The following is a 53,694-nucleotide window of genomic DNA, read 5'->3' on the forward strand; positions in this document are numbered from 1 at the left end:
ATTTTAGGTTTTTGGGGTTACTTTACACCAAACATCAACCCTTTTCAAGTGGTAAAACCTCCCCCCCCCCCCCCGAAAAATTTTGAAAAATTTTTAAAAAATAAGGGCGCCGGGAACCTTACGTTCCCGGCGCCCTTCACACTCCCTATTCAAGAAACGAGCAAGGTGTATAGCGGAAATTGTTTAAAAATTAACTAAGGAAATAAATAATTATTTAAAATCATTAGGAAAGCCCTCAATTTCATTTTTCAAAACTCAACATTTTCAAAGATGTTAGAGGGGTCAACATTAATCATACTTACATTAATCTCCCCCTCAATGGGGCGCTGGAGATTCGGGTCAGTCACACGATAAAAAACACTCGTATTCACATTATCTCCATTTACAAATATTCCAATATTGTCCTCTTCTGAAGTTACAGTTTGCCCGGGACTAATAGAACCAGGTCGCCAGGTTACAACCCTCGAATCACCAACTTGAGTAAAGTTCGATGACCTAATATTCATTAACCCATAGGGGCGCATGAAATAGTATTGTGGTACCGCCATGAATGGAAATATCTCAAAGTCTTTACATTCATAATCCTCATCCTCCAAATTTACCAAATAGACATCTCCTGAGAACCTGTATTCAATGAAAGGATTTTCTAGCACTTTGCTTCCAGTGTTGATGACCGAGAATATAGCTGGTTTAAGATTTAACTCCAATAGCCTATTAAAACATTCTTCATATCGTTTTTCATCATTTCTATACGCTTCAAGCATATCCTTAACAGATATATGATGTAGAGGATCTTTTATTATCCAGCTATTTCCCCATAATGAATTAGATCTTTTATTTTCAATAGTTTTTTTCCGCAAGAATTCATTATATTTTTCCTTGGGGTAAGAATACAAGTTTTTAAGAAAATCAGCATCAACACGAGGTCCTGCAAAAATCTCAGATACACCCAAATTAATATCTACATATCCACCAAGCAATCGATTAATCATGTCGCGAACTTGAACAGAGTTTGCCTCGATTGTTTGCGTTGATTCACGACAATAAATCGCGCCATCCCTGAGCTGATCAACACGCTTATCAGCGTCGTAACTTCCAGAGCATACATAAATCTCTTGCCCATTCACTGGAGGATCAACAATTACAAACAGAAGATTTTTGCCCTCGAAAGCATGAGTCACAAAGCGGTACTTTGGAACTGCGGACCCAAAATAGCTTCTTGCAGCTCCTTCAAACTCATGCTGCTCTGGTATATTCTCAAGACCGCATACCTCATCCTTAGTAACACCAATGAGCATCACTCCATATCCCCGGTAGTCTCTCATTGCATGATTTTGGTCACGGTTTGCGGATGCCAAAATAAACTTAGTTATTTTCGCAAATGATTTTTTACGCTCACTTCTAGAAAATTCAAGGCTACTTTTAACTTCTAGCCCCTGTGATTCTGCACTATCCCCCACTGCTTTAACCCACGCAGCAATCTTATCCCGTGATTCTGGAATATTTGGGTCAATATTAGTATCGAGGTTCTCCATAAAATTTCTCTCCTAAGAAGAACAAAATATTTAGAAATGCAATCTAGCGTTTACTCTTACTTGCTCTCTATTGTATGAGGAAAACCCAGATATTACTTCTTGCCTCGTCACTCTTCGTGGACACCCCCGAAAAATTTTTAAAAAATAAGGGCGCCAGGAACCTTACGTTCCCGGCGCCCACACCCCAGCTGTTCATACCTCAGCGGGGTTCAATTTAGAGACGGAAGAAGCCTTCCACCGCGCGAGTCATGTACGCCATATCGTCCACATGGCACATCTCGCGCATCGAATGCATCGACAGCAGGCCAATACCCACATCCACAGTGCGCATACCCAGGCGAGTCGCCGTAATCGGGCCAATCGTCGAACCACACGGCATATTGTTATTCGACACGAACTCCTGATACGGCACACCAGCCTTCGCGCACGCCGCAGCAAACACGCCAGCACCCACCGAATCCGTCGCATAACGCTGGTTCGCGTTAATCTTCAACAGCGGGCCACCACCGGGCAGCGGCTGCACGGTCGGGTCGTGGTGACCCTGATAGTTCGGGTGCACCAGGTGACCGGCATCAGCCGACAGGCAGAACGACGCCGCCACCGAACGGCGGTACTCCTCCGTGCTCTCACCGCGCGCAGCGGACAGGCGCACCAAAATATCCTCCAGGAACGGGCCCGCCGCACCACTACGCGACTCCGAACCAAGCTCCTCATGGTCAAACGCCGCAAGCATCACAGTCTCGGTAGCGTGCTCATCCGCATTATCTGCAACGTAACGCTCCAGAGCGGTCAAACCGGCATGCACCGAAGACAGGTTATCCAGGCGCCCCGAAGCGAACAGCTCCTGATCCGCACCGAAGCGGCGCGGCGGCTGCGAATCAGCGAACAGCAGGTCGTAACCCACAATGCTTTCCGGGTCGACCGGCTCGCCGTCAATCACGTGCTTCGCCATGTAGCCGAGCACGTCATTCTCCGCGGGGTCCACACCCCACACGGGGTACATGTTGAACTGTTTGTCCAGCACCAGTTCGTTGCGCTTGTGGTCCAGGTGCGGTGCCAGCTGCGGGATGCGCGCAATCGGGCCGGTGCGCACCAGGCGGTCCTTCAGCTGGCCCCCCTCAAGGACGGTGAGGCGGCCCGCCACGCACAGCTCGCGGTCCAGGAAAGAGTTCAGCAGTGCACCACCGTAATTCTCCACGGCAATCTGGTGCCAGCCCTTCGTGGTGATGGAGGAAGAAGGCTTGACCTTTAGGGAGGGCGAGTCGGTGTGCGCACCCAGCACGCGGTAGCCGCTTGCCTTCTGCGCCTTCGCGCCGCCAGCCCAGGCGATAATCGCGCCGTCACGGACGACGAAGTGGCGGCCGGTTGCGACCTGCGGGTCCCATGCTTCGGTCTCTACAAGCTCGGTGAAGCCCGCTGCTTGCAGGCGGCGCGCTACCGTGCGCGCGGCGAGGTAAGAGACCGGCGACTCCGCCACGAATGCGGCGAGGTCTTCAATATTTTTTACAGCATCAACAGTCATGGTTTAACCCTACCTTTTCTTGGGTGTTGACGGGGTGACCGGGGCTGATAGTCCACGCAACATGGAGTAATAGCCCTGGTGAGGCTCGAATAGAGCGGGGCGGGCGGGCTGGGTAGTCGAGCTAGAGCAGCCCGCCATATAGCCTATTTATCAACCTTTATCGGTTGTGTTTCACGTGAAACCTCGCCGCGGCGAGCGCGTGCGTTGAAAATCAGGCAGGCGAGCACCACGTACACACCTTCCAGCGCGATACCCTGCAGCGCATCCACGGGGGTCACGCCCTCGGAGGCGAACGGATCCAGTCCAGCCACCATGGACAGCAGCATCAGGATTACGTTATTTGCTACGTGCAGGCTGATGGAGGCTTCCAGACCGCCGGTGTACCAGCAGAGGAAACCCGCATAAATACCCATCGCGAGAATCGTGCTCTGACCCCAGGGGTCGTAGGCGTGGGAGAGCATGAACAGTACGGCAGGCAGCACAATCGGCAGCCAGGGGGTGCGGAGCCAGCGGCCCAGCATCTGCATCATGAAGCCGCGGTAGGCGAGCTCTTCGGCGTAGCACTGCACGGGTACCAGGAGTAGCATCATCGCCACATAAACCCAAAATTCAACCTGTGGAGGTTGAAAATAGCGGTATTCGGGCAGGCTCTCACCGCTCAACGCCAGCATCACAGCGTAGTAGATGCCGTAGACAGCGAAGCTCAAACCCAGGTACGGAAGCAGCAGCGAGCGGCGCAGGCGGCCCGCCACCGAATGGATCAGACCCCAGGGCTTCGGGCCCACGACCAGGCGCGCCAGAAAGAGCGAAGGCACAATCGCGATAAGGGAAAGGAAGGTCAGGGCGAACAGCGCTGGGTGTTCCATAATGACGGCGCGGTTCGTAGCTACATCCTGGAGGGAAAGTCCCGAACCCATAATCGCCACAGCCAGGGCAACTGAAATGATTAGGTTGAGGCCAATAAATACGGCGACGCCGAGCAGACCTTCCAGCAGGGGTGAGAACCAGCGGGATTTCGGGTCGGCGTGGGAGAGACGGTGGTAGGCAAGACCGGCAGGCACAGTAGCAGTCGCGGGGGTTCCGGGTGCTACCTGCGGGGGTGCGGGAGGCGGTGTCGTGTTCATTCTTTAATCCTAGCCTTCGCGGGCTCGATGGTGACCGGGCATACTGAAACCTTCAAGTGCTGATTGATACGGATTGTTTCAAAACCATTGAAAAAGCCGTGAATACGGCTGAAAACCCACCATTCACAGGGTTCATTTTCTGAACCTATGCCATAATTTGAAGCGATAATACGCTCATATACATAGTCGCTGATGACCGCTCTTCCGGGGTGTTTTTTCAGCACCAGAAAGGCTACTTTCTTATGGCACTCGTCTTCAATCCGCCGCCCAACTGGCCCGCTCCTCCTGCCGGATGGGCCCCCACTCCTACGTGGCGCCCCGACCCCGCGTGGGGTCCCGTTCCTGAAGGTTGGCAGCTGTGGGTCGAAGAGCCCGAGCCCGAACCCATTCAGGTTGAAGAGGCTACTATTGAGCCGCTGATTCCCGAGGAGCCCACTACCGAGGCGGCTCCCGCTGAGCCCGTAGTCGCTGAGCAGGTTGCTTCCGAGCAGCCCGTTGAGGCGCACGTTGTTGAGGCACCCGCGGCTGAGTCCGCTGTTGAGGCTGAGCAGCCCGCCGAGGTTGCGGCACCGCTGACCGTTGAGGACGTTGACCTGGAGCAGCTCGCCGCTGAGCTCGAAGGTGAGCAGATCGTTGAGGTTCCGGAGGCTGCAGCACCCCAGGCTGAGGCATCCCACATTGAAGCACAGCAGGTAGAGGCACCCCAGGCTGAGGCACCCGCAGTTGAGTCCGTTCAGGAGTCTGCTGAGGAATCCTCCGAGCCCAAGCCGATGCGTCACCTGACTCAGGTTCCGCTGGCAGGTACCGCCCTGCCCGAGCAGGTTCTCGCGTCCCAGTCTTCCGCAGTTGAAGAGCCCGCTGTTGAGGCTCCCGTAGCGCCGGTTGTCGAGCCTGTTGTTACTGAGCAGGCTGCTTCCGAGCAGTCCGTTGAGGCGCACGTTGTTGAGGCACCGGTTGCCGAGCCCGCGCTCTCTGAGCCTGTTGCATCCGAGCCGGTTGCAGAACCCGTTGTTGTTGAGCCCGTCGCCGAGGTTGCCCCCGAGGCACCCGCTGCCGCTGAGCCGGCAGTCGAGCCGGTCGCTGAGGTTCCCGCAGCTGAGGCTCCCCACACCATCGAGAACTCCCCGCTCGTTGAGTTCCACACCCCCGAGACCGAGCGCACCGTCAACCTGTCCGAGCGCACCGTGAACCTCTCGGAACAGCCCGGCCAGAACGTACAGCCCGGTCAGAACGTGCAGGGCGACCAGAACGCACAGTTCATCCCGGCGGGTCAGGCACCGAACGGCTTCCAGCCGAACCAGGCTGAAGGCTTCCAGGGCCAGAACTTCCAGGGTGGCAACTACCAGGACCAGGGTTTCCAGGGTCAGAACGCACAGGGCGGCCAGTACCAGGGCAACCCCTACCAGGGTCAGCCGTACAACGCTCAGCAGCCCTACCAGGGTCAGGTGTCTGATCAGGACCAGGCAACCGTGGCGCTGAGCAACCCCTACGTCACCGAGCCCGCAGATCAGGGCGAGGACGGCTCCGAGAAGAAGGGCCTGTTCTCCGGCACCAAGATTTGGGGTGTTATCGGTGGTGCGCTGGCTCTGCTGATTGTTCTCATCCTGGCGATTGTCATGCTGATTCCGCGCGGTAACTCGAACCCCGCCTCCAATTCTGCGGCGGCATCGAGCGCGGCGGCTACTTCCGCTGAGGCGTCCTCCGCGGCGGCTTCGTCTGAAGCTTCTTCCGCAGCTCCCGCATCCGAGAGCGCGGCGGCAGGTACTTCCGCTTCTTCCGCAGCGCCCATCGCTGCTGCTGAAGCGAAGATGCCCGAGGGCGAGTTCAAGGAATACAAGAAGACCGTCGCCGACAACAAGGACACCATCGACATTGAGAAGATCAAGGGCGATGTGTCCGCAGGCCTGATCTACTACGAGTTCAAGCCCGCAGAGGGCGTGGTCAACGCCTTCATCACCAGCCGTGACGACAAGGGCAACCTCACCTCGGGTGTGAGCGTTCTCGACTCCAGCCGCGACGGCAAGGAGATCAAGGGCACCGCGTGGATTGACGCGAGCAGCCACTCCACCCCCACCCGCAAGCTGGATCTGACCGGTAAGGGCGAGTGGACCATCCGCGTCTACGATGCAGACTCCGCACCCCACTACAAGAAGGGGGAGAAGTTCCAGAGCACCATGAACTACTACGCTTTCACCTACGAAGGCACCGAGGCGACCATGGAGTTCCAGACCAGCGGCCCGACCACCCGCGGCTTCACCGTTCTGAACGCGACCAAGAACGACCCGTTCTTCTCCTCGACCATCCCGACCGTGAAGAGCAACATACAGTGGGTTCAGAGCAACAAGAGCTACCTGCAGGTTCGTACCGACTCCGCTATTACCTGGAGCATCGGCACTAACTAGTAGCTTGGCTGACTAGGTCAGCAGGTTGTGCATAAAGTTATCCCCCGCATCCGTGATGGGTGCGGGGGATACTTTTATGCCCGGTGAGGTTTTATACCCTGCTGGAGGCGCCCGCCGCCTTAACGGGAGTACTTCGCCTCCGCCAGTTCGGCGCCTGCGGTGCGTGCCGCACGCCCCACCAACTGACGATTCGCCAGGTACACGAAGAACGTCACCAGAATAAACAGGTACATCAGCTGGTACGGCATGGTACCCGCCATCAGGCCCAGGGAGCCTTCGGGCACCATCAGAATCTGATCCGAGCTGAAGTGCGGGGAGAACGCCAGCACAATCCAGAACGGCGAAATGTACATGCCCACCAGCGCCGCGGTCGCCAAGATAACAGCCAGCGTGAAGACGAAGGAGCTGACCCGCTGGTACATGAGCGGGAAGATCTCCATAACCACGGCGGCGAGCATCAGCGGGTACCAGGTGTTGTGGTGCGACCAGCTAATCGGCGAAATCTGCAGCATCATGAACGCGGTCAGCGCCAGCTGCGCCATGAGCGCGCGGGCACGAATCAGCGGAACCAGCAGAACCGCGGTGACCAGCACAATCAGCAGGGTCAACGCCACCTGCACCACGGACAGGGCGGTCGCCGTCAGGTGATGCTGCAGGCCCGCGTGGGTCAGCGCACCCATAATCGACACGTTATCGAAGTAGCTGAACCAACCCACACGCGAAGTGTCACGCACCGCGTGGAACCAGAACGTGAACGACTCCTCACGAATCACCAGGAAGCCGATACCCACAGTCGCGGCGAAGCTCGCACCCAGGGTCGCGATGCCCTTCCAGTCCTTACGCATGAGCAGTAGCAGACCGAACGCGAGCGGGGTCAGCTTAATACCCGCCGCAATACCCAGCAGCACGCCGCGCGGAACGCGGGTTGCCGGGCGCATAAAATCGGCAAGAATCAGCATCAGAATAATGGCGTTAATCTGCCCAAAATGCGTGGTCAAACGCCACGGGCCGCACATCCAAATCAGCGCCGCAATCAGCGACACCATACCCCAATGACCCACGTGCTTCTGCAGCGGCAGACGCCACGAGCGGCTACGCGCGTAGGAGTACAGCAGGTACGCGCACCAGTAGCTGAGCGCGCAAATGATGGCGGTAATCAGCAGCATGCTCTGCGGCTCGGTGAGGAACGCGAGCGGGTAGAAGAGCAGCGCCGCAAACGGCGGGTAGGTGAACGGCAAGCCGCGCGTGCGGAAGGTGTAGAGCTGGTAGCCGTCCGGGCCGTCCGCAAGGGAGATAGCGCCCAGGCGGTAGACGTAAATGTCGTCAGCCGCCGCGTGCGTCACGTAGTCGAAGGCGTAGAGGGCAACCAGGATGAACAGCAGGTGCGCCCAGAGAGCGCCGCTACGCAGGCCGGGGATGCGGTCAAAGAAGCAGGGACGCGCAGGCTTTGCGGGCTCTGTGGTGGCTTCTTCCTTTGCCGCTTTTTCCGCGGTGGCTGCCGTAGCTGCGGCTACCTCTGCGGCGGGCTCCACAACAGACTCAGAGCTCTCAGCAGCCGGTTCCGCAACCGGCGCGGATTCAACAGCAACGGAAGCCGAAGCCCACGGAATCGTAGGGGCTACCGCCTCGGTGTTCTCAGCGGTCTTCTCTGCAGTCTTTGCGGTGTTCTTATCAGTATTCACAGGGGTCTTTTCTAGTTCCTTCTCGCGGCTCACGCGGTTGCCTCACGGGAAGCAGCGGCACGCACAGACTCGGCACTCTCAGCGACCAGGGCGCGAGCGCCCCACCAGCCCAGCGGCGCATCGCTACGCACGGAGCCGTACTGCACGGGCTCAACCTTCGCGCCACGCACCGGCGCGCTCAGGGCGGCAATAGACCAGAGCGTCATCGTCACCCACAGGCAGAACGCCGGAATAGCCGACACCGCCAACGCACCCGGAGCCAACTGTTCCAAACCATCGGTACTACCGTGGAACCAGGACGCAATCTTAATCGGCGAAATGTACAGGCCCAGCACCGCAACCACCGCGAACACGATCGCCGTCACGCGCAGCCACGCAGGCTGAACCGCAAAATAGGTCGGGAACGCATCCATAATGAACACGAACGCCAGCAGGGGCAGCAGCACGTTGTGGTGCGACCAGCTAATCGGCGACAGCGCCACCATCAGGGAGGCGGTCACCGCCACCTGCGCCAGCGCGGCACCGCGGCGTTCCAGCTGGTACAGCAGCGCTGCGGTCAGCACAATCGTGACCAGCGCCAGGGCGTAGTAGACAGGCTTCGCGGCGCTCTCAGAGAGGCCGAAGTGCAGCAGCCAGCCCTGAATCGAGACGTTATCCACAAAGTTCAGGCCACCCACACGCGAGGGGTTCGTCAGCGCAGAGAACCAGAATTCCGGCGCATCCTTAGGCATCAGAATGAAGCCCAGCGCAATGGTGCCGAAGAAGGTCGCACCCAGGGTCGCGACGCCCTTCCAGTCGCGGCGGACCAGCAGAATCAGGCCAAAAACGAGCGGGGTCAGCTTCACGCCGCCCGCAATACCAATCAGCACGCCGCGCGGCACGCGGGTTGCCGGGCGCACAAAATCGGCAAGAATCAGCGCCGTAATGAACGGGTTAATCTGAATCAGGTCCAGGGTGCGCTGCCACGGGCCCGCCGAAACCACAAGAATAGTCAGCACCGCAATCGTGCCGGCACGACCAAAGTACTGCTGCAGGGGCAGTTCGCGGCCGCGCGCATTCACATAGTTGTAAATGATCGTGGAAATCCACCACGCCACCACAGCCGAACCGACCACCATAATGACCTTGCCGACCTCCAGGGGCAGGAACGCGAACGGCAAGAACAGCATCGCCGCAAACGGCGGGTATGTGAACGGCGGCTTAATCTCGCCGTGATCGTTCAGGATCGGGGAGTACAGGTCCTGGGTGAAGCCCTCGTTATCGAAAATGGTCATCGCGCCCAGGCGGTAGATGGAGAAATCCATACCGGCGAAGGGGTTAGTGAGCAATTTGACGACGTATCCACCGCCAATGATGAGGATGAGTGCCGCAATAGCAATTTTTCCCCACACGGGGGTAGTGGAATCAGTCCTTGTCACGAGGTGCTTGTCCTTACCTTGGTGCCGGCGGATGCGCGCTTAGGGTGGGCGGGCATCTGATTTTGGAATCCTAATAGTTTATCGCGCGCACCTGTGAAGGGTGCATCGGGGAGAAGAATCCCAGGAGCAGATTCGCTCGGGCAGATTCATAGGGGCAGATTCGCTCGGGTACGCAATCAGGTGCGCAAGCAGAACTATCACGGTATGAGCCGCCTTCATATGCACGTAATGTCTTCAAAATTGGTACTAACCGGGCAATATAATGGGCTTATTGGCACCCGCCCCAACGCAGGGGCTGACGGTGCCCCGCACACCGACGTCCACGAACAACCAGCAGTGAAAGCAGTGATCACGTGAGTGAACATCTCGGCACCCCACCCGAAGGCGAGAACACGAGCGGCAAGCCCGCAGGCGCGAACGTCTCCGGAGGCGGCTCCTCCGGCCTGAGCATCGGCATGCGCCCCGCTGAGGCACCCGGCGCGAACCTCACCCCCGAAGAGATTGCACGCCGCGCATCCGGTCGCGGTACGTGGCATCGTCGCGCCTCCAAGCCGGTCTCTCACTGGATGTTTACCCTTATCGCCGTGCTTCTGCTGCATAAGTTCATCCCGAATAGCGGCTGGCTGATGGTGCATATTGTCACCCTCGGCCTGATTACGAACTCGATTCTGATTTGGTCGCAGCACTTCACCGAAGCGCTCATGAAGATCAAAATCCCTGACGAGCACCGCGGCACCCAGGTGCGCCGCATCTTCATTCTGAACGCCGGTATTCTCGTGCTCATGATCGGCATGGTCGGTCAGCTGAGCGTGCCCGGACTGTACGCCGCCACGGTGGTAGGTGCGCTCATTGTCGGTTCGATGGTCGCTTGGCACGGCATCTATCTGCTGAAGCAGGTGCGTCAGGCTCTGCCGTCGCGATTCGGTGTAACCATTCGCTTCTACATTGTTGCGGCACTCCTGCTGCCCCTCGGTGCGGCGTTTGGCGGCATGATTGCCTACCCGAACCTGTCCGGCACCCTGCATTCGCAGTTCCTGCTCGCGCACGAGGCGGTGAACGTACTCGGCTTCGTCGGTATTACCGCGGTGGGTACGCTGGTGACGTTCTGGCCGACCATGCTGCGCACGAAGATGGTCGATAAGGCGCTCACCCACAGCCTGCGCGCCCTGTACCTGATGTGCGGCGGCCTGGTGTTGACCCTTGTCGGCGCGATTTTGGGGATGCGTCCGCTCGCTGCTGCGGGTCTGGTCGTCTACCTGGTTGGCCTGCTCATTGTCGCCTGGGTGATGGTGCGTACCCTGCGCACCAAGCGCCCGAACGAGTACCCGCCCATGAGCGTCGGTATGGGCTTCCTCTGGCTGATTGTTGGCGTAGCGGCGACCGCGTACATGGTGGCGACCACCCCCTTCGCGCAGCTGGACATGCGCGCCGTCACCCCCATCTTCGTGGTCGGCTTCCTGCTGCAGCTGCTGCTCGGTGCAATGAGCTACCTGCTGCCTCAGCGTATGGGCGGCGGCCCGGCGGTGGTGCGCGCCTCCAACAAGGAGTTCAGCCGTTTCGCGGCGGCACGCGTAACCGCCGTGAACCTGGCGCTCATTATCTTCATGATGCCCGGCTCCGTGGTGGGCCAGTCCATTAAGATTGCTGTCGCTATCGTGGGTGCGCTGGCGCTCATCGCGTTCATTCCGCTCATGGTGCGCGGCGTGAAGGCGTCCGTGAACACCCGCAAGGAAATGATGGCGGCACGCGCCCGCGGCGAGAAGCCCGTCTTCACCCAGGAGGCGCTCACCCCCGAACCCGTCCCGCACGCCAAGCAGAGCTTCCAGGCGGCACTCGCGGTGGCCATGGCGTTCCTGCTGGGCTTTGCGGTGAACCCGTCCGCGCTGAACCTGCCGTCGTTCTCTTCGTCGGGCTCCGTAGCTGCGACCGGACAGACCACCACCGTCAAGGTGAAGGCAACCAGCAACTACCGCTTCACCCCCGCAGAGGTGGAGGTCCCCGCCGGTAACCGCCTGGTCGTCGAGGTCACCAACGACGACCAGGGCATGACCCACGACCTGACCTTCGACAACGGCGCAACCACCGGCACCATCAACCCCGGCGAAACGAAAACCGTCGACGCCGGCATCATCAGCGCCGACCAGGAAGCCTACTGCTCCGTAGCGGGCCACCGCTCCCTCGGCATGGTGTTCAAGGTGAAGGCGACCGGCGCCTCCGCAAACCAGGTGGCACAGGGCGGCCACAACCACGGTTCTGCGGGCACCCACAACCACGCCGCGTCGGGTAGTACCCCGACCCTCATGACCGTTGCGAACAGCAAGATTGACATGTCTGCAGCGCCCGGTAGCGGCTACAAGTACCGCGACCCGAACATCCCGGCGCCGAACACCGCAGAACAGGTGAACGGCAAGACCGTCCGCAAGGTCACCCTGGACGTGCAGGAAGTCGACCGCGAGGTAGCGCCCGGCGTGACCGTCCACATGTGGACGTTCAACGGGCAGAACATGGCACCGATTCTGCGCGGCAAGGTCGGCGACATTTTTGAAATTACACTCGTCAACAACGGCACGATGGGCCACTCGCTGGACTTCCACGCGGGCATGGTCTCCCCCGATAACACGATGAAGACCATCGCCCCCGGTGAGCGTCTCGTCTACCGTTTCGAGGCGAAGGCCGCCGGCATCTGGCTGTACCACTGCGGTACCGCCCCGCTGAGCCTACACATGACCCAGGGCATGTACGGCGCGGTCATTATCGACCCTGCCGACCTTGACCCGGTCGATCACGAGTACGTGATGGTTCAGGGCGAGGCGTACCTGCACGACACCGGCAAGACCGCCTCCGACGGTAACAAGCTGGCGGAGAACTCGCCGGAGCTGATCGCGGCTGGCACCCCCACGCTGACCATGTTCAACGGCCACGCAACCCAGTACAAGGCGAAGCCGCTGCAGGTGAAGAAGGGCGAGCGTATCCGTATTTGGGTGATGGCTGCTGGCCCGAACCATGGCACGAGCTTCCACGTGGTCGGTTCGCAGTTCGACACGGTCTACAAGGAGGGCGGCTACCTGATGCGCCGCGGCGCGGATGCGTTCGGCACCCGTGACGGCCACAGCCAGGCACTCGATTTGGCACCCGCCCAGGGTGGCTTCGTGGAGATGCAGTTCTTGGAATCCGGCACGTACACGTTCGTGAATCACTCCTTCTCGGAGATGGAGCGCGGCGCCGCCGGCAAGATTGTGGTGACTGACCGCTAAAAGCTGGAGCTAGTGGCTTATACAGGGCTCTTCTAACGCCCGCTGAGAGATTGACCCCACCCGGTGCATCCTGTGATTGGATGCGCCGGTCGGGGTCTTTCTATACCGTCTTTCTGCGCCCGCACAGAAGCGCATACAAACGCCCCCGCAGGAGCCTACACGCGCTGCGGCAAACTATGCTTTTAGCCTCATGGGCGAACTTTTCTTAGCCAGGAGAGGGGGTGGTGCGCTAGTCTATAGGAATGGCAGATAGCACTTCGGGCGCCCCTTCCGAGCGTAACGCTACGAGCGCCTCCAACCACACTTCCGCTTCTGCGGATGAACAGACTTCTCCTCGGCAGCGTAAAGCTTTCCCGCTTCGCTTTCTCGCCGGGGCACTCGCGCATTGGCAGATTCTTGCCTCTGCGGTTCTTTTGGGTGGCGGTGTTGCCGGTCTGGCAGCCACCTATGACGACTACTGCGGTATGACGGAGCTTTCGTATGCTCCGGCGGCTCTCCGATCCGATTTTGAGCAGGGCTCTAAGGTCTCTGGTTTCCGTCCCGGCGTGCTGGCGGCGCAGATTGAGACTGAGAGCCACTGGCGTGTGGGCGTTGTGTCCCACCAGGGCGCTAAGGGTATTGCGCAGTTCACTGATGATGCGTGGAGCGGCGGCCACTACAGCTTCGGCAATGGCGGTAACGTTCTGAACCCGCACGATGCGATTGCGGCGCAGGCGCGCTACCTGGCTGAGTTGCGTACTCGTTTGGCAAAGTACGCCTCCAATGAGGATGAGCTGCAGGATGTGGTTCTCGCCGGTTATAACGCGGGTCCGGGTTCTGTGGAGAAGTACGGCGGTGTTCCCCCGTATGAGGAGACTCAGAATTATGTGAAGTCGATTCGCGAGCTGGCGAATTCGAAGTACAAGCTGACCTGCTCCCCCGAGTATCAGTTCAAGCAGGCGAAGTTGAGCTTCGTGAATGGTGTGACTCCGGCGCTGGCTGGTGTTCATGCGGACGGTACGCCGCTATCTCCGGAGGAGTCGGCGTCGGATGCGGCAGAGGCATCTGCTTCGGCTTCTGCGAGTGCTTCGGCTCGTCCGTCTGCGAGCGGTTCTGCGGAATCTTCCGCGAAGCCTTCGGCTACGAGTTCCGGCCGCTAGGTTCAGCTTTTTGGATAGTCCACTAGGCTATATAGCCATCAGGGAATATTCTGTTTTATCTATAGTGCGCGGCTAATACTAGCCACCACTCCCCTACTATTCACTCTTATATTTACTCTTAACAGCGCGAGGCGCCGACCCCCATTCTGAAGGGTTCGGCGCCTCGCGCGTTTTAGAGCTGGAGCGTGCCTAGTTGAAGATGGCGCGCACGACCGAGTAGCCGGAGACCGGGTACACGGCGTTCACGGTTGCGGGCTTCTCGCTCTCGTCCGCAATCTCAATCGACTTGGTGCCGCGCAGCAGCTCCTCGAGCAGGATGCGCAGCTCCAGGCGTGCCAGAGGCGCACCGGGGCAGACGTGGATGCCGTCGCCGTACACGAGGTTGCGGGACTGGTCGCGATGCGGGTTGTAGGTCAGGGCGTCCTCGAAGGCGTCCTCGTCACGGTTTGCGCTTGCCCAGTTGATGGTCACGCGGGAGCCGGCGGGCAGGGTGCGGCCGCCGAGTTCGGTGTCCTGAGTGGTGATGCGGCGGTTGGTGACGAGGGTGTCTTCGAGTCGCATGATTTCTTCGACGGCGAGGGCGATTTCGCTGCGGTCGTCGAGTGCGTTGCCGTCGGCGAGGGATGCGCGCAGGCGGTCCTGCTCGGCGCGGTTGCGTGCCAGGAAGTTGACGAATACGCCCACGGTTGCGGAGACGGTGGACAGCTCGCCCACGGTCCAGTTGCGGATGAGGCTGACGATTTCTTCGTCGGTCATGGTGCGGGGCTCTTCGCCGGGCAGCTGCACGGTGTCGGTGAGCAGTTCGGCGGTGACGTCCTTGGGGTTGCCGGCTGCGGCATCCTCGCGGCGTTCGTCGAGCAGCTGGCGGATGTAGCCGTCGAATTCGAGGGCAACCTTCGCGATTTCTTCACGGTCGCGGCGCAGGGTGGCGACGCGGTTCTTCTCGATCCACTCGGTGAGGGGCTGTTCGAGGCATGCGGGCCAGCCCATGAAGGCGTTCTGCACGCGCATTGCGTATGCCTGACCGAAGCCCTGCATGACGTCTACTTCTTCGCCGCGGGGCAGTTCTGCGATGAGGCTCTTCACAGCGTCGCGGATGACGGGTGCGAACTTTTCGAGGCGTTCGGGAGTGAAGTACTTGTCGTTGACCGCGCGGAAGGTGGTGTGTTCGGGTGCGTCCATGCCGTTGGGGACGGCGATGTGGCGGGTGGAGACGACGTTGGAGTAGATTTCGGGGTGGTCGAGTACGTGCTGTACGTCGGCGTTTTTGAAGACGGAGTAGCCCATGAATTCGTCGTGGGCGACGGGGCAACGGCGGCGCATTGCGTCGTAGGCAGCTACCTGGTCCTTCTGAACCTCTTCGCTTCGGAGGTCCCAGTCGTTGTGTACGTTCTCAGTCATTGTTCACCCGTGTTCGTTATAGAGTTGTGGCGTGCTGGATGCGGGCGTCCGGGCGATGCGTGTGGGGCAGGGTCGGGCGTGCATTTCAGCACGTGAATCCATTACTTGTTCTTTGACCGTATCACTTATGGATTGGTGGCGCAGGGTAGGGGTTCCTTGCTTCTCATTCAACGAACAGTGCGGTGGGGCGAGGGGCGGCGGGTCACGAGACGCACGAGGCGGGCAGCACCTCCACAGGGAGGGGCCGCCCGCCTCATTCTTGCCTAAAAACCGCCGAATCTAGCGTTTGCGTGCGGAGGGGTAGATGCTACCGTCCATCACGCCGCGCTCACTCTACAGACCGCGATAGACTTCTCGCCGATGACCAACTCGGAAAACCTCAACAACAACCGCACCATTATCAATGGTGTACAGAATGCGGTAATTCCCTACTCGTGCCCTGCACCCTTCTTCGCCCTGTAGCTTCTTGACTCCCGTCATATATGGGTCATCACCAAGGGATCGGAGGCAGGCGATAATTTTCTCGAAGGCTGTCCGGTCTTCTCGTTGGATTTTCTTTAGTTCTTTCGCTGCTTTGCGCGTCAATTCAACCCGGTACACGGGGTTTGAGACATGGTTTGCAGTCATCTGCACCCTTCAGGCAGAGCTCTAAATCTTAACCTCAACCTTAGCAGAAAAAGTGTACACTTTTTACACACTTTACATTGTTGTACTATGTAAGTAGCTCCCCTGGATAGAATCTGCACAGGAACTATCCTCGGAGCTAACGCATCAACCCCAGAAAGGAACCAGTCATGACTGTCACCACTCACCGGACTCGTTCCAATGTCACGACTCTTAAAGAACTCCGCGACAACCTCGGAACCAAAGTCAACGAGGCCGTGTTCTCCGGCGAACGCCCCCTCATCAGCCGCAACGGAAAGACTGTTGCCGCGCTCATCTCCTACGAAGATTTGAAGCTACTTGAAGAGTACGAAGAGCTCCTCGACATTGAGGCTCTACGCAAGGCACGCGCCGAAGATGACGGCTACCGCATCGGCCTCGACGAGTTCCTCGCAGAGAACCCTGCAGACTAGTCTTTCAACGCATATTGCGAGGCGGGCGGCACCTCCACCAGGGAGGGGCCGCCCGCCTCATTCATGCCTAAAACCGCAGGGTTTAACGCCCGCGTGCGGAGGGGTAGATGCTACCGTCCATCACGCCGCGCTCCACCTGCTCCAGGCTCACGCCGCGGGTTTCCGGCAGGTTGCGGAACATCAGCAACGCAATGATCACGTTCACCACGGCAAAGCCGATGAAGGAGCCAGTCAGACCGACCGCACCCAGAATCACGGGGAACACGAGCGACAGGGTACCGTTCATCATCCAGCCGCTAAACGCCGAAATACCCATGCCCGCCGCACGCACGCGCAGCGGGAACAGCTCGCTCATAATCACCCAGGTAGACACGTTCAGGCAGGTCTGCATCGCACCCACAAAGCAGACAATAAGCACCAGCAGAATCCAGGGACGCGCAGCGTTATCGGCGGGCAGAAGCATGGATGCGCCCGCAATCAGCACGTGGAAGAACGCGGTCGAGCTGTAGCCGGTAATGACCATGACGCGGCGCGGCACGCGGTCCATCAGGCGCAGCGACAGGATGGAGCCGAGCACCGAAATCGTGCCGGGCGCAATGTTCGCAATCAGTGCCGCAGACTCGCTGAAACCGGCCTCCTTGAGCACCTTAATGCCGTAGTACATGATCGAGTTGATGCCGGTCAGCTGCTGGCCCGCGCCGACCAGAATACCGACGAGCAGGATGCGCACGAACCAGCCGCGCACGCCCGCACTGTCCTTACCCGCCGCGGTGTTCTGGGTGGTCGCCTCCGCCTGCAGGGTGCGTTCAATGTCGGCAATTTCGGCCTCGGCACGCTCGGCGGAGCGGATGCGCTTCATCACCTCAAGCGCCTGCTCACGCTTACCGACGCGCAACAGCCAACGCGGCGACTCGGGCACACGCAGCATACCGACGAACAGGCCGATGGCGGGCAGGGTGCAGATGGCGAACATCCAGCGCCACACGCCGTCGTGCTCGCCCCATACGTTGCCGATGAGGGCGTTCACGATGAACGCGGCAAGCTGACCGCCCACGACCATGAGCTCGTTGCGGCCGGAGAGGGAGCCTCGAATTTCGTAGGGTGCGAGCTCTGCGAGGAACACGGGCACCACGGCGGAGGCGCCACCGACCGCCAGGCCGAGCAGGGTGCGCCCGGTGATGAGCACGGCGACGTTGGGTGCGAAGACGCACGCCAGGGCACCAATGAAGAAGATGGTGGAGAGCCCAATGATGGTGGTTCGGCGGCCGAACCGGTCAGAGATGCGGCCGCAGCCGAGTGCGCCGATAGCGGCGGCGAAGGCGAGCGATCCGGTGACCCAGCCTTGGGTGGTGGAGTCCATGCCGAGTTCGCGGCTCATGGGTTCGAGCGCGCCGTTGATCACTCCGGTGTCGTAGCCGAAGAGCAGACCTCCGAAGGTGGCGATGAGTGCAATGATGCCGAGGTATCGACTGTGCTTCCCGGTGCCCAGAGGGGGCAGGGTGGAGGCGGTGCTCTGTGCGCTCATGGTGTCCTTTGATGTGCCGGTGGCGGGTGGTCCTGCCGGGGCTGCTTCCAGGCGGCAGGGGTGGGTACATAGGTTAGGTGAGGTGCATCAGGTTAGACACACCTCACCTAATCCTAGCGAAAACGTTCGGCGGGTGATATTTATTTCTCACCACGGACATTTTTCAGCGTATATTACGGCCGACTCGTGCATCTGCCTGAGTGCCCCTTTGAGAGGGAGCCGGAGTTTAGAACAGCGCGATCTTCTCGGGTGCCGGGAAGATGGCGTCCAGGGCGGCGAGGTCCTCAGCGTCGAAGCGCAGGCATGCCGCCTGTGCGTTGGCGCGCACCTGCTCGGCGCTGGTCGCACCGGCAATGACGGAGGTGACCGGCGACTGCTGTGCGAGCCAGGAGAACGCCGCCTGCACCTCGGTAATGCCGCGTTCGGTGCAGAAGCTGTGGAAAGCTTCGAGCTGGTCCCAGTTGGCGGCGTCGAGCACGTTCTTCTTGGAGTGGGACAGGCGCGAACCGGCGGGAATGTTGTCGCGGCGGTACTTGCCGGTCAGCAGGCCGTTAGCGAGCGGGAAGTACGGCAGCACACCCATGCCGAAGTGCCGTGCGGCGGGCAGGATTTCGAGTTCTGCGCGGCGGTCGAGCAGGTTGTAGTGGTTTTCAGCGACGATGAACCGTTCGGTGCCGAGTTCACGGGCGCAGTGTTCGGCGTGGGCGAGCTGCCAGCCGGAGAAGTTGGAGTGGCCCAGGTAGCGGACCTTACCGTCGCGTACGAGCTGGTCGAGGGCGCTGAGGGTTTCTTCGATGGGGGTGTTGGGGTCGGGGCTGTGGTAGAAGTACAGGTCGATGTAGTCGGTGCCGAGGCGGCGGAGGGACCCTTCGACGGCGCGCATGATGTAGCGGCGGGATCCGCGAGCGTTGCGGTCGTTGCCATTGAGGTCGCCGACGGGCAGACCGAATTTGGTGACGATGGTCAGTTCGTCGCGGTCGAGGCCGAGCTGGGTGAGGGCGGTTCCGAACATGGTTTCTGAGAGGCCGGGTTCGGCGCCGTAGAGGTCGGCGATGTCGAAGAAGCTGATGCCGGCGTCGACTGCGGCGGCGATGACTTCGTTGGTGCCTTCTTGGGTGCGGGTGGGGGTGCCGGGGCGGCCGAGGTTGTTGCAGCCGATGCCGACGCTGGGTACGACGAGACCGGAGTTGCCGAGCCTGCGGTAGACGGGGGATTCAATACGTTCCATGTTTTTAACTCTACGTTGTGCGGGTATGTTGCGAGGTTATTTCCCCTCCAGTTGGGAGGCGAAGAGCTTCCTGAAGCGTGATGTAGGGTCGGTCGTTAGGTCCCGGTAGGTTCCTTGCTCCACCACACACCCACCATCCAACACCACCACAGAATCAACACCACGCAACGTCCACGCACGATGAGACACCAACACCACCAAACGCCCACCAGCAGCCACCTTCAACCGAGCAAAAATCTCCTCCTCAGTCTCAGCATCCACAGCACTGGTCGGCTCATCCAACACCCACACCGGCGCATCCCGAAGAACCACACGCGCCAACGCCAAACGCTGCCACTGACCACCCGAAAGACCAACACCACCAAACGACTCACCCAACTGAGCATCCAAACCACCCTCAAGACCACGCACAAAATCATCAGCACAAGCCACCGACAAAGCCGACCACAAATCAGCATCACCAAGACGCTCAACCGCCGCCTGCGGCAAACCCAGAAGAAGATTTTCACGCACAGTCAGTTCATAACGGCCGTAGTCTTGACTCACCAAACCCACATTTGCCAATAAATCATCAGGTGATATGTCCTGTACCGGTTTATCTCCAATGAGGATGTCTCCTTTGGAGGGCTTAAGCATGCCCATGAGTGCATTTACTAGGGTTGTCTTTCCCGATCCGCTGGGCCCGACAATACCAATCATCTGCCCGGGACCAAATGTGAGATTGATGTTTTTAAGAGCTAAAGAATCAGCTTTTGGATACTGGATAGCAAGATTCCTAATGGAAACGCTGGAAATCTCGAGGTAGGTATCGGCAACCGGATTTTTCTGCCCGGGCTGTGCGCTAGAAATAAACTTTCGATATACATCAATTGCGTTTGACCCCGCCGCCATCGAGCTAAGGTCGCTTCCCATCGAGCCAAGCGAGACTATAGCCGAGGTAATACCTATAACAGCTCCAGCAAGAACACCGGGAGCCGGTAACGAGGCCGCTAGAAGAATAAGGGCTAAAGCTAGCAGTGCAGCGCTTATAAAACCAACAATTGTATATATTCTGAGGATGTAACGAGCTAGGCCAATTTCCTCCTCACCGGATTTTTTCCGTTCTTGATTAGCGCGATGCGCAAAGAATGAACGAGCATTAAGAATTGCAAGCTCACGAGCAGTAGTTATTTGTGCAATCTGGTTAGTGCTATGCCACGCGTTGTAGCTATATGAATATATTTTTTCCATTGCCTCAGCATTTTTACTCGAATAGAGATGTGACATCAAGGCAACAGGAATCATGCCTGCAAGCATGCAGAGTGAAGCATATACATTGATCTTTCCTACGGAATAACTAAGGGCTCCCGTCGAAAAAATGATGAATATCAGAGCACCCATAGTAGAAACTTGAGACCCCAGGCTCCCCCCTGTCACAGCATCATGAGCTGCCCTTGATGAGCGAGCATAATCACCACTCGCGATTTCCTGAGAAGAACAAGTCGCCAAACGAGAAGATACATTCTGAATACCTGTACTTGACATTCGAGAATTTAGAATCATACGCAGAGAATCTGATGCTTGCCCCAGGGCAATGTATCCTGCCAGCACAAAACTAACCCCCAGGGCTAGTGGGAGCACCTCATCCTGGCTCTGACCCAAATGCTCAACAAGCCTAGTGACAGCCTCCATCTGCAAAGCAGGGAATAGCGATAGGCACACAACAGACGCTAGATAGGAGACGGTCCATACGGGGTGATTTCTGAAAGCATAAACCACGGACCAAACAGTATTAGCCATAATCTTACGCATCTTTATAGCCCCTTTCAGCGGAGGTTTTGCGTCCTGCAGAATCTTCAGAGATCTGATTTTTGAAAATTTCCATAAACTTTCCCTCTGCCTTCAGTAGCTCCCGGTAGGTTCCTTGCTCCACCACACACCCACCATCCAACACCACCACAGAATCAACACCACGCAACGTCCACGCACGATGAGACACCAACACCACCAAACGCCCACCAGCAGCCACCTTCAACCGAGCAAAAATCTCCTCCTCAGTCTCAGCATCCACAGCACTGGTCGGCTCATCCAACACCCACACCGGCGCATCCCGAAGAACCACACGCGCCAACGCCAAACGCTGCCACTGACCACCCGAAAGACCAACACCACCAAACGACTCACCCAACTGAGCATCCAAACCACCCTCAAGACCACGCACAAAATCATCAGCACAAGCCACCGACAAAGCCGACCACAAATCAGCATCACCAAGACGCTCAACCGCCTCCTGCGGCAAACCCAGAAGAAGATTTTCACGCACAGTCAGTTCATAGTGGCCGTAGTCTTGACTCACCAAACCAACATTTGCCAACATGTTGTATTTACTCTCAGAAGAAGCACCCTTATACGTTATGCTCCCCTGGGCAATTGGTGTAATTCCAAGAATTGCATTTATTAGCGTTGTTTTTCCCGCACCCGAGGCACCAACTACTGCAATCATTTGATTATTCATCAGCTCAAGATTAATATCTTTAAGCGCAAAAGACGACGCGCCCTCATACTGAACGGATACATCTTTGCATATAATTTTTGAAATATTTTCACGGCTAGGGTTAGAAGTTTTTATCTCAGAAGCATGGTCGTAAGTATCAGAGTCGCATACCCTTCGGAATTGCTGAACAGATAATGCTCCATTAATAATCTGGCCAAATGAATATCCCACCTCTTGGGTCGCGTTAACACAGGCAATGATTCCAATCAGCGATCCGGCCACATACGATATATCGGCGCCTGAATCCACAAGGAAGTACAGGGACGCAAAAAGTAAGACAGAGCAGAGTAGCCCTGCAACTATGGAGATGATTCCTCTAACACTTTCAAGGCTCAATTCCCTACCGGCTGCCCGGCGTCGCCAGGACGCTACGCGTTGCGAGAAAAATCGGGAGGCTCTCATGAGGTGAAGTTCTTGGGCTCGGCTCTGGGCCATCAGATTGTCTAGATAGTAGTTCTCTGCCCGATAATCCTCGTACATTAGGGTGTATATGGCGTAATCGCGTTTAGCGAGAATCACCATTGCAATGGCTAGGGGCAGTGAACACAGTGCCGCAAAAATTGCTGCCACAATGCTGACGTTCGCAATATTAAGACAGAGAAGTAACACCATTGCGCAGGCACTCACAAGTGTCATAACTGACATGGTGTGAACCTGCAATTCCTGTTTCGATATTGCCTCTCTAGCAGCACGTATATCTTCCTGTGATTTTGTGCTACCTATATCAGACAACGGAAAAGTAGATAACCTGTTATTTAACATGCAGTGAACCCGATAGTTCATCTTTGATTTGAGGATAAGCATGTTACTTATGACCCAGCGTTGAGCAATGATATTAATTCCGACAACAAGGGCAAGAGCAATAATATAAATCCATGCTGCGCCACCATTTGAACCGCTCAAGGCTGATACTGTATTACCGATCAGCAGGGACTGACTCAAGGGAATGCAGGCGATGACGGCTAGCGATAGGGCAGTGCTCACTAGGGTCGCGGGACAGGTTTTCCAGGCTAGGCGGAAAGACCAGAGTATAGAAGAAAATAGATTTTTCATTCTCACCACGCTCACAAAGTCATATTGAACTCATCTTTGAGCCCTGAGACTCCTCGATGAGCGGACATTGAAACACTACCCGTGCTTCATTAGTTATTAGTTACCCTACCCCTCACTGAAAGATAAAACACACATATTCGCGCGTGTCCAAGAATATTAAGCAGTCCTATTTGTGATAGTGGCGGGCACCCAAGAGCCAGCCAACACCTCCACCGGCAATACCCCCCAGCCCCCTTCGTCATAGTCAGTCATATTAAGTTCATATTTCGGTGACTCGTCATCTCTCGACATATTGGGCCATCATTCCCCGAAATTCTTGCGCACCCTCCAAAACGCCCGGTACAGTGAAGGCGTTATCTATCAAGAGCGACCGAGAGATCTGGCTCGTCGACGTCGCAGCAACCTCGCCAGTATCCCCCACCGTCACGGTGCAGGGTACGGACAAGGTGCTCCCGCCAGAACCGATAGAGAAGAATACCCTTCGGCACCCCTTGATGAGTCGCACCAGCAAACCGGTGTAGCGCATCCTGCAGAAGAATTCGCGCACCCTCCCGGTGCGTATCTATCGGGTGAACACGAAGGATGGTTATGACGACAGTTCACCCGGCTCTTTCTTTTGAGCTGTTCCCTCCGCGCTCACACGCAAGCTGTGAGTCGCTGATTCGCACCATTGCGGAGCTTGAGGGTACCAACCCCGACTACGTTTCGGTCACCTATTCCGGTGACGCGAAGCGCCGTCAGAAGACGCTGGCGCTGCTCGACCACCTGGTGCACGAAACCTCCCTCACCCCCCTGGCACACCTGATTTGTGCAGGCCACTCGGTGCACGAGCTGGAGCGTGCGGTGCGCCTGATCCTGGGTCTGGGCGTGCGCGGTTTCCTGGCGCTGCGCGGTGACGTGCAGGAAGGTCAGGTTTCTGAGCTTCCCTTCGCCCGCTACCTGGTCGAGCTGATTCGCCGCGTGGAACGCGAAGATTTCGCCCACCTGGCAGCTGGCAAGGTGTCCATCGGTGTGGCGGCGTACCCGCAGAAGCACCCCGAGTCCGCATCCCTGCTGCAGGATATTGAGATTCTGCTGTCGAAGCAGCGTGCCGGCGCGGATTTCGCTATCACCCAGGTGTTCTTCGAGGATGAGCGCTACAGCGCCCTGGTCGATTCGGCTCGCCTGGCGGGTGTGGACATCCCGATTATTCCGGGCATCATGCCGGTGACCTCCCTGAAGCGCCTGCAGAACCTCTGCCAGATGGCGGGCATGTCGGTCCCAGCGGACCTCGCGTACGCCCTGGAGACGGCAACCAGCAGCGCAGAGCTGCACCGCATCGGTGTTGAGTACGCATTGAACCAGTGCCGCGCCGTGATGGATGCGGGCGCACCGGGCCTGCACTTCTTCACCTTCAACGAGCATGCGGCGGTGCTGGATGTTCTGGATCAGCTGGACCTGCCACGATACAGCAACCGTTTCTCCCAGTCCCTGAGCGAGCTGGAATTCGCCTAAACGCGACCCGCTCCGCCCGGCGCGGATGCGCCACCCAAGTTTCCCCCAAAGTACCCCGGGAGCATCCCGCGGATCTCGGCCCCATCGACGGGGCCGGCAGGGCCCGCTGATTCTCCCATTTCTATCCCCAGTAAAGGAATATGCACTATGTCTAACGTTGCTTTCCCCGCCGCAACTATTGTTGGTTACCCCCGCGTGGGCCGCTTCCGTGAGCTGAAGAAGGCTCAGGAGGCTTTCTGGAAGGGCAAGGCCACCCTGCAGGAGCTGCAGGATACCGCCGCTGACGTGCAGCGCACCTACTTTGAGCGCGTGACCGCCGCCGGCCTGAAGGCTGACAACTACTCGATTCCGGCGACCTTCTCCTACTACGACCAGGTGCTCGACGTTGTTCGCCTGTTCACCCTGGTTCCCGAGCGTCTGGCCGAGGCTAAGGACGCACGCGGCCTGCTGGATCTGCCCGGCTACTTCGCCCTGGCGCGCGGTACCGAGACCCTGCCTCCGCTGGAGATGACCAAGTGGTTCGACACCAACTACCACTACCTGGTGCCCGAGATTGGTGCCGGCACCGAGATTAAGCTGAACCTTGAGGCTATTGACGAGCAGCTCGAGGTCGCAAAGCAGGCTGGCGTGAAGGTTCGCCCGCAGATTGTTGGCCCGCTGACCCTGCTGCTGGGCGCTAAGGCTGAGCAGGGTTCCGACGAGGACTTCGCACCCGTCGACCGCCTGGACGAGTTCGTTGCCGCTTACGCTCAGGTGCTGGAGCAGCTGGCTGAGCGCGGTGTTGAGTGGGTTCAGCTGGACGAGCCGGGCCTGACCGTGGACCGTGCCGACAACGCGAAGGTTGCCGAGCTGGCCGAGCGCACCTACCGTGCCCTGGCTGCTGGCGAGAAGCGCCCGCAGATTCTGGTGACCAGCCCTTACGGTTCCCTGCGTGAGAACCTGCCGGCACTGCTGGGTACCGGTGTTGAGGCTCTGCACCTTGACCTGGTGCACGGCGTGTACTCGAAGGCTGAGCTTGAGTCTGTTTCTGCCGCCGGCGTGCACCTGGTTGCCGGTGTTGTGAACGGCCGCAACGTGTGGCGTGCCGACGTTCGTGCCGCGCTGAAGACCCTGGAGGCGCTGCCCGGCGCATCCGAGGGTGCCGTGTCGGTGTCCTCCTCGACCTCCCTGCAGCACGTGCCGCACGACCTGGCTCTGGAAGACCCCGCCGAGGTTCCCGTGGACGGCCTGGCCTTCGCCGACCAGAAGGTCGCCGAGATTGCACTGCTGGCTCGTGGCCTGGCCGAGGGTGAAGCCGCTGTTGAGCCCGAGCTGAAGGCTGCTGACGAGGCGCTGGCTCGCTTCGCCGCCGACCCGCGCAAGCACAACGACGAGATTCGTGCCCGCGCCGCAGCTGTGACCGCCGAGGACTTCGACCGCCCGACCATTGACGTTCGCCGCGCGGCTCAGGCCGACCTGAACCTGCCGAAGCTGCCGACCACCACCATCGGCTCCTTCCCGCAGACCGCTGAGATTCGCCGCCGCCGCGCGGAGGCTCGTGCGGGCAAGATTTCCGCTGAGGAGCTGAACGGCTTCCTGCGTGACGAGATCGCCTCGGTCATCAAGCTGCAGGAGGAGCTGGGCCTGGACGTGCTGGTTCACGGTGAAGCCGAGCGTAACGACATGGTTCAGTACTTCGCCGAGAACTTCGACGGCTTCGCAACCACCCGCCACGGCTGGGTTCAGTCCTACGGTTCGCGTTGCACCCGCCCCTCGATCCTGTTCGGTGACGTGAAGCGTCACGGCGAGGGCCTGCGCGGTGAGGCGTTCACCGTGCCGTGGAGCTCCCACGCACAGTCGCTGAGCGACAAGCCGGTCAAGGGCATGCTCACCGGCCCCGTGACGATTCTGGCGTGGTCCTTCGTGCGTGACGACCAGCCGCGCCGCGAGACCGCTAACCAGGTGGCTCTGGCACTGGCCGACGAGATTGCCGACCTGGAGGAGGCAGGCATCCGCATCATTCAGGTGGACGAGCCGGCTCTGCGCGAGCTGCTGCCCCTGCGCCGCGACGAGCAGCCGCAGTACCTGGATTGGTCGGTGAACTCCTTCCGCCTGGCAACCAGCGGTGTGAAGGATTCCACCCAGATTCACACCCACCTGTGCTACTCGGAGTTCAACGAGATTATCGACTCGATTAACGCTCTGAACGCCGACGTGACCAGCATTGAGGCCGCCCGCTCGCACATGGAGCTGCTGGCTGACATTCCGGAGAGCTTCGTTTCCGGTCTGGGCCCGGGCGTGTGGGACATCCACTCCCCGCGTGTTCCTTCGCAGGATGAGATTGAGTCCCTGCTGAAGGCTGCGATTGGTTACGGCACCATTGCTGACCTGTGGGTGAACCCGGACTGCGGCCTGAAGACTCGTGATTACGAGGAGACCAAGCAGTCTCTGCGTCACCTGGTGGACGCCACCAAGGCGATTCGCGCTTCTCTCTAGGTTTCCCACCCGGAGAGCTTTAGGTTCCGCTGCCTGCTGCGGGTTGACCGGATGATGGTTTGCTCGCGGTAACTTGCGGCAGGTGGCGGCTGTTCGGCTTCCCGCCGGTATGCGTACCGACTGCACGCCGAACTTTTGGGGATAGATAACGGGTCCGCCCGCACGGCTTCTTCTGCACCGTGCGGGCGGACTTTTGTGTGCTCGTGGAGGTACCCGCGGGAGGTACGCCGGGTTTGTGGCGGGTTTGTGCCGGACTCGTTTCGCGGCGTTCACGTGGTTTTCGCGGCGAACTTAGGGTATAAATCACCCTAAATTTATGTGTGGTCTGACCATAACATTCTCTTGCCGTTTATTGAAAGCATTTATATTCATCACGCGCCGCGTGGCCCCGTCTCCAGATAGGTAGATGCGCATCACAGGTATTTTCAGATTCACCGAAACTTCAAGGCAGAAACAACTTTTAAAGAACGTACATTCTGAATATCTGTTCACCCTCGCAAGAATACTATGCACATATGCCCAATAAATTAACATTTTTATAGAAATCCGTTTTTAGAATTCGAGCATGACTACTACCGCTTCATCAAAGAAGAAGAAGAAGGGTTCTGTACCCCGCTGGCTCGCAATTCCGGCACCCAAGCCTCAACTGAGCGAGGCAGAAGTTTCTGCAAAGTACCCGCGCATGCGCCTGCAGGTCTTCATGGGTATCTTTATCGGTTACGCGACCTTCTACCTGATTCGTAACAACGTCCCGCTGGTCACCCCGATTCTGACCAAGGAACTCGGCTTCAGCAACGCGGCCATCGGCGCGCTGTCCACGGCGCTGCTGCTCGCCTACGGCTTCAGCAAGTTCTTGACCGCAATGATTTCTGACCGCTCGAACGCGCGTCTGTTCCTGCCCATCGGTCTGGTGCTCTCGGGTGTTGCAAACATCTTGCTGGCGCTGACCGGCTACATGGGTGAAGGTGCGGGTGCGACGGGCTACGCTGCCGCTATCGCCTCCATCATGGCGACCATCATGGTCTTCAACGGTATCTTCCAGGGCATGGGTTGGCCTCCCTCGGGTCGTGTGCTCGTGAACTGGTTCTCCACCAGCGAGCGCGGCGCGAAGGTTTCGTGGTGGAACACCGCCCACAACGTTGGTGGTGCGCTGTCCGGTCTGCTGGTTGCGTGGGGCTTCTCCATGTTTGGCAAGACCTGGGAAGTTGCGTTCTGGTTCCCGGCTGTCATCAGCTTCGTGCTGGCTTTCGTGGCGTGGCTGCTGATTCGTGATAACCCCGAGGCTGAGGGTCTGCCTACCGTTGACGTGTACCGCAACGACCCGCACAAGGTTGAGTCCACCGCCGAGGATCGCGCAGAGTCCACCTGGACCACCATCCGCAAGCACGTGCTGACCAACTCGACCATGGTGTACCTGGCTCTGGCGAACGTGTTCGTGTACACCCTGCGCTACGGCGTGCTGGTGTGGGCACCGAAGTACCTGCACGATGTGCGCCACACCTCCCTTGAGGGCGGTATTGCGGGCTTCTCGATTCTGGAACTTGCCGGTATTGGTGGCACCGTCCTGTGCGGTTACGTTTCTGACCGCATGTTTAAGGGTCGCCGCTCCCCCGCGGGTATCCTGTTCCTGATTGCGACCGTTGGCGCGATTCTGCTGTACTGGCTGCCTTCTTCGGATGCGCCGCTGTGGATTGCGTACGTTGCATTGGCTCTGATTGGTGGCCTGATTTACGGCCCGGTCATGCTGATTGGTCTGCAGGCTATTGACCTGTCTCCCTCGCACGTTGCGGGTACCGCTGCGGGCTTCACCGGCCTGTTCGGTTACGCACTGGGTGCAACCCTGGCTTCTGCCGGTATCGGCATTATTGTTGACCACTGGGGCTGGAGCACCGCGTTCATCTTCATGATTGTGTGCTCGGGTCTGGCGGTTCTGTTCCTGTGGCTGGTTAACGGTGCTGAGAAGCGCATGATGGCTGAGCGCGCGGAGAAGCTGGCGGCTCAGGCTTAAGCGAATAGTGATTCTTCTTTCCTGAACTGCTCGGCAGTTCGGGGGTAGATGTTAACCCGCCTGTACGGTTGTGTGACCGTGCGGGCGGGTTTTCTGCATCCTGGGAGGGCTACCGCCCTCTCTGCCGCCCGCGTAGCCCGCTGAGGAGCGGCAAAATGCCCCTGAGAAGCGCCTGTACCGGTGAGCCAGCATCTGGTGCCGTGCCGGGCATCCTGTGGCTTGGGGGCGTAAGAACATAGAATGGAACCATGACTACTAACTCTGGAATCACTAAAGAATGGGTGGACGAAACCGTCAAGCCGGGCGACGATTTCTTCCGCCACGTCAATGGTAAGTGGCTGGCAACCCACGAAATCCCGGCGGACCGCCCCAAGGACGGCGGCCTGTACACCCTCCGCGATAACGCAGAGAAGCACGTGCGTGAGCTGGTGGAGAAGATCGCGAAGGAGCAGCCGGAGTCCCGTATTGGCGCACTGTACAACTCCTTCATGGATGTTGAGAAGATTGAGGCGGACGGCCTGGAGCCGCTGCTGAAGGAAATCGCCCCGATCCTGAACTCGGCAACCCCCTCCCACCTGGCTGTGACCCTGGCGTTGCTGTCTCGTGCGGGTCTGCCGCAGCTGTTCGCCTGGTACACCAGCAACGACCCGAAGGACCCGAAGAATTACACGTTCTTCCTGTACCAGTCGGGTCTGGGTCTGCCGGATGAATCCTACTACCGTGAAGAGAAGCACGAGCAGGCGTGCGCAGCGTACGTTGAGCACATCGCCCGCATGTTTGAGCTGACCGGCCTGGCAGAGGGCTTCGGTCTGAACCCGGAGCAGGCGGCTCAGCTGGTGTTCACTCACGAGTCTGAGCTGGCTCGCCTGCACTGGAACGTTGTAGAGAACCGTGACGCTGAGGCGACCTACAACCCGTACCAGGCGACCGAGCTGGAGGAGAAGTTCCCCGGCTTCCCGTTCTCCCAGTGGCTGCTGGCGCTCGGCGCCGACCCGGAGACCCTGGGCCAGGTTATTGTGGCTCAGCCGTCCTTCTTTGAGGGTGCGGCTAAGCTGTTCACCTCCATCCCGCTGATGAGCTGGAAGCTGTGGGCTGTGTGGACTGTTCTGCGTTCGCGTGCGCCGTTCATGTACGACGAGCTGGTTCAGGAGAGCTTCAACTTCTACGGCAAGACCCTCTCCGGTACTCAGCAGATTCGTGAGCGTTGGAAGCGTGGCGTGGGTGCTGTTGAGAAGGCTCTGGGTGAGGAGATTGGCCAGGAGTACGTGGCTGTGCACTTCCCGCCTTCGCACAAGGAGAAGATGCTGGTTCTGGTCGGCAACCTCCTGGAGGCGTACCGCGAGTCTATTGAGTCGCTGGGCTGGATGACTGAGGCAACCCGTCAGAAGGCGCTGGAGAAGCTGTCGAAGTTCGTCACCAAGATTGGTTACCCCGATAAGTGGCGTGACTTCTCCGCACTGGAGCTGGTGCCCGGTGACCTGTTTGAGAACCTGCGCCGTACCGGTGCGTTTGATGCTGACTGGCTGATTGCCCGTAAGGGTCAGCCGGTGGATAAGTCGGAGTGGCTGATGACTCCGCAGACCGTGAACGCGTACTACATGCCCCCGGCAAACGAGATTGTGTTCCCGGCAGCGATTCTGCAGCCGCCGTACTTCAACCCGGATGCTGACGATGCGGCGAACTACGGCAATATCGGCATGATTATTGGCCACGAGATTGGCCACGGTTTTGACGATCAGGGTTCCCGCTATGACGGCGACGGCAAGCTGGAGAGCTGGTGGACTGAGGAGGATTACGCGAAGTTCAAGGAGCGCACCTCCGCGCTGGTGGAGCAGTACAACGCGTACGTTCCGGTGGGTCTGGACCCGAAGTTCCACGTGAACGGTGAGCTGACCCTGGGTGAGAACATTGGTGACCTGTCGGGCATGTCGATTGCGTTGAAGGCGTACCGCCTGGCGCTGAAGAAGCAGGGTATTGAGTCGCTGGATGACGCACCGGTGATTGACGGTATGACCGCTATTCAGCGTTTCTTCTTCTCGAATGCTCGCGGCTGGTGCACGAAGTCCCGCCCGCAGCACGCCGAGGTGATGATTTCGGTGGATCCTCATTCGCCGGATGAGTTCCGCGTGAACGGTGTGGTGCGCAATATTGATGAGTTCTACGAGGCGTTTGGCGTCTCTGAGGACGATGCGCTGTACCTGGCTCCTGAGGAGCGCGTGCGCATCTGGTAGCATCCCGATAAGTGTATATGCTTTATTGCGTATATAGGTGAGGCGCCCGCCTCGTGGTTTCACACCACCGGGCGGGCGCCTTTTTAGTTCTAGAAGCTATACGCTTCTAAGCTGAAGCTTTTAGGAAGCAGAAGCCGAAGCGGTAGCCAAAGCAGAGGCAGACGCTGAAGAGGAACGAGTATTCATACCGCTCAGCTTCCACGCGCCGTTCTCGTACACGCCGCGCAGGGTGCGGTCCACCTCTTCCTTACGTTCTGATTCAGAGGGGGCTTCTTGCACGCTACCCTTGGCCACGATGAACTCGCCGGGATCTATGGTCAGGTGGATATCCCAGATGTAGGTGTCGCCCTCACGTTTAGGCTGCGCGGAAAGCATGGTGGTGGTGACGGTCGGGTCACCCAGCCAGGTCTTGCCCTGCTGCAAAGCAGCACCCAGGGAACGTGCATCGGGTTCGAGGAATTTCTTCAGCTCGGACGCCTCGAGTGCACATTCACGCAGCGGCTCGGTCTTACCGGTACGCATGTAGTATTCCATGGCTGCGCCAAAGAACGCGATGGACTGATACAGGCCCTCCACGCTGTTCTCATTGACAACGGCAGGCTTCACGGGCACGGGTGCATTCTTAGAGGGCTCGGTGCGAGTTCCAGGCTGGTAATCAGCAGGCTTGGAGGTGTAGCCCTCCAGGACTGCAACGCCGGAGTAGTCGCTACGTACACTCTTGGACGCCGACGCAGACGCGCTACCGGATGCATTGCTGGATGCACTCTCGGATGCGTTGCCGCTGGTTGCTTGCGGCTGAGCACCGCATGCTGCCAGGAGGGTTGCGCCACCGGCGGCTACAACCAGGCCGAGGGCAGATCGGCGAGTTACGTTCTTCATTTTTCTCTCTATCTACGGTGGTGGCGCCCGCCTCGTGGTTTTCAGCCACGGGGCGGGCGCCTTTCTATTTCAGAAACTATACGTTTCTAGGCTCTTGAGTTTTAGGAGTCAGATTCCGAAGCGGAAGCAGAGGAAGAGGACGAAGAGGAAGTACGCATACCGGTCAGCTTCCACGCACCGTTCTCGTACACACCGTGCAGGGTGCGCTCCACATCGTTCTTACGGTCCGAATCGGAGGAAGCGTTCTCCACACGGTCCTTGCTTGCGATGAACTCACCGCTGTCCATGGTCAGGCGGATATTCCAGTTGTAGGCGTCGCCATCACGCTCGGGCTGTGCGGTAAGCATTGTGATGGTGACGGACGGGTCCTGCATCCAAATCTTGCCCTGCTGCAGGCCAGCACCCAGGGTGCCTTCTTCGGGTTCGAGCATGTTCTTCAGCTCGGAGTTGTCAACCGCGCATTCACGCAGGGGTTCGGTCTTGCCGGTACGCATGTAGTATTCAATGGCTGCGCCGAAGAATGCGATGGACTGGTACAGGCCTTCTACGCTGTTCTCGTTGGCAACGGCGGGCTTCACGGGCACGGGAGCGTTCTTGGACGGCTCGGTGCGGGTTGCGGGCTGGTAGTCAGAAGGCTTGGAGGTGTAGCCCTCCAGGACTGCAACGCCGGAGTAGTCGGTGCGTGCGGTCTTGGACGTAGTTGCGGAAGCAGATGCGCTACCGGATGCGTTGCCGCTGGTTGCCTGGGGCTGAGCACCGCAGGCTGCCAGGAGGGTTGCGCCGCCGGTTACTGCAAGCAGGCCGAGGGCGGATCGGCGGGTTACGTTCTTCATGGGTTCTCTCTATCTGTGGTGCATTTTCCGCACCGTGGTGCGGGTGATGCCTACGGCATCTAACGGGAAGACGGCACTACGTGAGTGTAGTGCCGTCTTCCAGTATATGTTTATTGGGCTTGGGATTCTTTAGCCGCCGTAATAGTAGTAGTGGCTGTAGGAGCTACCGTAGTAGTCGCTGATGACGATGCGGCCGCGGCGGCCGTAACGGTGCGAGTAGTAGCCGTTGTAGGGGGTGCGGCGCACGGTGGGGCGGTAGGTGGTTGCCTGTGCGGGGGTGAGCAGTGCGCCGAGGGCGGTTGCTGCGCCTGCGCCTGCGGCGGCGAGTGCTGCGCGGCGGGTGAGGCGTGCGGGCTTCTTGGTGGCCATGATATGCCTTTCGGGGTTGGTGTTTCTGTGAAGTGACGTGGCGTGTGCACGGCGTGCGGCTGTGCATTAACCATTTCTTATTGTAAGCCTCAACGTTAATGTTTTTGCGCGCAGAGTGCACCTTCTAGTTGAGGGTTAGACCATGCGGGCTAGTCAACGTTTTTCCGGCAGAAAAATTACGGAAATATTGGTTGAGAAACACGCCGGGCACACGCTAAATACGGGCTGAATTGCGGGCTACATGTCTACTTCGGCGAGGCCCGAAATTTCCTTGTCCTTGATGTGCGGGATGGTGGAGTTCCAGTTCATCCACGCTTTGACCTGCGCAGCTTCTTCGGGGTTGTTCATATCTGGCCAGCGGTCGTTTTCGATCCTGAATCGGGTCATTGCGAGGAGGGGGTAGCCCTCATAGATGGGCCCGAAACGCGCAATGCGCTTACCCGATTTCGTGTCGAAGGAGACGGAGTCTGAAATTTCACTGTCGGAACTCTGCGTATACGTGACCTTATCGATCGCGTTGAGCGGGTAGAAGGTTTTATTGTCGTGCCCGTTGTCCTCTTCGAATCCTTCCGGCGAGATTTTAGTGTAAGAACCAGCGGTTTCGTTAAAGACATATAGAAGAAAGCACGTGAAGAGGAAAGCTCCGACATCATATAGAAAATGGAATCCTATATCGCCCAGCAGATGCACCATAAACATCAGAGCAGGGGTCATGGGAAGCGCGACGGCAAGCACAATTATTTCGGAGCGGTCGCTTCGAGTAATGTAAATGTTTTTGGCGTACAGCTTCTTGTCTCGGCGTCGGTTGATTTCGTAGACAATGATGGACCGGACCATCTTGTACATCTGTAGGACATTTACTACGCCCCAGAGGGCAATCATGGTGTAGTTCATCATCATGGTGGTCAACTACCCTTTCTGTTTTATCGGTGACCGGCAGCCTTCCGGCAACGGTGCGGAAGGGGCGGATTTGCTCTCAGAGTAGCTAACGAAATCGGGTGGTTGAGTCCAGATTCGCGTTATCCGCGGAGTGGTTGCCGAGTCTTCACCGGAGCATTGCGTCGAGTTAACCTTCTGGTCAGATACGGTGCGATAGGCTAAGGATGTGCCCGCCACCTCACCGTAGCGAGCACGATTCACCAACCACTACCGCACAAGGACGTACATACTATGAGCGCTGTTGAAGACGGACTCCTCGGAGGACTCATCGTTGCCTTGATACCGGGCTACCGCATTAAGCTCGGCAAACCCACCCTGAATAAGAGGCAGAAGAGGCCCATCCTGGCATTTATCTTCTTCTGGCTTGTAACTATCCTTGGGTTTGTTGGTATGCCACTTATCTGGCTGTCTCTTGGTCGCTGGGATGCCCAACCAGGAACAGAACAATTTACTGTTGCAATTTCCGGTCTCATTTTTAGCATCGTGTCTCTTGGTCTGCTGGGCGCTATTCCTCTGAACCACTGCTACGCCTTCTACCTCGAACTACGCGAGGATTGCGTGCGGTGGCGTAATTGGCGGTGGAAGGAACGCACTTTCACCTACCCGTCGATTACGTTTGCCCATGTGGAGAATAACGGTAAGAACGGGTTCTTGCGTATTGGCAGTACTGAGATGGGTAAGCGTACTTGTAGTTTTGACCCGTATCAGTTTGACGCGACGATCCTTATGGCGCAGGTGCTTTACCGTGATGATCATGGGCATTGGGCTGAGGCTGACGGCCTGGATGTGATGAGCGTGGTGGGGATGTATGGTTCTTCGCGTGATATTTATGCCCAGTTTTATGATTTGTGTGAGACGAAGTATGTGGTGGGTGTGACGAAGAGTGAACGTCAGAAGCGCCGCCGTAGGGCTGCTCGTAATGAGGCGCGTAGGTTGGAGCGTCAGCAGGCGCGTGAAGAAGCACGCCGCGAAAAAGAATGAGTTAGCGAAACTGTAAATTTCTACGCAGGAAAGAGGTGATTCACGGTGAAAAAGAATGTTTCGACGAAAAGGAATAGTTCAAAGAAAAAGAACAAGAATAAAGTTACCTTCAAAGAGTATCTTCGCAGAAAAGCAAAAGATATTTGGTATGACCGTGAAGCCATCATATTTTGTGTAGGTGTTATCGCCGTATTGGGATTTATATATTTCATGACTCATTACAACCCGAATAATGACTCTGAAATATGCACTATCGAGTCGGTTGAAATCATTGAGCATGAGGACCCCTACGCAATCTCCGGTGAATTCGAGACGGAAGAGTGCGGAACCATCACAATGTGGCACGCTCCAGATGGCGAACGTATCTACCCTTACCTCAACAGTATCGAGGCGGGTAAGAAATATAGGGCTTATAAGTCCTTCGATACCCGTAACGATGAAACAGGCTTCACTGCCATCCGCTTTGAAGAAATCAAAGAATAACAACCTCATAAACTAAAAATAAAGCCCCCGCAGCCGAGAGTCATCCTCTCAGCCGCGGGGGCTTCACCGTATCAGCGCATCCTCACGCGGCGAACACTAGGAGGAGCGGCGGCGAGAACGCAGCACCATCACAGTACCCGCACCCAACACCAGCGCACCGCCCACAGCCACAGACACCGCACCAAAACCAGTACGCGCCAGGCCGCCCTGCTGGGAGCTAGCGCCACCAGAAGAAGCAGACACACCAGACTGACCCAACGAGCCGCCACCGGTACCACCGCCGGAGACACCACCCGGGTATACGCCGCCAGCAGAACCATCAGCAGAATCAGAGCCCTGCGCGTTCACGTCACCGGCAGCGCCAGAAGCACCAGCCTGACCGGACTGACCAGACTGCGCGGCACCGGACTGACCAGCCTGACCGGAACCAGCATTACCGCCAGCACCGCCCGGGGTTGCCGAATCCACACGGCGCACACCGCTAAAGTCATCCGACGCAGCGTTCGGGTCCTTCGGCACGGCAGTCTCAAACGAGCACGCATCCGACGCCTTCTTACCCACAGCAACCGCAAGCTGCTGCACCGGGCTGTTCACCTCAGTACCATCAGCCAGGGTCGCGGAATAGTGCACATCAAACATGTACTGGCCGGGCTCAGAGAACACCCAGTTCGCGTGCGCGTGCGTCGCGTAATCAATGTCGATCGTGGTCTTGCCGGTCGTCGAATCCAGCAGCACATCCGCACCATTCAGCGACTCAGTGAACATGCCGAAGCGTGCACCCTCAGGCATGACCTTCGGCACCACGTGCAGGCGCACCGGGCCGCGCAGCTGACTGTAGTCAATATCCTGCGTGTTGTAGCCGGGCCAAGGCAGGCCGCTCTGCTGAGTCTGCGGCAGACCGTAGAACGCGGTACCGACCGGGCCCATGAAGTTCAGCTTCTCATCAGCCATACGTTCAGTGCGTACACGGCGGGCGTTCTCGCTGACCGTCCACACGACCGAATCAAGCGGGCGCACCGTCGAATCGGCGTCAATGATGCCGCTGTCGTCGCGCAGACCCACGGACAGCTGGCGGTCCTTCAGGGTCGCCTGAATGTCCAGGTGGCCCTTCGAAATCTTGGCGCGGCCGTCAATCTGACCGGGCACGCACTGGTGACCCGGGGTTCCGGGAGTGGACGGCTGAGCAGAGGGCGCGGGGCTGGACGGCTCCGGGTTTGCGGGCGCGGGGCTACTCGGTGCCGGAGTGGAGGGCGCCGGAGCAGGCACGCTCGGTTCTGCGGAGGCGGTCGGCACCGCAGGCACGGTCGGAACCTCGCTGGGGGACACCGACGGTACGGTGCTGGGCTCAGCAGTCGGAGCCTCGCTGGGTGCCTCGCTCGGCTCAGCAGAAGGCTCAGCAGAGGGCGCGACGGTAGGCTCAGCGCTCGGCGACGGATCCACCGGAGCAGGCTTCGGCGCATCCGCAATCGGCGCGCTATCGGGAGCCAACGCACCGTGCGCAGTGTACTTCGTGCCCGGCTCGTAGTTCGCCGCAACCTCAGTGGTGGAGGCGGAAGCGTTCATATCCGGGTGGGTCAGCATCTTCACGCGCAGCGCCGTGCCCTTGTAGAACGACTCGTCACGGAAGGTAAAGCGCGCCACACCATCCTCGACGGAGCCTTCCAGGTCGAGGTACGGGTACACCGGGTCGTCCTGGGCGTAGAAGCCGCCGCGCATGAAGCCGCGCACCTTCGGGTCCTTGAAGCGGACCTCAACGGTGCTGAAGCCGTTGCCGTTCGGGGTGACGGTCACGTCGTAGTCCATGCTGGTCGGCGTGTACTGCTCAGTGCTGAGCACGGTGTTCGCCTGATCCGGGATTTCCTCGGGCCAGGAGCCGTTACCGTCGTCGCTGTACACGCTCTCAGCCTTACCGGGCTCGTAGGTGAGCTTGTGCGAAATCCAGCGGGACGCCTCCGCACTGTTCGCGTCGGAGGTATCCGGGGTGAAGACCGCCTGCAGCTGGGAGCCCTCGCTACCGAGCATTTCAGACCAGGTGGCGGTACCGTTCACGACCGGCAGGTCGGTCAGGAAGTAGCCGTTGTTGTACAGGGTCAGGGTGCCCTTGAGGTTCTTATTCGCGGCGGCGAAGGTGATGTCGCTGAGTTTGTCGTCAGCGTCCTTGTTCTTTGCCGGGTCGGTGTCCAGGCGGTGCGGCGCCACGGACAGCACGTACTTTGCGGCGTCCAGGTCACCGACGGGTGCCGCGTTGTAGCGGTCGACCGTGGGCACGGCGGTGGGGGTACCGTCACCGAGCGTAGGCTGCATGCCGCCAACCTGCCAGACCAGCTTCGACGGCTTGGAGCTGATGATGCGGCCGTCGGTGGAGCGCGCCACGGTGCGGTAGGTGACGACGTAGCGGCCGGGGCGGGTGAAGGTCGTGGTGTTGTGGGTGTGGCTGCCCTTGTCGAGCAGCCAGGAGTGCCAGCCGTTGGAGCTGCTGGAGAGCATGCGGTACACGTCGGCGGGGGCGTCGTCCGGGTTGTAGCGGAAGAGCTCCATACGGCCGGGGCCCTCAACGGAAAGGATGTCGGTGGCGAACACGCCGTCACGGAAGCGTTCGGTGGGCACCTTAGCGGAGGCGCCCAGGCCAGCCCAGATGGGGTCCTGGTTGCCGGAGGTCAGGTGCGGTGCCATGTAGAGGGTCTGGCCGGGTTCGCCGAGGAACGCCAGGGAGGGCGAGTTGCCCAGGGTCATGGTGTACTGCGACTTGCCGTCGCGGCCGCTGTAGCCCTTGCCGACCCAGTTGACGGTCTTGTCCAGTTCGTAGGTGTCTGCGCCAGTCTTGTAGGGGTTCGCCTCGTTCATGAGGACGAAGGTGCCGTTCTGCTCGTCCCAGTATGCCTTGGGGGCGTCAACGTGGCCCTTGGTGGTGACGATTTTGCCGTCGTCGGGGCCTGCGGCGGCGGGCAGGGAGGGGGCAGCACCAGCGAGCGCGAGCAGTGCTGCGGCGGAGAGGAACGCGGCGGCACGGCGGAGGGCGGGCTTGCCGCCGGGGATGAAGAGTGCGGGGGTGTGTGTGGTGACCCGTCGTTGGGTCTGCTTCTGAGAGCTCATGACAACCTTTCTCATTTTTCTACTTCTTAGGGTAGCTCTTTTGCAAATAATTGTCATTTAGCACCTAACTGAGTATAGTGATTCTCAGAAAAACATGTGCGCAGAGGCGCGCCCAAAAACGCACACCACGTACATTCGCAAAGAGAAAACACGGCAGAGCGCACCCCTTCCGCAAGGGAGAAACCGGCAACAGGCCGCCGGGACCAGCACCGGGCACACCCCGGGGCATCGGGTAGCGCGCCAGCCAACGAGCAGTCATCCAAGGAGCCACCATGCAAGGACGCACCAAACCCCTGAGCCTACTCAGCGCAACCACCCTCGGATGCACCCTCGCACTCGGGGCACCCCTCGCCCTCCCCCAGGTCGGCACCTTCACCGCCGCACAGGCGCAGGAAAACCAGGCAGGTACCCAGGCAAACACCCAAGCGGGTACCGAGTCGCGCGGTTACGTCAACTACGAAGGCGACTACGTCATCGCCGGCGTGCACACCGAAATGCTCAACGCCTTCCTCGACGGCAACCAGTTCACCCTCGGCACCCTCGCAGACACCGGCCCCGGCCAGCAGGGACGATTCAACCCCGCCCGCACCGTCTTCCACCTGCCCGACGTCGAGGACGCACACACCAAGGTCGTAGCAGGCTACGACTACATTGCCCCCGAAGGCACCGACATCTTCTACATTCCCTCCACCCGCACCCGCGGCCTGCTCTACCCCGGCCTCGGTGCGGAGGGAATCCGCCCCGGCGCGCTCAAGGACAACACCATCAACCTTGAACTCGTGCGCAGCAGCGTACCCGAAGGCGGCCGCGCCGAGGTCTTCACCGAATCCGGCCGCGACAACCCGCGCGTTTTCAGCACTAACGACCAGCTCGCACGGCACACCATCACCGCTGGCGGTCACGAGCACCTCAGTTGGGCGTTCACCCGCGCAGGCATCTACCAGCTGACGTTCCGCGCCACCGCAACCCTTGCGGACGGCACCCCGGTCAGCTCCGAGGCGACCTACACCATCGCCGTGGGCACCAACGCCGAGGAGGGCTTCGAGCTCCTGAACGCGCAGAACACCGCGAAGGAAGCAACCAAGGACGCCACGAGCGAGGCGACTACCACTCCCGAGGCGACCTCCACCGCGACCGAGAGCGCCACCGGCAGCCCCAGCGCATCTACCTCCACAAGTGCTGAGGCGAGTGCATCTGCCGAGGCGAGCGCATCCACCGGTATTCGCCGCGTGGATGGATCCGTGAACGGTCAGAACGCCGCGCAGGTGACCGACCCGAACGGCGCGAAGGTGGCGGCAAATGGTGAGCAGGCATCCCAGGGTGGATCCGGTGTAACCGCTATCAGCGGCACCGACAACACCACCAATAGCGGCTCTGACAAGGGCGAAAGCAAGGACGGCAATGCCGCCAGCGCGAAGGGATCCAGCGTGAAGGGCTCCAACGCCCAGAACGTCACCGCGCCCAGCAACGGCGGCGGCATTACCGGTAACGGTGTGCTGTCCTCCGGCCTGCCCGGTAGCCTGAACCAGCAGTGCATCGCCACCGAGGTTCCCGCCGAAGACGCCAAGGACTCTAAGGACGCTCAGAAGGACAACAAGCAGAGCAACCAGGCAGCCCAGGCGCCGACCAGCATCCCCACGCTCGCTGTGGTCAACACCGCCGAGCACAGCGGCCGTGAAGAAGTCACCCACGGTCACTTCGACGTAGGCCCGATCCTCAACGGCGGCAACCTCACCAGTAGCGTGAAGGACGACCGCACCAGCCCCGCCCGCCACGTCTCCCCCGGCGCCCTCGAGTTCGTGCTCAATGACGCCGCGAAGATCAACCTGCCCGCAGGCATGGAGAATATCGCCCCGGCGGGCACCCCCGTGCACATGATCGGCGCAACCCAGCAGCAGGGCGTGCCCTGGCTCGGCTGGAGCACCCAGGACCCCGAACTGCTCAAGCAGCTCGACGGCCCCGTCACCATGAGCCTCAACGGTTTTGAGGGCCCCGGCACTATGTCTACCTTCCTCTCCGGCAACTTCGGTTCCGCCGGTCAGCAGGTCTTCGATTCGCGTAGCGGCGGCTCCTTCCAGGTGCCCGCGAACACCCACCAGCACAGCAACTGGGTGTTCACTGCCGAGGGTCGCTACACCGTGACCATCGGCTGGACTGCACGCCTGAAGAACGGCCAGCAGGTCAGCAGCGAATCGGTTCTACACTTCACCGTCGGCAACCCCGATAACGCCCCGGCAAGCGACAACGGCCAGGGTGCGGCAGGTGCCAAGCAGGACGGCGGCAACACTGCCGCTAACAACGGCGGCGAGAAGAGCACCGCAAAGAACCCCGTCAACGGCACCGTGGACGAAGCCACCGGCATCGTCACCAAGCCCGACGGATCCAAGGTGCGCATCGTCGGTAAGACCGCCTCCGGTGAGGATTGCGCCCTGACCAGCCAGGAACTCGCCAACGCCCAGAAGGCAGCCGCGGCAGGTAAGCTGCCGAACACCGGTGTGGTCATCGACCCGTTCATGGTCAGCACCTCCATTCTGGCGCTGGCACTCGGTGCCATGATTCTGCGTTCGGCACGCCGAAAGGGCCGCAGCGGTGACACCGCATAGCGGGCATACCGGCAAGGGGTCACACGCCTATAGTCGACGCGCCGCCCTCACCCTCGCCTCCCGCATCGCGGCAGGTGCCGGGGTGGGGGCTGGCGCCTTCGCACTGAGCGGATGCGCCAGCACCGAGAACGCCTCCTCCGACCGGATGCGCGTGGTCGCCACAACCCCGATTCTGGCAGACTTGGCGCAGCAGATTGCAGGGGAGCGCGCCAGCGTGCACTCCCTCGTGCCTGCCGGTGCCGACCCGCACTCGTATGAGCCGAGCCTGCGCGATATCCGCGATGTCGCCTACGCCCGTTGTGCCCTGACGAACGGCCTGCTGCTGGAGCAGCGTAAGCTCTCCAAAATGGTTGAGGCGAATCTACCCGCCGGGGTTGTGTCCGTGGCGGTTGCGGAGAAAATCGAGCAGTACGGCGGCAAGCTGGAAGCCATTGTTGAGGACGCCTCCCTGGACTCCATCTGGCTGGGTTTGCGCGTTGAAGAGGGCGGACAGAACGAGTCTGCCCCCGCCGATTCTTCGGAGGCCGGCATGCGCTTTGAGGTGCAGAGCGTGCGGGCGCGCACCGCCACCGATTCCTCGAATGCGCAGTTGGCGGCGTTTATTACGCAGACCTTCGGCGCGGTGGAGATGCTGTGCGATTCACACGCGCGCGGCGTGAACCTCACCCGTGAGGGGGACACCGCGATTCGTACCGGCGATATGGGTTCGCTGGAGCTTCCCCTGCAGGCGCATACGCACCTGTCGTGGGCGTTTAGTGATGCCGGCGAGTACGCCATTGAGCTGAGTGCAACCGCGGTCAATGCCCCGGAGTCGGTGCGTTCTTCGCGCGGAACCCTGTACTGCGCGGTCGGTCGCGACCCGCAGGAACTGGTGGACCGCCTGGCGAAGGAACAGAACGTTTCTACCTCGGACATCAAGGTTCTTTCTGCAGGTCACGCCGATATTACGGCACGCACCGGCGACGGCAGGCTCGTGCTTCGCGCGGACTCCTCCCAGGGCGCCGTGGAGCACGAACTGAACCGCACCGTGGTCGCGGTCCCCTCCCGCACCCTGCAGGAGGTGCCCGCCGGCGGCAGCTACCGTTTCCTGCGTTCGGGAGCTTCGGAGCATCGCGGCCAGGTGTACCTGCTCGCGCAGGCGGTTCTGGGCAAGCACGTGCACGGCGAAATCGACCCGCACATTTGGCATTCGGTGCCGAACGCGAAGGCGAGCGTGCAGGTCATTCGTGACGCGCTTACCTCCGCCGACCCAGCGGGTGCGAGCGAATACGCGACCCGCACCGAACAGGTCGTCAAGGAGCTCGATGCCCTGGACGCTCAGCTGCGCCAGGTGTACGGGGCCCTGCCGGAGGCAGCACGCAACCTGGTCACCACGCACGACGGCTACCGCTACCTGGCAAGCACCTACGGGCTGCACATTGCCGGTTTTGTGAGTGCCAGCGCCAGTGGTGAGCCGAGTATTCAGCAGCGTCAGCGTTTGCGCCGCACGGTCGAGGATTTGAAGGTCCCGGCGATTTACCTGGATAAGTCCACGGCGATGCGTTCACCGGTTCTCACGGAGTTGGCGCGGGAGGCGCAGGTGCGTACCGGGGTGCTCTATTCGGACACTCTGGATGCGCAGGCTCCCCACTACGCGCAGATGATGTTGGCGAATGCTCACACGATTGCGCTGTGTTCTGGGGCTAGTTCTGGCGGCGATTCTTCGGGCGCTAGCTGCTCGGAGGCTAGCACCTCGTAACCCGGTTTTTAAGCTACCCACAAGCTCATATAGCCGTATCAGCATATAGATAATCTTTCACACACCGTTTCGGTCATGATTCAAGGAAGTCCTCATGATGAACTCAACCACCCGCTCTTCTCGTAGCCTGTCCGCCCTGGTGCTAGGTGCAAGCCTAATGCTCGCGCCCTTGGGCGTGGCACACGCGGAGACCAGCCCGGCAACCGCTGAGGCAACCACCGAGAGCGCCTCGGCTCAGCCGAGCGATAGCAACCTGAGCCGCGGCGATCGCGCTCTCACCCAGACCCTGTCGGCGGAGCAGCCGGTCGCATCCGGCCGTACCGAAATCTCCGCCGGTCACGTGGATATGGGTCCTCGTTTCAACAACGGCAAGTTTGAGCTCATGCTCCACGACGACCACGGCGAGAGCCCCGTCTGGCGCAGCCTGGACGAGGTCATCTACCGCGGCAGCGATAAGGCCATCCTGGAGGTGCCGAACGACCCGCGCTACTCCTTCGTGGGTGCCCCCGCCGGTTCTAAGGTGTATGTGATTCCGCAGACCGAAACCAAGGGCGTGATTTGGCCGGGTTGGAACACCCAGGATCCGCAGCTGGTGTCCAAGCTGAACCGCGGCGTGAACCTGACCCTGGAGCAGGTGAGCGGCCCCGGCACGTTCAGCCTGTACCTGGAGAACGGCAACTTCTCGGCACCGCAGGTGCTGTGGTCCTCGACCAAGAACGAGCCGCAGAAGCTGTGGGTTGAGAAGAACACTCACACCCACGCGAACTGGGTGTTCACCGCCCCCGGCGAGTACCTGCTGAAGGTCACCGCGAGCGCTGAGCTCTCTGACGGTTCGACCGTGACCGATACCCGCTACCTGAAGTTTGCGGTGGGTGACTCCGCGAGCGCCGATACCCTGTACGCGATGGAGGCGCAGGCGCGCGGTTCTGCATCCTCGGGCGCGGCTTCTTCTGCCTCTTCCGATGCTTCCTCTAGCTCTGCTTCTCAGGCACCCGGCACTCAGGCTTCGGGTTCTTCGTCTGCCGCCGCGGCGAGCGACCAGAGCGGCTACAAGGCAGAGTTCACTATCCCCTGGGGTGCTATTGCCGCAGGCGTGGCAGCTGTGATTGCCGTGGGCGCATTCCTTTCGTTCCGTCGCCGCTCCTCCGCGCAGCGTGAGGCTCTGGATGAAGTGCGCGGTGACCGTTCGTGAGCGCGTCGGTAACAGCGGGTACTGAACCCGTTCTAGAGATTTCAAACCTGTACGCGGGCTACGCGCGCCGCTCCATCCTCAAGGATCTGTCCCTGACCCTGGAGCGCGGCGAGTTTGCGGGTCTGATTGGTGCTAATGGTGCCGGTAAGACCACGCTGCTGCGCACCATTTTGGGTCTGATTCGCCCGGCGTCCGGTCAGGTTCGGGTTCTGGGTGAGTCGCCGCGTGTGGCTCGTGCGCATATTGGTTACGTGCCGCAGAAGCACCAGTTCCAGTGGGATTTTCCGCTGACCGTCAAGGACACGGTGATGACTGGTCGCGTGCGTGAGATTGGGTTCTTCCGCCGCCCGGCGAAGAAGGATTGGGTGCAGGTTTTTTCGGCGATGGAACGCACCGATGTTCTGCACCTGCAGGATGCTTCCATTGCGGAGCTTTCAGGTGGTCAGCGTCAGCGAGTGTTGCTTGCGCGGGCTCTGGCGGCGAACCCCTCCCTGCTGCTGTTGGATGAGCCGTTTACGGGCGTGGACGCCCCCACCCAGACCACGCTGACCCGCCTGTACCGCGAGCTGGCGGATGAGGGCATCACGATTCTGATGTCTACGCACGACATGCTGGCTGCGCGTGAGTCCTGCTCGCGCCTGTGCGGTGTGCGCGGCAATATTCACCTGGATGGTCCGGCGGACTCCTTTAGCCTGGAGCAGCTGCATACGTGGTTGCACGGTCACGATATTGAGGAGGCGCAGGGCCACGCCCGCACGGGATTCACCTGTGCCGGTGGTGCGTTGGATGAGTACGGCCACGAGCTGCCGGATTCCTGCGCTTCCTCCCCCGCCCACGCTACTTCTACCGGGGGTGCCCATTGATTACTCCTCTCGATTTTCTTGCCGACCTGTTCAACCCGTCGCTGGCGTTCCTTCCGCGCGCCCTGGCGGCTGTGCTGCTGGCGTCGGTGGTCACCGGTGTGGTGGGCTGCCACGTGCTGATGCGCGGCATGGTCTTCATTGGCGATGCGGTGGCGCACTCGGTATTCCCGGGCCTTGCGGTGGCGTTCGTGTTGGGCGGCAACCTGATGGTGGGCGGCCTGACCGCGGGCGTGGTGACGGCTATTCTGGTGGCTATTTTTAGTCAGAATCAGCGGCTGCGCGAGGATTCGGTCATTGGTATTTTCTTTGCCGCGTCCTTTGCGTTGGGTATTGTGATTATTTCGTTGGCGCCGGGCTATTCGGGTTCGGTGCAGGACTTCTTGTTCGGCTCTATTGTGGGTGTTTCGAATGAGGACATTACCAACGCCGCGATTATGGGTGCCGTTATCCTGCTGGTGTTGTGGCTGTTCCACCGCCAGATTGTGACGGTCAGCCTGGACCGTGAGAGCGCCCGCGCGATGGGCCTGCCGGTGCTTGCCCTGGATATTGTGCTGTACGTTCTGGTGACCATTTCTGTGGTGCTGGGCCTGCAGACGCTCGGTAATGTACTGGTGTTGGCGCTTCTGGTGATTCCGGCATCGGCTGCGCGCCTGGCGTGCCGCCGACTGGGGTCGATGATGGTGTTCTCGCCGGTGTTTGGCGGTATCTGCTCGATTGTTGGCCTGTACCTGTCGTGGGCGTTTAACCTGCCGACCGGTGGCACGATTGTGCTGTCGATGGTGGCGGCTTTTGTGTTGGTGTGGGCGGTGACGGCGGTTCGTTCGCGAGCGCGCGCCCAGCTGAAGAGCTAAGCCCAGCTGAAGAGTTAAACCCAGCTCAACCCAACTTTTCTACATGTAACGCACGAGGCGCATCCCTATTTTCAGGGGTGCGCCTCGTGCGTTATTTACAGGTATTAAATACCCAAACTGAACCATGTTTATGTTTAAAGAACTAAAAGATACACTCCGCGTAATAAAAGCGCTTAATTCAACACGTCGGGTTTAATGAAAATACAACCTATCAAATATTCCTTATAGGTTGATACATGTAGTGATAAAGCAGTCACTGCACCCTCATCAGAGCTTCAACGAAGGAGTCACCATGAAGGCATATGTGTACCACGGTCCTGATCAGAAGGGCGCCTGGGAGGAAGTCCCGAACCCCACCATTCTTGAGCCCACGGACGTTATCGCCCGTGTCGACACCACCACCATCTGCGGTACCGACCTGCACATCCTGAAGGGCGACTGCCCCGAGGTGGACCACGGACGCATCCTCGGCCACGAGGCTGTCGGTACCATTACCGAGGTTGGCTCCGCAGTGACTGACCTGAAGGTCGGCGACCGCATCATCATTCCCGCCGTGACCAGCTGCGGTAAGTGCTCCTACTGTAAGGCAAACCAGCCTTCGCACTGCCAGACCGTTGGCGGTGTCGGCTGGATTTTCGGTTACATGATTGACGGCACCCAGGCGGAGTACGTGCGTGTTCCCTACGCAGAGACTTCGGTTCACCTGGTCCCGGAGGGCCTGACCGATGAGGACGTCCTCTTCCTCACCGACGCACTGCCCACCGGTTTCGAGATTGGTATTCTGAACGGTCACACCAAGCCCGGCGACACCGTCGCTGTCGTGGGTGCGGGCCCCGTGGGTCTGGGTGCTATCATGACCGCTAACCTCTGCGGTGCTGGCCGCGTCATCACCGTCGACTTTGACGACAACCGCATGAACAAGGCACTGGAGCTGGGCGCCACCGATAAGGTCAACGCGGGCGACCCGGACTTCATCGAGAAGATTAAGGCTCTCTCCCCCGACGGCCTGGGCGTGGATGTGGCAATTGAGGCTGTGGGCGTTCCGCAGACCTTCGAGACCTGCACCAAGATTGTTCGCCCCTACGGCAACATCGCGAACGCCGGCGTGCACGGCAAGCCCGTTGAGCTGCCCCTGAACACCATGTGGATTTCTAACGTGAGCATCAACATGGGCCTGGTCAACTGCAACACCGTCGGTAACCTGCTGAACATGGTCCGCTCCGGTCGCCTGAATGCTAAGGCGATGGCAACCCACCGCTTCACGTTCGACCAGTTCGAGGAGGCATACGACCTGTTCTCCCATGCTGCTGAGCACAACGTGGTGAAGGTTGTTATCTCCCGCGACCCGGAGGTTGCGGCATAGACTGCGGTAGGCTCATATACCGCTGATACTGAAACCCCGAACGTTTGTGAGGGATTTCGGTGGGATGTATTCATTACACTGCGAACATCCCTAGGATTCGCCTCCGGGTGGGAGTGGGTAGGTCCCACCCGGAGCGCGAATCGTCCTCCCCTACCCCGAGATGCAGTTATTTTCTGATGATGTAGACGATGCGCCAGCTCGGGGTTTTCTGTTCCCTCAGCCCGTTCTTTGGCGGGTTTGGGGCGGTTCCTCAAGCGTGATGCACCCTCTGCCGGGCGCTCTGCCAACCTGCTTCGGCAGGTTCTTCTGCCAGGCAACCTCTACTGGCGGAGGGGCGCATCATTTGACTCTTCTTGGTCGGGCGGTACCTCCGATTCTGCTCGACCTTGAAGGGAAAGGAAAAGGGTCGCACGCTTACGGTTCAATGGCGAACTCGTAGGCTGCGACCCTTTTCTCCTGCCCGGTTTTTGGGTGCCTCGGGCGGGCTATTTAGTTTTTGGGCTTCTCAGTACCGGGTTTCTCAGCGCTGCTTTTCTCATGACCGTCGGCATCGTGCGGGATGCGGGTGAACGCCTCCGTGGGGTCGTCTGCCCCAGCTGCGACGGATACCTCGACTGCGGTGGAAGGTTCGGTGGCGCTTCCGGTGACGGGCTCAGTGGGCGCATCAGCCAGATCCTCGGCAGGTGCTTCAACGGGCACCTCCGCAACGATGGGCTCCTCCGAGGCGGACTCCCCAGAGGCAGGCGCCTCCGAAGCCTTCTGAGCATCCTCCGGCTTATCCTGAGCCGGAGTCTCTACGGGCTGCTCAGAAACAGGCTGTTCGGTAGCTACCGGCTCACCGTGAGCTTCCTTCTTCGCATCCTTGTGCGCGTCCTTATGTTCGAGCGTGTAGATGATGCGCGGCTCGAGGCGCTCAAAACCGATCTTGGAACGCACCCAGTTCACGAAGCGGTCGATGCGGTCCTCGCCCTCGGTGGTTTCCACAACCCGGTAGTTGCGCGGCAGCATCACGCTGTCGCTGAGCACGCGCGGGTACTCATCAATCTCCTGAATACCCGCCATGTACATGTTCTCGCGGAACTGGTGAGCGAACTCCTGCTGACCGAGGAACAGCTGGTCGGCGTAGGTTTTAGCCGCCAGGCGCTCGCTGTAGGCGTCCTTGGAGTCGCGAGCGCCCTTCTTGGAGCCGTAAATATCCCAGAAGTAAAAGTACACATTGTTCGCGATAATGGCGGAGATAATGCGGTTCTGCAGGTACACGAGGGCACCGACGGCGACCGCACCAACAATCAGGAGCACCACGGCGAGCGGGGAGAGTGCAAAGTCAGACAGATTGCCGCGGTGGTTCGTGAACAGGCCAATCAGGTAGGCGATGGTGACCACGATGATGGGCACGCCGATGAAAATCACGGCCAGCGGAACCCAAATGTACAGCAGGGCACGTAGAATCAGGCGGTAGTAGCTAATCGAGTCGCCAATGGGGATGGGCGTAGGCTTCACGGAAGAGTGCGCACGCTTCATGAGCAGGCTGAAGATACGGTTGCTGTCGATGCCAACTTTACGCAGCTTCGATTCGAGGGACGCACGCTTGAGGAAGACCCGGTAGTTTTCGAGGACGACGCGCTGGTCGGAGGTGAGCTTTTCGGGGTCGGGTAGGGCGTTGAGGTCCAAGCCGGCTTCGGTGAGGAGCTTGCTCCACAGTTCCAGTCGCGCCAGTTCGGAGGGTTTTGCCGCCGCCTGCGCCTGGTAGTTCTTGTAGGAGATGAAGATGGTGCTAGCACCAATGAGTAGCGTAATAAAGGGTGCTATCCAGTCTTTGAGTCCCATGGTGGCGTTCTTCCTTGATTGTGTGGAGCCGCTGGTTCCTCTGCGGTCGGGGCTGATGCCCGCTGTTTTACCGTACCACCGGCACCTGTGCTGAACCTTTAAATGCGCAGGTGGGTGCGTAAAAATAGCCCCGCCTCCCGATGCTCAAGAGCAACGGGAGGCGGAGCTTACCTATGAGGTTTAGTGCGCTGTATTAGTGTTCTGCGGGCTTCATTTCGCGCGGTGCCTTACGAATCATGAGGTAGCTGATGACAGCCATAACACCCATGAGCACGGCACTGAATGCGGAGCTCAGCACCACGCCGGAGTCAAAGGCGGCGAATGCGGAAGAGAGCAGCTGGTTTGCCTGCTCACCACCCACATGGCTGGCAACCGACACGGCACCGCCGAGGGTTTCCTGGGCATGGTCGGCGAGGGTTTCATCCAGGCCGGAGGGCACGACCACGTTCGCACGGTAGACGGCGGTGAGCATACCACCGATGATGACGGTACCGAGCACCGCACCCGTCTCGTAGGAGGTCTCAGAAATCGCGGACGCCGCACCGGCCTTACGCGGCGGCACGCTGGAGAGCATCAGGTCGTTCGAAATGGTCTGAGCAATACCGATGCCGGTACCGAGCACAATAAAGATGAGGATAATAACCACGTCGCTGTGCGCACCCAGGAAGGCGAGCACCGCGAACGCGGCGGCGTTGAGAGCCAGACCGAAGGACACCACCTGCGCCGGGTGGAAGTGCACCGCAACACGCGCAATCACCAGGCCGGCGATGATAGTCGCCAAAGTACCGGGAATCAGCAGCATGCCGGCGTACATGGGCGGCAGACCGGAGACCAGCTGCAGGTGCTGGGAGGCGAAGTAGATGAAGCCAACGTCCACCGTCATGGAGATGAGGTTCGCGGTAATCGCACCGGTGAACACGGTGTTGCGGAAGAGGCGCACATCCAGCATGGGCTGAATATCGTTCTTCTCGCGGTTGAGCTGACGCAGCACGAACAGAACAATGAAGCACAGACCGGCAAGGATGGTGCTAATAGCCACCGCATCGAAACCAGCTTCGGAGGTGTGAGTCAGACCGAAGGTAATGCCGGTCATGCCGACCATGATCAGCAGGATGCTCAGCGGATCCACCGGGCTGGGGTTTGGGTCCTTCGACTCGGGCACCATGATCGGGGCAAGAATCAGCAGAGGAATCAGAATCGGCACAGCGAGCAGGAACACCGAACCCCAGTCGAAGTGCTCCAGCAGGAAGCCACCCACAATCGGGCCCAGCGCCGCACCGGCGGAGAAGCCCGAAGCCCACACGGCAATAGCGATGCGGCGCTCGGTCGCGTCCACAAAGATATTGCGGATAATCGACAGGGTTGCCGGCATGAGCATCGCACCGAAAATACCGAGCAGGGCACGGGCAACCACGAGCATCAGCGCGGAGGGCGCGAATGCCGCGAGCGCAGAAATCGCCGCGAAGCCGGTCGAACCGATGAGCAGCAGCTTGCGGCGGCCGATGCGGTCGCCGATAGCGCCCATGGGTACGAGCAGGGCGGAGAGCACCAGCGGGTAGGAGTCAACGATCCACAGCTGCTCCGCGGAGGAGGGGCTCAGTGCCTTAGCGATTGCGGGCACCGCGAAGGCGAGCACCGTGTTGTCGATGGAGACCAGGAGCACCGGGAGCATGAGCACGCCGAGTGCCGCCCAGCGTTTGGTCTTCTGGTCGGGGGCGTGAATGGGCAGAGCCGTGGTGTGCGGATTGTGATTCGTCATGGGTTGTTTTCGTGCGTCTATGGGGTTTCGGCTGATGCGGCGGACGCGGCGGCATCAGCTCGGTATGTCCTTTGGACTAGGTCTTTTAGTGAGGTTTTCGGGGATTACCCGGAGGTTTTAGGGGTCCGGGCGGGTCCACAAACGAAGATTAACTATACCAACTGGACGGTATAGTTTCAAGCGGTTAGACTGGTACCCATGACCACCCCCAACCACCGCAAACAGCGCGCCAACAACTCCCGCGAACACATCCTCGACACCTACGTCGACCTGCTGATTCGCTCGGGAGAACGCGCCGCAACCCTCGACGCCGTCGCCACCGCCGCCAAGGTATCCAAGGGCGGGCTACTCTACCACTTCTCATCCAAGAAGGCGCTCCTTGAGGCGCTCGCAGAACGCACCCTCGCCCTTGCTGGCGAGGATTTCGCGGCAATGGAGCAGGCACCCGAGGGGGCAAGCGCCTACTACATCAATTCCTCCACGCCGGATAACACCCCGTTCGACCGTGCCCTCATTGCCCTCAGCCGCCTGGCTCAGAACAATAATGAGCTCGCCCAGCAGACCATGAGTCGCGTGCAGGATGGCTGGCATGCGCTCGTCCTCGCTGAGCTGGGTGATGAGCAGATTGCCCGCACCGTGCTGCTTTTGGGTGACGGCATGTACTACAACGCGGCGTTTGGAGGCGACTCCGCCAGCCCACAGAGGGCTGCAGCCATCGCCGCAGACCGTGCGGCGCTCGAACGTGCGCTGCAGGTACTCAAGGCGGCGGCACGCTAGAACAAGAATCCACTCGACACAGCGGTTAAAGCCGCTAGCTAAAACCGCTGTCTCACACCATATTTTTCAGCGCCGGCGAGCACCCGCGGCTTAAACTGGAAGGGTACATATCTACTCTTCAACCAAGGAGTTCCGATGATTTTCATTGCTGTAAAGTTCCCCGTCAAGCCCGAATACGCTGACCAGTGGATTGAGAAGACCCGCGCTTTCACCGAGGCAACCCGCGCCGAGGAAGGCAACAAGTTCTTCGAGTGGTCCCGCAGTGTTGAGGACCCGAACGAGTTCGTTCTGCTCGAGGCTTTCAACGACGACGCAGCTGGCCCGCACGTGAACTCTGACCACTTCCAGCAGGCGATGAAGGACATGCGTCCGCTGCTGACTGCAACCCCGAAGATTATTTCTCGCCTGATCGACGGCGACGACTGGGAAGCAATGGGCGAGCTGCAGATCGACTAGTCTGCACCCCCGACATGCACCCTAGAATTGCATAGTTAGACGTTGCATAAGTAGACGCTGGAGCGCCTCTCCTCTCTGTCCTATTGGGCAGGCAGGAGAGGCGCTTTGGTGTGTCCGGTACCTGAACTTTTCCCCTTGACACGACGCGGATGGTACCGGTTTTCGACTCAGCGGGTGCCTTGCGTGCATTTTTACCCTATTAACCCCTTAAAATGGGTAGAGTATGCACACCTATCGATACCCATTCGCACAGGAGGTCTGAATGAGCATCGCATCCCAGCCTCTTCCCGGCGCAGTCGCCGTCGAAGAGCACAACGACGTGGACCACACCTCTGTATCCCTCGCCGTCTCGACCGTTATTCTGGCGCTGCGCCCCAAGGAAAACGAAACCCACCCGACCCTGTGGCTGCCGCTGGTTCGCCGCCTCCGCGAGCCTTATAAGGGCCAGTGGGCGCTTCCTGGCGGTCCGCTCAACCCGAATCTTTCCCTCGAAGAGGCAGCGGCTTCGACGCTGAAGCGCGCAACCAACCTGCAGCCCGGCTACCTGGAGCAGCTCTACGCATTCGGTGATGTCCTGCGCACTCCCGAGGCGCGTGCCGCCCGCGTTGTGGGTGAACCCGACCCGGCGCCCGGCGCTGATCACGAGCGCGTGGTTTCCGTGGTGTACTGGGCTTCGATTCCCGCCACCGAGGTCGCAAACACCCGCGTGCACGAGAACATCCGCTGGTTCCCGGTGGATGAGCTGCCCGAGCTTGCCTTCGACCACAACGAAATCATTGAGTACGCACTCTACCGCCTGCAGAACAAGGTCGAGTACTCGCGTATTGCGCACTCGTTCCTGGGTGAGGAGTTCACCCTGGCGCAGCTGCGTGAGGTGTACGAGGCGATTCTGGGTCGCACCCTGGATCCGGCGAACTTCCGCCGCCAGATTGCGGCGTCGAAGTCGATTATTGACACCGGCCGCCGTGTGGAGGGTACCCGTCACCGCCCGCCGCGCCTGTACCGTTACAACGACGCTCAGGCGTACGCGGATGCGGGCCCGCTGGGCATGTACCGTGAGCGTCACGAGGCGTAATAGCATTTCGCGTGTTGTACGCGCGCAGATTTAATGCTTATAAGGAGGGGCGGCACCGAGTGGTGTCACCCCTCCTTTTGCATTCTCTAGGGGGTATCGGCACTTGTCAGAAGGTTTTACAGGAGGGTGTTTGACTCAGCACCCGTGCGCTCCCTATGCTGGAGACCTCAGCTCTTTATCCGTGTTGCCCCACCGTGGGGCAACCTAAGAGGCTGAACGCAATGTTTGACCGAAGCCACCCAAGGCATGACCGGGGCGGTATTCGGAATCTAGGAGGCATCAAAGAAATGACCCACCGAGCATAAGCCCGGATCCAACAACACCAGGTCAATGCGCTTTTATGCGTCCACCCCACTACCCGGGCTTACGTGTACCTACAGACCGCGCTCGGGTTTTTCATGCCTTCACGCCTTCACGTGCGCTGGCGGGAATCCGAGCACCCATTCGAAGGAACTCGGCCCATGCCACACCACATTACACTCGACCATATTTCGTATGCGCATCCGGGTGAGC

At 59.5% G+C, this 53,694-nt stretch carries 38 protein-coding genes and 1 riboswitch; of the genes, 20 read left to right on the forward strand and 18 right to left on the reverse strand.

Annotated features, from left to right (window positions below):
• The coding region (locus RWZ58_RS07105; protein WP_314658152.1) for a hypothetical protein at nucleotides 1–198 on the forward strand (198 nt) is incomplete at its 5' end.
• A 50-nt stretch (nucleotides 199–248) separates the two neighbouring features.
• Here RWZ58_RS07105 and RWZ58_RS07110 read toward each other — a convergent pair.
• The 3 genes from RWZ58_RS07110 to RWZ58_RS07120 form a co-directional block, all read right to left on the reverse strand.
• Complete coding sequence (locus tag RWZ58_RS07110; RefSeq protein ID WP_303987503.1) at nucleotides 249–1,535, reverse strand: RNA-binding domain-containing protein; 1,287 nt, start codon at nucleotides 1,533–1,535, stop codon at nucleotides 249–251.
• A gap of 214 nt (nucleotides 1,536–1,749) precedes the next feature.
• Nucleotides 1,750–3,057 carry a M18 family aminopeptidase gene (locus RWZ58_RS07115; protein ID WP_314658153.1) on the reverse strand — a complete coding sequence of 436 codons (1,308 nt, stop codon included), beginning with the start codon at nucleotides 3,055–3,057 and terminating at the stop codon, nucleotides 1,750–1,752.
• 143 nt (nucleotides 3,058–3,200) lie between these two features.
• Nucleotides 3,201–4,181, reverse strand: a complete 981-nt coding sequence (locus RWZ58_RS07120) for a type II CAAX endopeptidase family protein (protein WP_314658154.1) — start codon at nucleotides 4,179–4,181, stop codon at nucleotides 3,201–3,203.
• Between the two features lie 242 nt (nucleotides 4,182–4,423).
• Here RWZ58_RS07120 and RWZ58_RS07125 point away from each other — a divergent pair, with 242 nt between their 5' ends.
• On the forward strand, nucleotides 4,424–6,583 hold the full coding sequence (locus RWZ58_RS07125; protein ID WP_314658155.1) for a hypothetical protein: 2,160 nt from the start codon (nucleotides 4,424–4,426) through the stop codon (nucleotides 6,581–6,583).
• A 119-nt stretch (nucleotides 6,584–6,702) separates the two neighbouring features.
• Here the strand turns inward: RWZ58_RS07125 and RWZ58_RS07130 are convergent, their stop codons facing one another.
• Nucleotides 6,703–8,298, reverse strand: a complete 1,596-nt coding sequence (locus RWZ58_RS07130) for a glycosyltransferase 87 family protein (RefSeq protein ID WP_314658156.1) — start codon at nucleotides 8,296–8,298, stop codon at nucleotides 6,703–6,705.
• Complete coding sequence (locus tag RWZ58_RS07135; protein WP_314658157.1) at nucleotides 8,295–9,683, reverse strand: glycosyltransferase 87 family protein; 1,389 nt, start codon at nucleotides 9,681–9,683, stop codon at nucleotides 8,295–8,297. Before RWZ58_RS07135 ends, RWZ58_RS07130 begins: the two co-directional genes overlap by 4 nt.
• Nucleotides 9,684–10,036: 353 nt before the next feature.
• Here RWZ58_RS07135 and RWZ58_RS07140 point away from each other — a divergent pair, with 353 nt between their 5' ends.
• Complete coding sequence (locus RWZ58_RS07140) at nucleotides 10,037–12,937, forward strand: multicopper oxidase domain-containing protein (RefSeq protein WP_314658158.1); 2,901 nt, start codon at nucleotides 10,037–10,039, stop codon at nucleotides 12,935–12,937.
• Nucleotides 12,938–13,179: 242 nt separating this feature from the next.
• Nucleotides 13,180–14,076 carry a lytic transglycosylase domain-containing protein gene (locus RWZ58_RS07145; RefSeq protein ID WP_314658159.1) on the forward strand — a complete coding sequence of 299 codons (897 nt, stop codon included), beginning with the start codon at nucleotides 13,180–13,182 and terminating at the stop codon, nucleotides 14,074–14,076.
• Between the two features lie 189 nt (nucleotides 14,077–14,265).
• Here the strand turns inward: RWZ58_RS07145 and RWZ58_RS07150 are convergent, their stop codons facing one another.
• Both RWZ58_RS07150 and RWZ58_RS07155 read right to left on the reverse strand, forming a co-directional pair.
• Nucleotides 14,266–15,477 (reverse strand): cytochrome P450, encoded by a 1,212-nt coding sequence (locus tag RWZ58_RS07150; RefSeq protein WP_314389937.1) that lies wholly within the window; start codon nucleotides 15,475–15,477, stop codon nucleotides 14,266–14,268.
• 333 nt (nucleotides 15,478–15,810) lie between these two features.
• Complete coding sequence (locus RWZ58_RS07155) at nucleotides 15,811–16,104, reverse strand: type II toxin-antitoxin system RelE/ParE family toxin (protein ID WP_314658160.1); 294 nt, start codon at nucleotides 16,102–16,104, stop codon at nucleotides 15,811–15,813.
• 167 nt (nucleotides 16,105–16,271) lie between these two features.
• Between RWZ58_RS07155 and RWZ58_RS07160 the strand changes: the two genes are divergently transcribed.
• Nucleotides 16,272–16,553 (forward strand): type II toxin-antitoxin system prevent-host-death family antitoxin, encoded by a 282-nt coding sequence (locus RWZ58_RS07160; protein ID WP_005509047.1) that lies wholly within the window; start codon nucleotides 16,272–16,274, stop codon nucleotides 16,551–16,553.
• An 82-nt stretch (nucleotides 16,554–16,635) separates the two neighbouring features.
• On the opposite strand, the gene RWZ58_RS07165 is transcribed toward RWZ58_RS07160, so the two are convergent.
• The 4 genes from RWZ58_RS07165 to RWZ58_RS07180 all read right to left on the reverse strand — a co-directional run bounded on the left by RWZ58_RS07165 (nucleotide 16,636) and on the right by RWZ58_RS07180 (nucleotide 22,742).
• On the reverse strand, nucleotides 16,636–18,078 hold the full coding sequence (locus tag RWZ58_RS07165) for a sugar porter family MFS transporter (protein ID WP_314658161.1): 1,443 nt from the start codon (nucleotides 18,076–18,078) through the stop codon (nucleotides 16,636–16,638).
• A gap of 226 nt (nucleotides 18,079–18,304) precedes the next feature.
• Nucleotides 18,305–19,306, reverse strand: coding sequence for an aldo/keto reductase (locus tag RWZ58_RS07170; protein ID WP_005507313.1), 1,002 nt, complete (start codon nucleotides 19,304–19,306; stop codon nucleotides 18,305–18,307).
• A gap of 36 nt (nucleotides 19,307–19,342) precedes the next feature.
• On the reverse strand, nucleotides 19,343–21,097 hold the full coding sequence (locus RWZ58_RS07175; RefSeq protein WP_314658162.1) for an ABC transporter ATP-binding protein: 1,755 nt from the start codon (nucleotides 21,095–21,097) through the stop codon (nucleotides 19,343–19,345).
• Complete coding sequence (locus RWZ58_RS07180) at nucleotides 21,090–22,742, reverse strand: ABC transporter ATP-binding protein (RefSeq protein ID WP_314658163.1); 1,653 nt, start codon at nucleotides 22,740–22,742, stop codon at nucleotides 21,090–21,092. The genes RWZ58_RS07175 and RWZ58_RS07180 overlap by 8 nt, the downstream gene beginning before the upstream one ends.
• Before the next feature lie 504 nt (nucleotides 22,743–23,246).
• Nucleotides 23,247–23,363, forward strand: a riboswitch (SAM riboswitch).
• A 117-nt stretch (nucleotides 23,364–23,480) separates the two neighbouring features.
• On the opposite strand from RWZ58_RS07180, the gene RWZ58_RS07185 reads away from it, so the two are divergent.
• The 4 genes from RWZ58_RS07185 (at nucleotide 23,481) to RWZ58_RS07200 (ending at nucleotide 31,100) form a co-directional block, all read left to right on the forward strand.
• The gene (locus tag RWZ58_RS07185; protein WP_314658164.1) at nucleotides 23,481–24,386 is read left to right on the forward strand and encodes a methylenetetrahydrofolate reductase; all 906 of its coding nucleotides are present in this window, start codon (nucleotides 23,481–23,483) and stop codon (nucleotides 24,384–24,386) included.
• A 147-nt stretch (nucleotides 24,387–24,533) separates the two neighbouring features.
• A complete protein-coding gene (gene metE, locus RWZ58_RS07190; protein WP_314658165.1) occupies nucleotides 24,534–26,861 on the forward strand; it encodes a 5-methyltetrahydropteroyltriglutamate--homocysteine S-methyltransferase in 2,328 nt (775 codons plus the stop codon).
• Nucleotides 26,862–27,426: 565 nt separating this feature from the next.
• Nucleotides 27,427–28,869 (forward strand): MFS transporter, encoded by a 1,443-nt coding sequence (locus RWZ58_RS07195; protein WP_314658166.1) that lies wholly within the window; start codon nucleotides 27,427–27,429, stop codon nucleotides 28,867–28,869.
• Nucleotides 28,870–29,117: 248 nt separating this feature from the next.
• Entirely contained in the window at nucleotides 29,118–31,100 is a 1,983-nt protein-coding gene (locus RWZ58_RS07200; RefSeq protein WP_314658167.1) for a M13-type metalloendopeptidase, read from the forward strand.
• Between the two features lie 120 nt (nucleotides 31,101–31,220).
• On the opposite strand, the gene RWZ58_RS07205 is transcribed toward RWZ58_RS07200, so the two are convergent.
• From RWZ58_RS07205 to RWZ58_RS07220, 4 genes are all read right to left on the reverse strand, one after another.
• A complete protein-coding gene (locus RWZ58_RS07205; protein WP_314658168.1) occupies nucleotides 31,221–31,979 on the reverse strand; it encodes a DUF6318 family protein in 759 nt (252 codons plus the stop codon).
• A gap of 101 nt (nucleotides 31,980–32,080) precedes the next feature.
• Nucleotides 32,081–32,812, reverse strand: a complete 732-nt coding sequence (locus tag RWZ58_RS07210) for a DUF6318 family protein (protein ID WP_314658169.1) — start codon at nucleotides 32,810–32,812, stop codon at nucleotides 32,081–32,083.
• A gap of 129 nt (nucleotides 32,813–32,941) precedes the next feature.
• Nucleotides 32,942–33,181, reverse strand: a complete 240-nt coding sequence (locus RWZ58_RS07215; RefSeq protein WP_005507323.1) for a hypothetical protein — start codon at nucleotides 33,179–33,181, stop codon at nucleotides 32,942–32,944.
• 237 nt (nucleotides 33,182–33,418) lie between these two features.
• A complete protein-coding gene (locus RWZ58_RS07220; RefSeq protein WP_005508041.1) occupies nucleotides 33,419–34,081 on the reverse strand; it encodes a hypothetical protein in 663 nt (220 codons plus the stop codon).
• Nucleotides 34,082–34,351: 270 nt separating this feature from the next.
• Between RWZ58_RS07220 and RWZ58_RS07225 the strand changes: the two genes are divergently transcribed.
• Complete coding sequence (locus RWZ58_RS07225; RefSeq protein ID WP_314658170.1) at nucleotides 34,352–35,101, forward strand: ECF transporter S component; 750 nt, start codon at nucleotides 34,352–34,354, stop codon at nucleotides 35,099–35,101.
• A 45-nt stretch (nucleotides 35,102–35,146) separates the two neighbouring features.
• On the forward strand, nucleotides 35,147–35,584 hold the full coding sequence (locus tag RWZ58_RS07230; RefSeq protein WP_314658171.1) for a hypothetical protein: 438 nt from the start codon (nucleotides 35,147–35,149) through the stop codon (nucleotides 35,582–35,584).
• A gap of 96 nt (nucleotides 35,585–35,680) precedes the next feature.
• Here RWZ58_RS07230 and RWZ58_RS07235 read toward each other — a convergent pair whose 3' ends face one another.
• Nucleotides 35,681–38,677 carry a choice-of-anchor M domain-containing protein gene (locus RWZ58_RS07235; protein ID WP_314658172.1) on the reverse strand — a complete coding sequence of 999 codons (2,997 nt, stop codon included), beginning with the start codon at nucleotides 38,675–38,677 and terminating at the stop codon, nucleotides 35,681–35,683.
• 272 nt (nucleotides 38,678–38,949) lie between these two features.
• On the opposite strand from RWZ58_RS07235, the gene RWZ58_RS07240 reads away from it, so the two are divergent.
• From RWZ58_RS07240 to RWZ58_RS07265, 6 genes are all read left to right on the forward strand, one after another.
• Nucleotides 38,950–41,280 carry a TIGR03773 family transporter-associated surface protein gene (locus RWZ58_RS07240; protein WP_314658173.1) on the forward strand — a complete coding sequence of 777 codons (2,331 nt, stop codon included), beginning with the start codon at nucleotides 38,950–38,952 and terminating at the stop codon, nucleotides 41,278–41,280.
• The gene (locus RWZ58_RS07245) at nucleotides 41,267–43,018 is read left to right on the forward strand and encodes an anchored repeat ABC transporter, substrate-binding protein (protein WP_314658174.1); all 1,752 of its coding nucleotides are present in this window, start codon (nucleotides 41,267–41,269) and stop codon (nucleotides 43,016–43,018) included. Before RWZ58_RS07240 ends, RWZ58_RS07245 begins: the two co-directional genes overlap by 14 nt.
• 94 nt (nucleotides 43,019–43,112) lie before the next feature.
• Complete coding sequence (locus RWZ58_RS07250; RefSeq protein WP_314658175.1) at nucleotides 43,113–44,210, forward strand: choice-of-anchor M domain-containing protein; 1,098 nt, start codon at nucleotides 43,113–43,115, stop codon at nucleotides 44,208–44,210.
• Nucleotides 44,207–45,073, forward strand: coding sequence for a metal ABC transporter ATP-binding protein (locus RWZ58_RS07255; protein ID WP_303949607.1), 867 nt, complete (start codon nucleotides 44,207–44,209; stop codon nucleotides 45,071–45,073). The genes RWZ58_RS07250 and RWZ58_RS07255 overlap by 4 nt, the downstream gene beginning before the upstream one ends.
• The gene (locus RWZ58_RS07260; RefSeq protein WP_294628751.1) at nucleotides 45,070–45,924 is read left to right on the forward strand and encodes an anchored repeat-type ABC transporter permease subunit; all 855 of its coding nucleotides are present in this window, start codon (nucleotides 45,070–45,072) and stop codon (nucleotides 45,922–45,924) included. The genes RWZ58_RS07255 and RWZ58_RS07260 overlap by 4 nt, the downstream gene beginning before the upstream one ends.
• A 292-nt stretch (nucleotides 45,925–46,216) precedes the next feature.
• On the forward strand, nucleotides 46,217–47,287 hold the full coding sequence (locus RWZ58_RS07265) for an alcohol dehydrogenase catalytic domain-containing protein (RefSeq protein WP_070690368.1): 1,071 nt from the start codon (nucleotides 46,217–46,219) through the stop codon (nucleotides 47,285–47,287).
• A 489-nt stretch (nucleotides 47,288–47,776) separates the two neighbouring features.
• Here RWZ58_RS07265 and RWZ58_RS07270 read toward each other — a convergent pair whose 3' ends face one another.
• Nucleotides 47,777–49,114, reverse strand: coding sequence for a CoA-disulfide reductase (locus tag RWZ58_RS07270; RefSeq protein WP_314658176.1), 1,338 nt, complete (start codon nucleotides 49,112–49,114; stop codon nucleotides 47,777–47,779).
• A gap of 193 nt (nucleotides 49,115–49,307) precedes the next feature.
• Entirely contained in the window at nucleotides 49,308–50,873 is a 1,566-nt protein-coding gene (locus RWZ58_RS07275; RefSeq protein WP_294626678.1) for an MFS transporter, read from the reverse strand.
• Between the two features lie 198 nt (nucleotides 50,874–51,071).
• On the opposite strand from RWZ58_RS07275, the gene RWZ58_RS07280 reads away from it, so the two are divergent.
• The 3 genes from RWZ58_RS07280 (at nucleotide 51,072) to RWZ58_RS07290 (ending at nucleotide 53,181) form a co-directional block, all read left to right on the forward strand.
• The gene (locus RWZ58_RS07280) at nucleotides 51,072–51,650 is read left to right on the forward strand and encodes a TetR/AcrR family transcriptional regulator (RefSeq protein ID WP_303970067.1); all 579 of its coding nucleotides are present in this window, start codon (nucleotides 51,072–51,074) and stop codon (nucleotides 51,648–51,650) included.
• A 135-nt stretch (nucleotides 51,651–51,785) separates the two neighbouring features.
• Complete coding sequence (locus RWZ58_RS07285; protein WP_049333773.1) at nucleotides 51,786–52,106, forward strand: putative quinol monooxygenase; 321 nt, start codon at nucleotides 51,786–51,788, stop codon at nucleotides 52,104–52,106.
• Between the two features lie 262 nt (nucleotides 52,107–52,368).
• The gene (locus tag RWZ58_RS07290) at nucleotides 52,369–53,181 is read left to right on the forward strand and encodes an NrtR DNA-binding winged helix domain-containing protein (RefSeq protein WP_049346488.1); all 813 of its coding nucleotides are present in this window, start codon (nucleotides 52,369–52,371) and stop codon (nucleotides 53,179–53,181) included.
• The last annotated feature ends 513 nt before the right edge of the window (nucleotides 53,182–53,694 follow it).

The sequence above is a fragment of the uncultured Rothia sp. genome, assembly GCF_963544205.1.
Classification (GTDB): domain Bacteria; phylum Actinomycetota; class Actinomycetes; order Actinomycetales; family Micrococcaceae; genus Rothia.

What these genes read in the sequence shown, in the direction of transcription:
- RWZ58_RS07110 (WP_303987503.1), bottom strand. Translation starts at nt 1,535, where the DNA reads ATGGAGAACCTCGATACTAATATTGACCCAAATATTCCAGAATCACGG.
- RWZ58_RS07115 (WP_314658153.1), bottom strand. Translation starts at nt 3,057, where the DNA reads ATGACTGTTGATGCTGTAAAAAATATTGAAGACCTCGCCGCATTCGTG.
- RWZ58_RS07120 (WP_314658154.1), bottom strand. Translation starts at nt 4,181, where the DNA reads ATGAACACGACACCGCCTCCCGCACCCCCGCAGGTAGCACCCGGAACC.
- RWZ58_RS07125 (WP_314658155.1), top strand. Translation starts at nt 4,424, where the DNA reads ATGGCACTCGTCTTCAATCCGCCGCCCAACTGGCCCGCTCCTCCTGCC.
- RWZ58_RS07145 (WP_314658159.1), top strand. Translation starts at nt 13,180, where the DNA reads ATGGCAGATAGCACTTCGGGCGCCCCTTCCGAGCGTAACGCTACGAGC.
- RWZ58_RS07150 (WP_314389937.1), bottom strand. Translation starts at nt 15,477, where the DNA reads ATGACTGAGAACGTACACAACGACTGGGACCTCCGAAGCGAAGAGGTT.
- RWZ58_RS07155 (WP_314658160.1), bottom strand. Translation starts at nt 16,104, where the DNA reads ATGACTGCAAACCATGTCTCAAACCCCGTGTACCGGGTTGAATTGACG.
- RWZ58_RS07160 (WP_005509047.1), top strand. Translation starts at nt 16,272, where the DNA reads ATGACTGTCACCACTCACCGGACTCGTTCCAATGTCACGACTCTTAAA.
- RWZ58_RS07165 (WP_314658161.1), bottom strand. Translation starts at nt 18,078, where the DNA reads ATGAGCGCACAGAGCACCGCCTCCACCCTGCCCCCTCTGGGCACCGGG.
- RWZ58_RS07170 (WP_005507313.1), bottom strand. Translation starts at nt 19,306, where the DNA reads ATGGAACGTATTGAATCCCCCGTCTACCGCAGGCTCGGCAACTCCGGT.
- RWZ58_RS07175 (WP_314658162.1), bottom strand. Translation starts at nt 21,097, where the DNA reads ATGCGTAAGATTATGGCTAATACTGTTTGGTCCGTGGTTTATGCTTTC.
- RWZ58_RS07185 (WP_314658164.1), top strand. Translation starts at nt 23,481, where the DNA reads ATGACGACAGTTCACCCGGCTCTTTCTTTTGAGCTGTTCCCTCCGCGC.
- metE (WP_314658165.1), top strand. Translation starts at nt 24,534, where the DNA reads ATGTCTAACGTTGCTTTCCCCGCCGCAACTATTGTTGGTTACCCCCGC.
- RWZ58_RS07195 (WP_314658166.1), top strand. Translation starts at nt 27,427, where the DNA reads ATGACTACTACCGCTTCATCAAAGAAGAAGAAGAAGGGTTCTGTACCC.
- RWZ58_RS07200 (WP_314658167.1), top strand. Translation starts at nt 29,118, where the DNA reads ATGACTACTAACTCTGGAATCACTAAAGAATGGGTGGACGAAACCGTC.
- RWZ58_RS07205 (WP_314658168.1), bottom strand. Translation starts at nt 31,979, where the DNA reads ATGAAGAACGTAACTCGCCGATCTGCCCTCGGCCTGGTTGTAGCCGCC.
- RWZ58_RS07210 (WP_314658169.1), bottom strand. Translation starts at nt 32,812, where the DNA reads ATGAAGAACGTAACCCGCCGATCCGCCCTCGGCCTGCTTGCAGTAACC.
- RWZ58_RS07215 (WP_005507323.1), bottom strand. Translation starts at nt 33,181, where the DNA reads ATGGCCACCAAGAAGCCCGCACGCCTCACCCGCCGCGCAGCACTCGCC.
- RWZ58_RS07220 (WP_005508041.1), bottom strand. Translation starts at nt 34,081, where the DNA reads ATGATGATGAACTACACCATGATTGCCCTCTGGGGCGTAGTAAATGTC.
- RWZ58_RS07225 (WP_314658170.1), top strand. Translation starts at nt 34,352, where the DNA reads ATGAGCGCTGTTGAAGACGGACTCCTCGGAGGACTCATCGTTGCCTTG.
- RWZ58_RS07235 (WP_314658172.1), bottom strand. Translation starts at nt 38,677, where the DNA reads ATGAGCTCTCAGAAGCAGACCCAACGACGGGTCACCACACACACCCCC.
- RWZ58_RS07240 (WP_314658173.1), top strand. Translation starts at nt 38,950, where the DNA reads ATGCAAGGACGCACCAAACCCCTGAGCCTACTCAGCGCAACCACCCTC.
- RWZ58_RS07250 (WP_314658175.1), top strand. Translation starts at nt 43,113, where the DNA reads ATGATGAACTCAACCACCCGCTCTTCTCGTAGCCTGTCCGCCCTGGTG.
- RWZ58_RS07265 (WP_070690368.1), top strand. Translation starts at nt 46,217, where the DNA reads ATGAAGGCATATGTGTACCACGGTCCTGATCAGAAGGGCGCCTGGGAG.
- RWZ58_RS07270 (WP_314658176.1), bottom strand. Translation starts at nt 49,114, where the DNA reads ATGGGACTCAAAGACTGGATAGCACCCTTTATTACGCTACTCATTGGT.
- RWZ58_RS07275 (WP_294626678.1), bottom strand. Translation starts at nt 50,873, where the DNA reads ATGACGAATCACAATCCGCACACCACGGCTCTGCCCATTCACGCCCCC.
- RWZ58_RS07280 (WP_303970067.1), top strand. Translation starts at nt 51,072, where the DNA reads ATGACCACCCCCAACCACCGCAAACAGCGCGCCAACAACTCCCGCGAA.
- RWZ58_RS07285 (WP_049333773.1), top strand. Translation starts at nt 51,786, where the DNA reads ATGATTTTCATTGCTGTAAAGTTCCCCGTCAAGCCCGAATACGCTGAC.
- RWZ58_RS07290 (WP_049346488.1), top strand. Translation starts at nt 52,369, where the DNA reads ATGAGCATCGCATCCCAGCCTCTTCCCGGCGCAGTCGCCGTCGAAGAG.